General features: G+C 60.5%; 45 protein-coding genes and 1 tRNA gene (2 of these 46 only partly in view). 29 read left to right on the forward strand and 17 right to left on the reverse strand.

The window, feature by feature from the left end; translation table 11 throughout:
- From AO388_RS01085 to AO388_RS01110, 7 genes are all read left to right on the forward strand, one after another.
- Nucleotides 1-295, forward strand: partial view of a hypothetical protein gene (locus tag AO388_RS01085; RefSeq protein ID WP_058415931.1) — the end only. The gene continues 686 nt to the left of window position 1, outside the view; the window shows 295 of its 981 coding nt (coding positions 687-981); its start codon lies off the left edge, out of view; the stop codon is at nt 293-295.
- Between the two features lie 20 nt (nt 296-315).
- On the forward strand, nt 316-597 hold the full coding sequence (locus tag AO388_RS01090; protein ID WP_058415932.1) for a hypothetical protein: 282 nt from the start codon (nt 316-318) through the stop codon (nt 595-597).
- Nucleotides 598-599: 2 nt separating this feature from the next.
- A complete protein-coding gene (locus tag AO388_RS29105; RefSeq protein ID WP_161937147.1) occupies nt 600-761 on the forward strand; it encodes a hypothetical protein in 162 nt (53 codons plus the stop codon).
- Between the two features lies 1 nt (nt 762).
- Nucleotides 763-987 (forward strand): hypothetical protein, encoded by a 225-nt coding sequence (locus AO388_RS01095; RefSeq protein ID WP_058415933.1) that lies wholly within the window; start codon nt 763-765, stop codon nt 985-987.
- Nucleotides 988-1,012: 25 nt separating this feature from the next.
- The gene (locus tag AO388_RS01100) at nt 1,013-1,387 is read left to right on the forward strand and encodes a hypothetical protein (protein WP_153003951.1); all 375 of its coding nucleotides are present in this window, start codon (nt 1,013-1,015) and stop codon (nt 1,385-1,387) included.
- A 215-nt stretch (nt 1,388-1,602) separates the two neighbouring features.
- Complete coding sequence (locus tag AO388_RS26895; protein WP_083515747.1) at nt 1,603-1,842, forward strand: tail protein X; 240 nt, start codon at nt 1,603-1,605, stop codon at nt 1,840-1,842.
- An 18-nt stretch (nt 1,843-1,860) separates the two neighbouring features.
- Complete coding sequence (locus tag AO388_RS01110; protein WP_058415936.1) at nt 1,861-4,356, forward strand: phage tail tape measure protein; 2,496 nt, start codon at nt 1,861-1,863, stop codon at nt 4,354-4,356.
- A 79-nt stretch (nt 4,357-4,435) separates the two neighbouring features.
- On the opposite strand, the gene AO388_RS01115 is transcribed toward AO388_RS01110, so the two are convergent.
- Together AO388_RS01115 and AO388_RS01120 are read right to left on the reverse strand one after the other, a co-directional pair.
- Nucleotides 4,436-4,525, reverse strand: a tRNA-Ser gene (locus tag AO388_RS01115).
- A 178-nt stretch (nt 4,526-4,703) separates the two neighbouring features.
- Nucleotides 4,704-5,453 (reverse strand): 3-oxoacyl-ACP reductase family protein, encoded by a 750-nt coding sequence (locus AO388_RS01120; RefSeq protein ID WP_005744370.1) that lies wholly within the window; start codon nt 5,451-5,453, stop codon nt 4,704-4,706.
- 113 nt (nt 5,454-5,566) lie between these two features.
- On the opposite strand from AO388_RS01120, the gene AO388_RS01125 reads away from it, so the two are divergent.
- Entirely contained in the window at nt 5,567-6,133 is a 567-nt protein-coding gene (locus AO388_RS01125; protein ID WP_058415937.1) for a cysteine hydrolase family protein, read from the forward strand.
- A gap of 13 nt (nt 6,134-6,146) precedes the next feature.
- On the opposite strand, the gene AO388_RS01130 is transcribed toward AO388_RS01125, so the two are convergent.
- The 3 genes from AO388_RS01130 to mfd all read right to left on the reverse strand — a co-directional run bounded on the left by AO388_RS01130 (nt 6,147) and on the right by mfd (nt 12,955).
- A complete protein-coding gene (locus tag AO388_RS01130; protein ID WP_058415938.1) occupies nt 6,147-8,891 on the reverse strand; it encodes a DEAD/DEAH box helicase in 2,745 nt (914 codons plus the stop codon).
- A gap of 75 nt (nt 8,892-8,966) precedes the next feature.
- Nucleotides 8,967-9,491 carry a CsiV family protein gene (locus tag AO388_RS01135; protein ID WP_003436629.1) on the reverse strand — a complete coding sequence of 175 codons (525 nt, stop codon included), beginning with the start codon at nt 9,489-9,491 and terminating at the stop codon, nt 8,967-8,969.
- 11 nt (nt 9,492-9,502) lie between these two features.
- The gene (gene mfd, locus AO388_RS01140; protein WP_003436628.1) at nt 9,503-12,955 is read right to left on the reverse strand and encodes a transcription-repair coupling factor; all 3,453 of its coding nucleotides are present in this window, start codon (nt 12,953-12,955) and stop codon (nt 9,503-9,505) included.
- A 190-nt stretch (nt 12,956-13,145) separates the two neighbouring features.
- On the opposite strand from mfd, the gene AO388_RS01145 reads away from it, so the two are divergent.
- On the forward strand, nt 13,146-14,609 hold the full coding sequence (locus tag AO388_RS01145) for a glyceraldehyde-3-phosphate dehydrogenase (RefSeq protein WP_003371610.1): 1,464 nt from the start codon (nt 13,146-13,148) through the stop codon (nt 14,607-14,609).
- A gap of 146 nt (nt 14,610-14,755) precedes the next feature.
- The gene (locus tag AO388_RS01150) at nt 14,756-16,018 is read left to right on the forward strand and encodes an MFS transporter (protein ID WP_058415939.1); all 1,263 of its coding nucleotides are present in this window, start codon (nt 14,756-14,758) and stop codon (nt 16,016-16,018) included.
- 62 nt (nt 16,019-16,080) lie between these two features.
- On the opposite strand, the gene AO388_RS01155 is transcribed toward AO388_RS01150, so the two are convergent.
- A complete protein-coding gene (locus tag AO388_RS01155; RefSeq protein ID WP_058415940.1) occupies nt 16,081-17,373 on the reverse strand; it encodes an MFS transporter in 1,293 nt (430 codons plus the stop codon).
- 382 nt (nt 17,374-17,755) lie between these two features.
- On the opposite strand from AO388_RS01155, the gene AO388_RS01160 reads away from it, so the two are divergent.
- Nucleotides 17,756-18,778 carry an FAD:protein FMN transferase gene (locus AO388_RS01160; protein WP_161937148.1) on the forward strand — a complete coding sequence of 341 codons (1,023 nt, stop codon included), beginning with the start codon at nt 17,756-17,758 and terminating at the stop codon, nt 18,776-18,778.
- A gap of 165 nt (nt 18,779-18,943) precedes the next feature.
- Nucleotides 18,944-20,338: a Si-specific NAD(P)(+) transhydrogenase gene (gene sthA, locus AO388_RS01165; RefSeq protein WP_003436620.1), complete on the forward strand. Its 1,395-nt coding sequence runs from the start codon at nt 18,944-18,946 to the stop codon at nt 20,336-20,338.
- Nucleotides 20,339-20,380: 42 nt separating this feature from the next.
- Here the strand turns inward: sthA and AO388_RS01170 are convergent, their stop codons facing one another.
- Nucleotides 20,381-21,103 carry a glycerophosphodiester phosphodiesterase gene (locus AO388_RS01170; RefSeq protein ID WP_058415942.1) on the reverse strand — a complete coding sequence of 241 codons (723 nt, stop codon included), beginning with the start codon at nt 21,101-21,103 and terminating at the stop codon, nt 20,381-20,383.
- A 44-nt stretch (nt 21,104-21,147) separates the two neighbouring features.
- Nucleotides 21,148-21,735, reverse strand: a complete 588-nt coding sequence (locus AO388_RS01175) for a PilZ domain-containing protein (RefSeq protein WP_003371621.1) — start codon at nt 21,733-21,735, stop codon at nt 21,148-21,150.
- A 102-nt stretch (nt 21,736-21,837) separates the two neighbouring features.
- Between AO388_RS01175 and AO388_RS01180 the strand changes: the two genes are divergently transcribed.
- From AO388_RS01180 to queF, 4 genes are all read left to right on the forward strand, one after another.
- Nucleotides 21,838-23,088 carry a lipoprotein-releasing ABC transporter permease subunit gene (locus AO388_RS01180; RefSeq protein WP_003315078.1) on the forward strand — a complete coding sequence of 417 codons (1,251 nt, stop codon included), beginning with the start codon at nt 21,838-21,840 and terminating at the stop codon, nt 23,086-23,088.
- 7 nt (nt 23,089-23,095) lie between these two features.
- A complete protein-coding gene (gene lolD / locus AO388_RS01185) occupies nt 23,096-23,779 on the forward strand; it encodes a lipoprotein-releasing ABC transporter ATP-binding protein LolD (RefSeq protein ID WP_016567727.1) in 684 nt (227 codons plus the stop codon).
- Between the two features lie 74 nt (nt 23,780-23,853).
- Nucleotides 23,854-25,098 carry a lipoprotein-releasing ABC transporter permease subunit gene (locus AO388_RS01190; RefSeq protein ID WP_058415943.1) on the forward strand — a complete coding sequence of 415 codons (1,245 nt, stop codon included), beginning with the start codon at nt 23,854-23,856 and terminating at the stop codon, nt 25,096-25,098.
- Between the two features lie 130 nt (nt 25,099-25,228).
- Nucleotides 25,229-26,059, forward strand: coding sequence for an NADPH-dependent 7-cyano-7-deazaguanine reductase QueF (gene queF, locus AO388_RS01195; RefSeq protein WP_058415944.1), 831 nt, complete (start codon nt 25,229-25,231; stop codon nt 26,057-26,059).
- A 172-nt stretch (nt 26,060-26,231) separates the two neighbouring features.
- Here queF and AO388_RS01200 read toward each other — a convergent pair whose 3' ends face one another.
- Together AO388_RS01200 and AO388_RS01205 are read right to left on the reverse strand one after the other, a co-directional pair.
- A complete protein-coding gene (locus AO388_RS01200; protein WP_003315072.1) occupies nt 26,232-26,501 on the reverse strand; it encodes a DUF4404 family protein in 270 nt (89 codons plus the stop codon).
- Nucleotides 26,502-26,604: 103 nt separating this feature from the next.
- Nucleotides 26,605-27,213, reverse strand: coding sequence for a hypothetical protein (locus AO388_RS01205; protein ID WP_003436603.1), 609 nt, complete (start codon nt 27,211-27,213; stop codon nt 26,605-26,607).
- Nucleotides 27,214-27,411: 198 nt separating this feature from the next.
- On the opposite strand from AO388_RS01205, the gene AO388_RS01210 reads away from it, so the two are divergent.
- The gene (locus tag AO388_RS01210; protein WP_058415945.1) at nt 27,412-28,113 is read left to right on the forward strand and encodes an MlaA family lipoprotein; all 702 of its coding nucleotides are present in this window, start codon (nt 27,412-27,414) and stop codon (nt 28,111-28,113) included.
- An 88-nt stretch (nt 28,114-28,201) separates the two neighbouring features.
- Here AO388_RS01210 and AO388_RS01215 read toward each other — a convergent pair whose 3' ends face one another.
- Nucleotides 28,202-28,501 (reverse strand): PilZ domain-containing protein, encoded by a 300-nt coding sequence (locus AO388_RS01215; protein WP_003371638.1) that lies wholly within the window; start codon nt 28,499-28,501, stop codon nt 28,202-28,204.
- 267 nt (nt 28,502-28,768) lie between these two features.
- Here AO388_RS01215 and rssB point away from each other — a divergent pair, with 267 nt between their 5' ends.
- Nucleotides 28,769-29,953 (forward strand): two-component system response regulator RssB, encoded by a 1,185-nt coding sequence (gene rssB / locus AO388_RS01220; protein ID WP_003315068.1) that lies wholly within the window; start codon nt 28,769-28,771, stop codon nt 29,951-29,953.
- Nucleotides 29,950-30,435 carry an anti-sigma factor antagonist RssC gene (gene rssC, locus AO388_RS01225; protein WP_003315067.1) on the forward strand — a complete coding sequence of 162 codons (486 nt, stop codon included), beginning with the start codon at nt 29,950-29,952 and terminating at the stop codon, nt 30,433-30,435. The genes rssB and rssC overlap by 4 nt, the downstream gene beginning before the upstream one ends.
- A 53-nt stretch (nt 30,436-30,488) precedes the next feature.
- Here rssC and tal read toward each other — a convergent pair whose 3' ends face one another.
- Complete coding sequence (gene tal, locus AO388_RS01230; RefSeq protein WP_003371640.1) at nt 30,489-31,421, reverse strand: transaldolase; 933 nt, start codon at nt 31,419-31,421, stop codon at nt 30,489-30,491.
- Nucleotides 31,422-31,775: 354 nt separating this feature from the next.
- Between tal and AO388_RS01235 the strand changes: the two genes are divergently transcribed.
- From AO388_RS01235 to AO388_RS01260, 6 genes are all read left to right on the forward strand, one after another.
- Entirely contained in the window at nt 31,776-33,038 is a 1,263-nt protein-coding gene (locus AO388_RS01235) for a M20/M25/M40 family metallo-hydrolase (protein WP_054081123.1), read from the forward strand.
- 137 nt (nt 33,039-33,175) lie between these two features.
- Nucleotides 33,176-33,619, forward strand: coding sequence for a LexA family protein (locus AO388_RS01240; protein WP_003371644.1), 444 nt, complete (start codon nt 33,176-33,178; stop codon nt 33,617-33,619).
- A gap of 78 nt (nt 33,620-33,697) precedes the next feature.
- A complete protein-coding gene (locus AO388_RS01245; RefSeq protein ID WP_058415946.1) occupies nt 33,698-33,937 on the forward strand; it encodes a hypothetical protein in 240 nt (79 codons plus the stop codon).
- Between the two features lie 133 nt (nt 33,938-34,070).
- A complete protein-coding gene (locus tag AO388_RS01250; protein WP_058415947.1) occupies nt 34,071-35,198 on the forward strand; it encodes a sensor histidine kinase in 1,128 nt (375 codons plus the stop codon).
- Between the two features lie 263 nt (nt 35,199-35,461).
- Nucleotides 35,462-36,460, forward strand: coding sequence for a tRNA dihydrouridine(20/20a) synthase DusA (dusA, locus tag AO388_RS01255; protein ID WP_058415948.1), 999 nt, complete (start codon nt 35,462-35,464; stop codon nt 36,458-36,460).
- Between the two features lie 116 nt (nt 36,461-36,576).
- Entirely contained in the window at nt 36,577-37,008 is a 432-nt protein-coding gene (locus AO388_RS01260; protein WP_003371651.1) for a universal stress protein, read from the forward strand.
- On the opposite strand, the gene AO388_RS01265 is transcribed toward AO388_RS01260, so the two are convergent.
- The 4 genes from AO388_RS01265 to AO388_RS01280 are packed head-to-tail and all read right to left on the reverse strand — an operon-like array spanning nt 37,009 to nt 41,655.
- Complete coding sequence (locus AO388_RS01265; protein ID WP_003406975.1) at nt 37,009-37,473, reverse strand: response regulator; 465 nt, start codon at nt 37,471-37,473, stop codon at nt 37,009-37,011.
- Nucleotides 37,470-39,809: an ATP-binding protein gene (locus tag AO388_RS01270; protein ID WP_058396577.1), complete on the reverse strand. Its 2,340-nt coding sequence runs from the start codon at nt 39,807-39,809 to the stop codon at nt 37,470-37,472. Before AO388_RS01270 ends, AO388_RS01265 begins: the two co-directional genes overlap by 4 nt.
- A complete protein-coding gene (locus AO388_RS01275) occupies nt 39,806-40,474 on the reverse strand; it encodes a response regulator (protein WP_003371654.1) in 669 nt (222 codons plus the stop codon). The genes AO388_RS01270 and AO388_RS01275 overlap by 4 nt, the downstream gene beginning before the upstream one ends.
- The gene (locus AO388_RS01280) at nt 40,471-41,655 is read right to left on the reverse strand and encodes a sensor histidine kinase (RefSeq protein WP_058415949.1); all 1,185 of its coding nucleotides are present in this window, start codon (nt 41,653-41,655) and stop codon (nt 40,471-40,473) included. Before AO388_RS01280 ends, AO388_RS01275 begins: the two co-directional genes overlap by 4 nt.
- A 192-nt stretch (nt 41,656-41,847) precedes the next feature.
- On the opposite strand from AO388_RS01280, the gene AO388_RS01285 reads away from it, so the two are divergent.
- Nucleotides 41,848-42,372, forward strand: coding sequence for an SgcJ/EcaC family oxidoreductase (locus tag AO388_RS01285; protein ID WP_003371658.1), 525 nt, complete (start codon nt 41,848-41,850; stop codon nt 42,370-42,372).
- Nucleotides 42,373-42,450: 78 nt separating this feature from the next.
- Here the strand turns inward: AO388_RS01285 and AO388_RS01290 are convergent, their stop codons facing one another.
- Nucleotides 42,451-42,987, reverse strand: coding sequence for an RNA polymerase factor sigma-70 (locus AO388_RS01290; RefSeq protein WP_003319375.1), 537 nt, complete (start codon nt 42,985-42,987; stop codon nt 42,451-42,453).
- A 315-nt stretch (nt 42,988-43,302) separates the two neighbouring features.
- Here AO388_RS01290 and AO388_RS01295 point away from each other — a divergent pair, with 315 nt between their 5' ends.
- From AO388_RS01295 to AO388_RS01305, 3 genes are all read left to right on the forward strand, one after another.
- On the forward strand, nt 43,303-44,061 hold the full coding sequence (locus tag AO388_RS01295; protein ID WP_058415950.1) for a thioesterase II family protein: 759 nt from the start codon (nt 43,303-43,305) through the stop codon (nt 44,059-44,061).
- A 93-nt stretch (nt 44,062-44,154) separates the two neighbouring features.
- Nucleotides 44,155-57,165 carry a non-ribosomal peptide synthetase gene (locus AO388_RS01300; RefSeq protein WP_058415951.1) on the forward strand — a complete coding sequence of 4,337 codons (13,011 nt, stop codon included), beginning with the start codon at nt 44,155-44,157 and terminating at the stop codon, nt 57,163-57,165.
- Nucleotides 57,166-57,329: 164 nt separating this feature from the next.
- Nucleotides 57,330-57,671: the start of an aspartate aminotransferase family protein gene (locus AO388_RS01305; RefSeq protein ID WP_058415952.1), read on the forward strand. 1,071 nt of this gene lie beyond the right edge of the window; the window shows 342 of its 1,413 coding nt (coding positions 1-342); it begins with the start codon at nt 57,330-57,332; its stop codon lies beyond the right edge, outside the window.

Raw genomic sequence — 57,671 nt, forward strand, 5'->3', positions numbered from 1 at the left:
CGGTGTCGCCAGTTCCGGCCTGCGCTTCGACGAGCTGCGCGCCATCGCAGGCACTAGCGCAACCGGCGCCGTTGTTGGTACTGACGGCATCCTGCGCGTTGACGGTGTGAGGGCCGAGCTGACCAGCCAGGCCACTGGCACAGTGCTTGGCGCCTTCAGCCGCGCCGCCATCGCTATCGGTGACGACCTGCGATTGACCGCCTTGCGCACCCTGAATGGCGGCTGTCAGATTACCTGCTTCGTCAACATGGAAGCCCTGGTGCCTGATCTGTCTGCGTTCTGGAAGGCAGCCTAATTGTGCACCTGAAGTCCCGAATGGAGGCCGCCGAGGAATCGGCGGTACTTCCGACCAGCGTGGTGTCGATCCTAGTCAACGCAACCATCCACATTCGCCACGGCGAGCAGCGGGCCATCGTCCAGATGGAAGGTTTGACCGGTTTTATCGGCAGTCCTGAATCAACGTCCGCCGCTGTGAAGAAACTGTGGCCCTCGCTGACCGTAGACCAAGTAGATATCGCGACACGCTTCCTGATATCGAATGTAAAAAAACACTTTCGGCAAGCATCGCGCCGTACCAGTTGGGTTAGTAGGTGGTAAATATGAAGCAGACAACAAAACCAGTAACTTTATTAGTCACGCCTGAGCAGTACGAGGTTTTTAAGAAAGAGCAAGCTCGTTTAAACGTTGATACAGGTATTGCTGTAAGTATGAGTCAAACTGTTATCCGCGCAGCAATGTGCGAAATCAAGAGAGCTAAATAAAATGGCGTTGATGAAAAGTAGTGCGGTGGAAGTGCTGACTGAGCTTGAAGCTGCAGGCGTAGATATCAAAAACATCTGCCAACAGTTGCTGGCTCATATCGCATTAACCAGCACCGCTGAGCCTCGCAAGTTGAAGAAGATCGGGCGCCCGATGTCTCCTGGTGCTCGCTTTCGTCGTGAATTAAAGCGGCGAGGGCTGAGAGTAGTCCCGTTCGACGCTCGCTAATACAAACCAATAGGTATTTCCAAATATGCAAACCATTAGCAAATCAATTGCAGTAATGCCGGTCAAGGTAGTGGCCCTTAAACCCATCATGGTTGCCGCCAAGATGGTTGCCGCTGGAACTGAATTCACCATTTTGCTTGAAGATTACAACCTGTCAGCCGGTGAAAACCTGGAATTGGCACCAGGCGAGGAACAACGGATTAATCTCGCGATCCTGGCAACTCATACTAAGCCACGTACTCGCGCAGAGCGCCTGGCCGATGAGGCTGCCCAGCTGATCGAGAACCGCACCGCATTGCGTGACATCGTGGCAGCTTCAGCCGCTCGCGATGCCAATGCCGTCAAGCGCCGCAATGCCCTGGAGCGCTTGCTCCAAGGCGCAATGGCTGAGGGCCAATAACCCATGCCGCGCAAGGCTCGCAATTCGATGGCTGACGACGTGGCCTGCTGGAATGATTGCGTCCAGCTCCTGCTTGGCCCGCCCTCGCTTCAGTTCAATGACGCCGACAAGCGCCGTCGTCAGTCGCTGCACCTGGCGGCTGCCTCTCTGCGTGCAGCTTGCGAACCTCAAATGGCTGCGGCTGTACAGGCTGAGATTGACCGGATGACTTCTGTATGACCGATGCAATACGGTACGAAACGCAAGTAATAGAAGGCTATGTAACCAATCAAGGCGACACGATTGATTACATAGCCTGGAAGATATACGGAACAGACCAAAACAGAACCGTGGAACGTCTACTTGCAGCGAATCCAAATCTTGCTGACCAGGGGGTTATTTTTCCTGCTGGAATTAAAATTGAAACTCCTAAGTTTGAAACGATTTCATCAAAAGGGATTTCCCTATGGACATGATCATCGAGGTATTCGCTAATGGCGAGTAAAAAATTAAACGCGGTAATAACCATTGGTGGCTCAATTGCCAGCAGCCTTGGCTCTGCGTTCAACAATGTTAAGGGCAAGGTCGGCGAAGTCGGCAGCGCCCTTAAGCGCCTTGAGGCTGAACAGCGGACGGTGACCAACGCCATCCAGACGTTCGGCAAGATGGGTAAGAACGTGGATGGGCTTCGCGCTCGCTATGTCGGCCTGACCAGCCAGGTTGACCGCCTGCGGACAGCCCACGAAAACCTGAACGCCATCCAGAACGCTCAGACCGCGAACAGCGCTGAACGCGCTGAAATCATGGGCAAGATATTCGAGACTGCCGCAGTCGGCGCTATCACTATCACGCCAATCGTCCAGGCCGCTCAGTTCGAGACGGCAATGCTTGGCGTTGCAAAGCAGGTCGAAGGCGCTCGCGACTCTAGCGGCAAGCTGACTAAAACCTATTACGAAATGGGCGCGGCTATCCAGCAGCTGGGTAGCGAAATACCTATTGCTACCAACGAGATTGCCGAAATGGTGGCCGCTGGCGCTCGCATGGGCATCGCTAGAAAGGAACTGCTGGGCTTTACACGCAACGCCGCCATGATGTCTTCAGCGTTCGAGCTCCCCGCAGGCCAGCTTGCCGAAGACATGGGCAAAATCGCCGGGCTCTACAAAATCCCGATCAGCAACATCAACGGCTTGGCCGACTCGATCAACTACCTGGACGACAACGCGCAGTCCAAGGGTGGTGACATTATCAACTTCCTGACCCGCGTAGGTGGGTCTGCGTCGTCGGTGAAGATCACCGGCAACTCTATGGCAGCGCTCGGGTCAACGTTGCTGACGCTGGGCGAAACGACCGAGACGGCTGGCACCGCAGTGAACGCTATGTTTGCCAAGTTCGCGGCAGCCGACAAGGGCACCAAAAAGTTCAAAGCTGCCATGGCTGAAATCGACCTGAGCACTGCTGCCGTCCAAGCCGGTATGGCGAAAAACGCCGAAGGCACGCTGCTGAAGATCATCGATCAGGTCGCCAAGCTGCCAGAGCAGAAGAGGGCCGGTGTGCTGGTCGAGCTGGTCGGGCTCGAGCACCAGGATACACTGGCCAAGCTGGTCGGCAACGTCGCTGAGTACCGCAAACAGATTGGTCTGGCCCTCGATCCGAAGGCTATCGGCAGCATGTCGCGTGAATTCCAAGCGACAATGGACACCACGACGGCGCAGTTTAAAACGCTGACCAACTCCGTCACGAAAGTGTCGGTCAACATCGGCTCTACGCTGCTGCCGACCGTCAACCTACTGATGGGCGCCTTTGCCAAGGGCTCGGAAAGCGTAGCGGACTTTTCGCGAGAGCATCCTACCCTGACGCGGGTCATCATCGGAACGACGCTTGCCGTCACAGGTCTGCGCCTGGCCACGCTGGGTGGCGCCTTGGCCTTCACCTACATGAAGGGTGCGGCTCTGTCAGTTGCGGGCGCTCTGGCTGGCGTACAGGGCAGGCTTGCGCTTACCGCAGCTTCCACCAGGTTGCTGGGCGCTGCCACGCTGGTGGCCAATGGCGGTCTAGTGGGCATGGCCACGCGGGCGCTGCCGATGGTGGCGGCTGGCATCCGCATGGTTGGCGTAGCGTTCGTGTCCACCGGCATTGGCGCCATCATCACGGCAATCGCGGTCGGTGGCTTGATGGTCTATCGCAATTGGGACCTGGTGAAATCATTTTTCGACGGCTTCGGCACTGGCGTTGTCCAGGGCATGGCGCCGGTAATCAATGCGGTCACCAATCTTTACAATGGTTTGGGCGTGCTAAAGCCGGTGTTCGATGCTGTTGGAACTGCTGTTAGCGAGGTGTGGCAGTATTTCACCAAGCTCCTTGAGCCGGTGAAATACTCGAGTGAAGCGCTTGCCAAGTCCACTGACAGCGGCCTGACCTTCGGCAGACTGGTAGGCGGTGCCATCAACCTGGCGCTTACCCCACTTCAATTGCTGATCAAAGGCATCACATGGGTTGGCGAGAATGCTGGCGCAATCATGGAGAAGGTCGGCGGCGCGATAGATAAGGTTGCTGCTGGCTGGGAGAAAGCAAAAAGTGCTATCGGGCTAGGTGAAGACGGCAAGGACGGCGAGGCTGGTAAGCCAGGCCGTACCGTGGAAACTGTTGGCGCAGCCATTGGTAAGGCTGGTGTCGTTGCGGCTGCCGCGAATGACAATCAGGCCGCTAGTCCGCCTGTCGTCAATGTGGGTGCCACATTCGCAAACGCAGGGGTTAAGGCGCCAGCCGCTAACGATAACGCACTAATCCCCCTGACCATTCTGCCAAGCATGCCGCCTATGGCCACAAGCCGGGGCAGTAGCCAGACTATCACCAACAACTGGAACCCGACCATCACGGTGCAGGGCGCGCCAGGCATGAATGAACGCCAGCTGGCTGACCTAGTGATTGAGCGGATGAAACAGAAACAGGCTGTAGCCGGTCGAGGCGCGATGCACGACGGCGCGCAGTAATGCGGGTGGTGGGTAGAGTGGTGGGTTAAAACTTACAGAAACAAAAAGGCCCCGTATTACGGGGCCTTCAGCTTGAATATGGCGGTGAAGGAGGGATTCGAACCCTCGATACAATTTCTTGTATACACACTTTCCAGGCGTGCTCCTTAAGCCACTCGGACACCTCACCGTATCTCGACGACAACGTTGTGTCTGTCGAGGCGCGCTAATGTAGTCGAAACCTTTTCCTAACGCAAAACTTTTTTTCAGATTTTTCATGCGCTTAAGCAAATAAACGACGATTCGCCAGTAAAAAGCCTTTGTAGCGGATGCGGCCCTTGGGCAAAGGGCCGCATGTGGTGGAGGCTTCAGGCGCTAAAGCCGCCATCGATGGTCAGGCTGGCACCGGTTATGTAGCCGGCTTCCGGGCCTGCCAGGTAGGCAACGAAGCTGGCGATTTCTTCGCTTGTGCCGTAGCGGGGCAGGGCCATCAGTGCTTTCAGGGTTTCGGCGAATTCGCCCTGCGCCGGGTTCATGTCGGTGTCCACCGGGCCGGGCTGGACGTTGTTGACGGTGATACCCTGCGGGCCGAGGTCGCGGGCCATGCCTTTGGTCAGGCCGATCAGCGCCGACTTGCTCATGGCGTACGTGGCACCGCCCGCAAAGGGCATGCGATCGGCGTTGGTGCTGCCGATGTTGATGATGCGGCCGCCTTCTTCCATGTGCCGAGCGGCTTCCTGGCTGGCGATGAACACGCTGCGCACGTTGATGGCCAGAGTTTTGTCGAAGTCCTGCATGCTGAATTCATTGAGCGGCGCAATGGCCAGAATGCCGGCGTTGTTGACCAGAATATCCAGCCTGCCAAGGGTCTCGGCAGTGGTCTGTACGGCCTGGCGGATGGCTTTTTCGTCGGCGCTGTCGGCGCGAATGGCCAGGGCCCGGCCGCCGTTGGCGACGATGCTGTCCTGAATCTCCAGAGCGTTGACCTCGGAGCTGACGTAGGTAAACGCCACGGCGGCGCCTTCTTTGGCCAGGCGCTGGACGATGGCCGCGCCGATACCGCGTGAGCCGCCCTGCACGAGCGCTACTTTGCCGGCGAGTTTAAGGTGTTCGATCATGATGTTCTCCTTGGGGGCAGGTCTCGGACAGGCCGGAGCCTATCGACGATTGCGACCAGAATAGACCTTGATTGCGATAGTCTTGCTGAACCAAAAGTTCGGACTGATTCATCATGGGTATCCAAGACAACAGCGCGCTGATCCTGATCGACATGCAGCAGGGCATCAATCACCCCAAGCTGGGGCGGCGTAACAATCCGCAGGCCGAGGCGAATATCGGCGCGCTGCTGGGTGCCTGGCGACAATCCGGGCGTCCGGTGATCCACGTCCGGCATTTCTCGACGTCGCCGCAATCAGTGTTCTGGCCGGAGCAGTCGGGGGTCGAGTACCAGCCAGCGTTCTTGCCGCACGCCGATGAGCGGGAATTGAGTAAGCAGGTGCCTGATGCGTTTTGCGGATCGTTTCTGGAGATGTGGTTACGTTCGGACGGGATTGGGCAGGTGGTGATTGTCGGCGTGATCACCAACAATTCGGTCGAGTCCACCGCGCGCAGTGGCGGCAATCTGGGGTTTGATGTGCTGGTCGCGCACGATGCCTGCTTTACCTTCGATCAACAGGACTTCTTCGGCACGCCGCGCAGTGCCGAGGACGTGCATGCAATGTCGCTGGCCAACCTGCACGGTGAATACGCCACGGTCCTGTCCACGGCGCAAATTCTCCAGCAGGTTGCTGTCGAATAAGCGCCGGACGGGTTTACTTGCGGGTTTTCTTCGGGGCTGCGGGAAGCGGGGCGAACAGTGCCTGCAAATCTTCGTCGCGCAATTTCCAGTCGCCGCTGGTGCGACCGTCAAGCACACCCGAGGCCAGCGCTGATTTTTCCCGTTGCAGGCGCTGGATTTTCTCTTCCACGGTGCCGCGCGCGATCATCTTGTAGACGAACACCGGCTTGTCCTGGCCGATACGGTACGCGCGGTCGGTCGCCTGATTTTCCGCTGCCGGGTTCCACCACGGGTCGTAGTGGATCACCGTATCGGCGGCGGTCAGGTTGAGGCCGGTGCCGCCTGCTTTGAGGCTGATCAGGAAGATCGGCAGCTTGCCACTCTGGAAATCATGGATCGGTGTGCGGCGATCGCGAGTCGACCCGGTCAGCAGGGCGTAGGCGATACCGCGTTGCTTGAGCTCTTCCTCGATCAGGCTGAGCATCGAAGTGAACTGCGAGAACAACAGAATCTTGCGACCTTCGGCCAGCAGTTCTTCGAACATCTCCATCAGGCTGTTGAGCTTGCCTGAGGTGCCCTGTTTGCTGTTGACCGGCATGTCCTGATTGACCAGACGCAGGTCGCAGCACACCTGACGCAGCTTGAGCAGCGCTTCGAGAATGATGATCTGGCTGCGTGCCACGCCTTTGCGGGTGATTTCGTCCCTGACCTTTTTATCCATCGCCAGGCGCACGGTTTCGTACACATCGCGCTGCGCGTCGTTGAGGTCTACCCAGTGGATGATCTCGGTCTTGGGTGGCAGTTCGGTCGCGACCTGTTCCTTGGTGCGACGCAGCAGGAACGGCTTGATGCGCGCATTGAGGTGATGCAAGCGGTCCTGGTTGCCGTGCTTTTCGATCGCCGTGCGGTAATTGCTGTTGAATTCCTTGCTGTTGCCCAGCCAACCGGGCATCAGGAAGTGAAACAGCGACCACAGCTCGCCCAGGTGGTTTTCCAATGGCGTGCCGCTCAGGCACAGACGCTGGCGGGCGTTGAGGTTGCGTGCGGCCTGGGCGGCCTTGCTGTTGGGGTTCTTGATGTACTGCGCTTCATCGAGAATCAGCACGTGGAAGGGCTGTTTTTCGAGCAGTTCCAGGTCCCGTGGCAACAGCGCGTAGGTGGTCAGGATCAGGTCGTAATCCTGAAGATTGCCGGCGTCCTGGTGGCGACTGGCGCCGTACAGAGCCAGCACTTTCAAATCCGGGGTGAAGTGCTCGGACTCGTCCAGCCAGTTGGGTATCAGGCTGGTCGGCATGACCGCCAGCGCCGGGCGGTCGAGGCGTCCGGCCTGTTTTTCCATCAGCAGATGAGCGAGGGTCTGCAGGGTCTTGCCCAGGCCCATGTCGTCGGCCAGCACACCGCCGACTTCCAGCTCGCGCAGCGACTGCATCCAGCTCAGGCCTTCCAGCTGATACGGGCGCAGCGTGGCGTTCAGGCCATCGGGCAGGCTGACCGGCGCGTCCTTGATGTTGATCAGGCGTTCGGCAAAGTGACGCAGGCGGTCGCCGCCCTGCCAGGTCAGCGGCAGGTCTTCGAGCTGGGTAAGGCGCGCCGCATCGGCTTTACTCATGCGCAGCGCGTTGTTGCCCTCCTGACGCCAGTAGAAGTCCCCCAGCGTCGCCAGTACCGGCTTGAGTCGGCCATAGGGCAGGGCGATCTGTACCGGGCTGCCGCCGCTTTGCGTGAAGTGGTTGAGCTGCACCAACAATTGTTCTTCGTCCCCGCGCTTGGCCACGGCCGACGGGCTCATCAGTTCGGGATGGCTGCGGATCAGGTTGATCAGAATCGGCAGCAGGCTCAGGCGCTCGCCGTTGACGATGATGCCCAGTTCCAGGTCGAACCAGTCGCGTTCGTTCTCTTCGTCGATGACCGCGTACCAGTCTTCCACCGGCGTGACGTCGAAACCGAACTCGTCCTGAATGTCGATTTCCCAGCCTTGCTCGCGCAGTCGCGGCAGGTCATCAAGGACAAAGTGCAGCCAGGCCTTGTCGTTGGGCAGTTCGTACATGTCGCCGGCGCTGTCGGGCAACGCCTTGCTTTGCCGGGTGGCGACCTTGAAGCCCAGGTCGGCCAGTTCCTGACGCAACTGCCGCTCCCGTTCGCCCTGACGACGGATGCGCAGGGTTTCGGTGTCGGTGTGTTCGATGATGTCGCTTTTCTGATTCACCAGATCGCTGCCCAGCGAACTGACCAGAATGCTGACGTTGGTGGTGCCGACCGCGTAATGCTTGCCGTAGGCAAAGGCCAGCGCGGCACGGTGCTGAATGTGCCGCTGCATGCGCCCGTTGCGCGGTTCGTAGGCACTGAACTCGATGCTGGCCAGAATCAGCCTGGGCCGTGGCTGCAGGTCATCGATCAGGCGCTCCGGCAGCCTGGGTTTTTGCTCGACGGGCTTTTCCGGCTCTTGCTGGTGCGAGGCCAGTGCGGCCTGCAGCAACGGACGGTTTTGCGGGTCCTGCAGAAACAGCAGGGCAGCCACGCAATGTTTGCAATCGTTGCGAACCGGGCAGGTGCATTTGCAGGTCAGGTAATTCTTGTAGCGATCGGGGTCCTTGAACAGCAGTGTCTGGGTATAGATTTCCAGGCCCGAGCCCCGACAGGCGGTGCGGATGATCTGCGGGCTGGAGTCTTCCAGCACGATGCGTTTTTGCCGGGCGTAGTCGCGCCCTCGCTCAAGCGTTCGCTCGTGGAATAGGTCTGTCCAGGCCGCAGCCAGGACTTTTTCGAGAATGGACGACAAGTTTTAAAAAGCCCTACGCCGCAGCGATGCTCAAAAAGAAAGGGGACGCCCGGGCGTCCCTTGCGTACGTAAAGATCAAAGAGGAGAAACCTTGATCAGCAACGCGAGGTTGCCGTTGTCCAGATAGGTCAGCTCACCGTTCTTTACCCTGGCAGTCTGCTTCAATCGTTCACTGCTGATGACCACGCCATGCGGGTCCAGCTGGTTGACCCAGAATTGTGCACCAATATCGGTGAAGCGTGCCATCGCCAGACTCACTGTACCTTCGATCGGGAAATGCCCAAGCCGCTCTTCACCATTGGTGATGGCGACTTTGCCCGGTTCGCTGCCGATGCTCTGCTGCCAGGCGCGCTGCATCAGCACTTCATAGTTGCCACTGCCTTGCAGTTTGCTCGCCAGATCATTGAGGGCGGGGCTTCGTTCATCGTTCGCGTCGATCTTCTGTGCGCCCTTGTCCCAGTTTTCCGGTACAAGCTGGCGGGTCGAGGCCGGCTCGCCGTTCTGGCGAAACAGCAGAATCTCGACCTGATACAGGCCGTCGGCGAACGCGGTCGGCGCGATCAGCGTCAGCAGCAGGATCAATGAACGAAACAGACGCATGCGTGAATCCTTCAAGCAGTTTTCGGGGTCAGGCGCTCAAGCAGCGCTTCGATCGTGTTGAAGCGCTCTTCCGGGCGCTCCATGGGAACCATGAATTTGAACAGCGTGGCACCTTCGAACTTATAGCGGTTGGGCTGGCTCTGGATCAGCTTGATCAGGGTCAGTGGGTCAACCGGCGTCTCGGCCGCGAACTCGATACGGCCACCTTGCGGGCCACCGTCGATTTTCCGGATGCCCAGCTGTTCGGCGTGCAGTTTGAGCAGCGTGATACGCACCAGATTCTTGGTCGGCTCCGGAAGCAGGCCGAAGCGGTCGATCATTTCGACCTGCAGGTCCTTGAGGGCCTCTTCGTCGGCGGCGTTGGCAATGCGCTTGTAGAGAATCAGGCGCGTATGCACATCCGGCAGGTAGGCTTCGGGGATCAGTGCCGGCACGCGCAGGTTGATTTCCGGTCCGCCGCCCAGCGGCTGGTCGAGATTGGGCTGCTCGCCCTTGCGAATCGACTTCACCGCGCGCTCGAGCATTTCCATGTACAGGGTGAAGCCCACCGCCTGGATCTGGCCGCTCTGGCCGTCACCGAGCAGTTCGCCTGCGCCACGGATCTCCAGGTCGTTGGTGGCGAGCACGAAGCCCGCGCCCAGGTCCTGGGTGTTGGCAATCGCTTCCAGACGCTTTTCGGCATCCGGGGTGATCTGTTTGCGTGGCGGGGTCAGCAGGTAGGCATAGGCCTGGTGGTGACTGCGCCCGACGCGACCGCGCAACTGGTGCAACTGGGCCAAACCGAACTTGTCGGCGCGCTCGATGATGATGGTGTTGGCGCTCGGTACGTCGATGCCGGTCTCGATGATGGTCGAGGCGATCAGTACATTGAAGCGCTTGTGGTAGAAGTCGCTCATCACCTGTTCGAGTTCGCGCTCGCGCATCTGCCCGTGGCCGATGCCGATACGCGCCTCCGGCACCAGTTCGGCCAGATCGGCGGCGCATTTCTCGATGGTCTTGACGTCGTTGTGCAGGTAATAGACCTGGCCGCCGCGCAACAGCTCGCGCAGCAGGGCTTCCTTGATGGTCGGCTTGTTCTGCTCCATCACGAAAGTGCGTACCGACAGCCTGCGCGCCGGTGGCGTGGCGATGATCGACAGGTCACGCATGCCCGACACGGCCATGTTCAGGGTGCGCGGGATCGGCGTTGCAGTCAGGGTCAGAATATCGACCTCGCTGCGCAGCGCCTTGAGCTGTTCCTTCTGGCGCACGCCAAACCGGTGTTCTTCGTCGATGATCACCAGACCGAGGTTCTTGATCTTGACGTCATCCTGCAACAGCTTGTGCGTCCCGATAACGATGTCGATCTTGCCCTCGGCCAGATCGGCAACCGCGGCGCTGACTTCCTTGGCTGACTTGAAGCGGCTCATCACCTCGACGGTCACCGGCCAGTCGGCGAAACGGTCGCGGAAACTGTTGTAGTGCTGCTGGGCGAGCAGGGTGGTCGGCACCAGAATGGCCACCTGACGCCCGCCATGCACGGCGATGAAGGCGGCACGCATGGCCACTTCGGTCTTGCCGAAACCCACGTCGCCACAGACCAGACGATCCATCGGCTTGGGCGCCAGCATGTCGGCGCGCACGGCATCGATAGTGGTTTGCTGATCCGGTGTCTCTTCGAACGGGAAGCCTGCGCTGAAGGTCGCGTAATCGGCTTTCGGGTCGGCAAACGCATAACCTTCGCGGGCTGCGCGACGCGCGTAGATATCCAGCAGCTCGGCCGCCACGTCACGCACCTGCTCGGCAGCCTTGCGCTTGGCCTTCTGCCAGGTTTCCGAGCCCAGGCGGTGCAGCGGCGCGGTTTCGTCGTCGCTGCCGGTGTAGCGGGCAATCAGGTGCAGGTTGGCGACCGGGACGTACAGCTTGGCGTCTTCGGCGTAGGCCAGCATCAGGAATTCGGCGACCTGGTTTTCGACTTCCAGGGTCGCGAGCCCGAGATAACGGCCCACGCCATGATCGATGTGCACCACCGGCGCGCCTTCGCGCAGCTCGGTGAGGTTCTTGATGACTGCATCGTTATTGCCGCCGTCGGTGCGCTTTTCGCGGCGACGGCGTTGCATGACGCGCTGGCCGAACAGCGGGCTTTCTGCGATCAGCGCCAGGGCTGGTTGTTCCAGCAGCAGGCCTTCGTCAAGCGGCGCGATAGTGATTGCCAGCCGGTCCTTGCCGTCGACGAAATCCAGCCAGCTGTCGACGGTCTTGGGTCGCAGCTTGAGGCGTTCGAGCAGTTCCAGCAGCACTTCCCGGCGCCCGGCGGACTCCGCGGTGAACAGCACGCGACCGGGGAAGTCATCCAGAAAATTCGACAGGGCCGCCAGTGGTTGAGTGGCCTTGGCTTCGATGGACAGGTCCGGCAGGGACTGCGCCGGGAAGCGCTCGCGTCCGGCACCGGCGTCGACATCCTGCTGGCTGGCGACCACGCGCGGCCAGTTTTTCAGGCGCGCGAAGCAGTCTTCTACCGGGAGAAACAACTCGGCTGGCGGCAGCAGCGGCCGGGCCGGGTCGACGCGGCGTTCTTCATAGCGGTTGCGCACGTCGTTCCAGAAGTTCTCGGCAGCCTGTTCGATGCCCGGCAGGGAGAACACCTGGGTGTCCTGCGGCAGATAATCGAACAGCGTCGAGGTTTCCTCGAAGAACAACGGGATGTAGTACTCGATGCCGGCAGGCGTGATGCCGCTGCTCAAGTCCTGGAAAATCGGGCTGCGCCGGAAGTCCACGTCGAAGCGTTCGCGAAAGCGCGCCTTGAAGCGTGTGACTTCCTCTTTCTGCAGCGGGAATTCACGGGCGGGCAACAGGCGTACCGACTCGACCTTGTCGATGGAGCGCTGGGTGTCCGGGTCGAAGGTACGCAGCGTTTCGATCTCATCGTCGAACAGGTCGATACGAAACGGCAGCTTGCTGCCCATCGGGAACAGATCGATCAGCGCCCCGCGCACGGTGAACTCGCCGTGTTCGTAGACCGTGTCCACATACCGGTAGCCGCTGGCCTCCAGGCGCGTACGCATGGCTTCCACGTCGAGCTTCTGGCCGACATCCAGTACCAGGCTGCTGCCGAGCAGGAATTTGGTCGGCGCCAGTCTGTGTAGGGCGGTGGTGATGGGAACTACCAAAACGCCATGCTCCAGTTCCGGCAGGCGATAAAGGCTGGCAATGCGCTGGGAAATGATGTCCTGGTGCGGCGAAAACAGGTCGTAGGGCAGGGTTTCCCAGTCCGGGAAGTGCAGAACCGGCAGCGTAGGCGCAAAAAACTTCAGCTCTTGCTCGAGCCGCTCGGCGCTTTGGCTGTCGGCGGTCAGGAGCAGGGTGAAGCGCTTCGCCGCGCTGGCGGCTTCGGCAATGGCCAGGCTCAGTGTGGCACCGGGAAGATTGCCCCAGTGTTGTTTGCCTGCAGCGGCAGAAAGATGCGGTAGACGCAGAACTGGCACGGGAAGGTCGGGCTCCAGGCGTTGCAACAGGGGCGGCGATTGTAACGGGGGAAGGTGGTGGCTGTCAGTTTTCCGGAGTATTACCGAGTGTTTACGGGCGAAAATTATGTAGTGCGCGTCGATATGACAGCCGTGCATTGCTCATAAACAAAGGCGCGGTCATAATGTAGCCCCTTTTTTCAGCCCCTACATGTGGAAGGTTCCCGTGACTCAGAAGCCCGACCAGTGTCTTGGTGAATGGATTGATCGTGAAGCTCTCGCCGAAGCGATGATCCCGCTCATCGGTCAGCTCTACCGCAATAATAATGTGGTGAGCTCGATCTATGGCCGTAGCCTGATCAACCGTTCAGTCATCGCGATTCTCAAAGCTCACCGCTTTGCGCGTCATCGTCAGTCCGATGCGGTTGAGTTGTCCGTACACGAGACGTTCCCGCTGATCAAGGCGATGAGCGAGCTCAAGCTGGGTGCCGCTTCGGTGGACCTGGGCAAACTGGCCGTGAAGTTCAAGACCGAAGGCAATGGCCGCACGCCAGAGCAGTTTGTTCGCGAAGAACTGGCCAGTGTAGTGGGTCAGCAGGGCACCAGCCCACGCAAGGGCACCGATGTCGTGCTGTATGGTTTCGGTCGTATCGGCCGCCTGCTGGCGCGGATCCTGATCGAGAAGACCGGTGGTGGCGACGGCCTGCGTCTGCGCGCCATCGTGGTCCGCAAGGGCGCGGAAAACGATCTGGTCAAGCGCGCCAGCCTGCTGCGCCGTGACTCGGTTCACGGTCCGTTCGATGGCACCATCACCATCGACGAAGCCAACAGCACGCTCACCGCCAACGGCAACCTGATTCAGGTGATCTACGCCAAGAACCCGTCCGAGGTGGATTACACCCAGTACGGTATCAAGGACGCTCTGCTGGTGGACAACACCGGTGTATGGCGTGATGCCGACGGTCTGGGTCAGCATCTGGCCTGCCCGGGCATCGACCGCGTGGTCCTGACCGCGCCGGGCAAGGGCAAGCTGAAGAACATCGTGCACGGTATCAACCACGGTGAAATCACTGCGGACGACAAAATCGTCTCGGCGGCATCCTGCACCACCAACGCCATCGTGCCGGTGCTCAAGGCGGTCAACGACAAGTTCGGCATCACCAACGGTCACGTCGAAACGGTTCACTCGTACACCAACGACCAGAACCTGATCGACAACTTCCACAAGGGCGACCGTCGTGGCCGTAGCGCTGCATTGAACATGGTCATCACCGAAACCGGTGCCGCTACTGCTGCTGCCAAGGCATTGCCTGAGCTGGCCGGCAAGCTGACCGGCAACGCTATTCGCGTTCCGACGCCGAACGTGTCCATGGCCATTCTCAACCTCAACCTCGAGAAGCAGACCACTCGCGAAGAAATGAACGAGTACCTGCGCTACATGGCGCTGCACTCGGACCTGCACAAGCAGATCGACTTCGTGAACTCGCAGGAAGTGGTCTCCACTGACTTCGTCGGCTCGCGTCACGCCGGTGTGGTGGACGCCGAAGCGACCATCGTCAATGACAACCGCGTTGTGCTGTACGTCTGGTACGACAACGAATTCGGTTACAGCCATCAGGTAGTTCGCGTGATGGAAGACATGGCAGACGTCAATCCGCCAGCATTCCCGCAGTAAACGTTGAACGCTTGAGCTGCCCGGTCTGACCGGGGCAGCAGATAAACGGGCCGATCCCTGCGCAAGCAGGCTTCGGCCCGTTTTGTTTTGTGGCTGGCCATGAGAATCTGTCACGCGCAGATTTTCTGGACGATGGAGTATCAAGGATGAGCAGTTCGGCCCTGGACGGTTCGCAACACCCCCTCAAAAGCAGCTTCTTCCTGCTGTTTCTGACGATCTTCATCCCCTTCGGGCTGGGGCATTTCGTTTCCTACCTGTTTCGTACCGTCAATGCGGTGATCTACGTCGATCTGCAAACTGACCTGAGCTTGCCCGCCAGCAGTCTGGGTTTGCTGACCGGCGTGTACTTTCTGACCTTCGCCGCCGCGCAGATTCCGCTCGGCGTCATGCTGGACCGCTATGGGCCACGCAGCGTTCAGGCGCCGATGCTGTTGTTCGCGGTTGCCGGTTCGGTCATCTTCAGTATTTCCAGCACCGAAACCGGGTTGTTGATCGGGCGTGGTCTGATCGGCCTGGGGGTGGCGGGTTCGCTGATGAGCGCCATCAAGGCGTGTGCCATCTGGTTGCCGGTCGAGCGTTTGCCACTGAGTACCGCCTGTCTGCTGTCGATTGGCGGGCTGGGCGCGATGGCGTCGACTACGCCTTTGCATGCGCTGCTGGGCTGGTTGACTTGGCGAGAGGCGTTTCTTGTTCTGGCGCTGCTGACCTTTTGTGTGGCGGTGGTCATACACCTCAGCGTCCCCAAAGCCTACGAAAGCAAAAACACGCGATACAGCGATATGTTTGCCGCGGTCGGCAAACTGTACTCGTCGTGGACGTTCTGGCGTCTGGCGCTGTACTCGGTGTTCGCGCACGCCATCTACATGTCGGTCCTGTCTCTTTGGATGGGGCCGTGGTTACGTGATATGGCGGGCTTGAGCGATTCCGGGATGGCCAATGTGCTGTTGTTCGGAGCTATCGCGATGGTGGCGGGGTCTCTGACGTTCGGCGCGATCACCGATTATCTGCGCAGGTTCGGTGTGCAGCCGATCATGATCTGTGGCACCGGTATGGTGATCTTTATCGGTTTTCAGGTGCTGATGGCCAGCGGCTTGCCGGTATCGCCTTACCTGATTGCCATGGGCTTCAGCTTCTTCGGCACCTCGACGACCATGAACTACGCCATTGTGGCGCAATCGGTATCACCGGAACTGGCGGGCAGGGTGAGTTCTTCATTCAATCTGGTGGTATTCGTGCTGGCGTTTTTCCTCCAGTGGCTGATGGGCGCTGTCCTTAATCTGTGGCCAGCATCTCAGGGCGCCGGTCACTCGTTCGAGGCTTACCAGTGGTCGTTGGGCCTCATGATTGCCCTGCAATTGCCTGGCGTGCTGCTCTGGCTCAGCTTCCGTCCCTGGAAACGCAGGGCCTGAAACGCAAAACCCCGGCCGAGAGTCTCTCGAGCCGGGGTTTTCTTTTGCGATGCAGCGATCGATCAGCTGGCGGAAGCCGGCACAGGCGCTTCAAGCTTTTGCCCGCCCTTGCGGAACAGCACCAGCGTGGCCACCAGGCCCAGCACTGCTGCGCCGGTCAGCCAGATGCCTGGCGCTGCCTTGTTGCCCAATTCGTGAATCAGGTAAGTACAGGCCGCCGGGGTGAAGCCGCCGAAGGTCGCGGTCGCGAGGCTGTAGGCCAGCGAGAAACCCGTGGTGCGGACTTCGACCGGCATGATCTCGGTCAGCGCCACGACCATCGCGCCGTTGTAGGAGCCGTACAGGAACGAGAACCACAACTCGACCATCAGCAGGTTGCCGAAGCTCGGGTGTGCGACCAGCCACGACAGGGCAGGGTAAGCAGTGGCGATGGCCAGCACGGTCGCGGCAATCAGCAGCGGCTTGCGGCCGATGCGATCGGAGAAAGAACCCATGATCGGCAGCCAGATGAAGTTGGACACACCCACGCAGACCGTCACCAGCAGGCTTTCCAGGTCGGTCAGGTTCAGTTCGTTCTTGCCGAAGGTCGGAGTGTAGGCGGTGATCAGGTAGAACGACACGGTGGTCATCACCACCAATGCCATGCCGCCCAGCACCAGGCCAAAGTTCTGGCTGATGGAGCGCACCACTTCACGCAGCGTTGGGCGATGGGTACGGGCTTCGAACTCCGGGGACTCTTCCAGCGAGCGACGGATGATGAAGATCGCCGGCACGATCAGGCAGCCGATCAGGAACGGCACGCGCCAGCCCCATTCGCCCATCTGCTCAGGGCTCAGCCAGTGGTTCAGACCCACGCCCAGCAAGCCGGCGAAGACCACGGCGGCCTGTTGGCTGGCGGACTGCCAGCTGACGAAGAAGCCTTTGCGGCCCGGTGTCGAGATTTCAGCCAGATACACCGAAACGCCACCCAGTTCCACACCCGCCGAGAAACCTTGCAGCAAACGACCGAGTAGCACCAGCAAGGGTGCGATGACACCCAGTGTGGCGTAGCCCGGCACGCAGGCAATCAACAGAGTGCCCATTGCCATCATCGCGAGGGTGATAATCAGCCCTTTGCGACGCCCGTGACGGTCGATGTAAGCACCGAGAAAAATCGCGCCCAGAGGACGCATGAGGAAGCCTGCGCCGAAGGTCGCCAGCGACAGCATCAACGAAGCGAAAGCGCTGTCGGAAGGGAAGAAGGTTTTTGCGATGGCCGTGGCGTAGAAGCCATAGACCATGAAATCGAACATCTCGAGGAAGTTACCGCTGACAACGCGAAAGATCGCTTTGCCCTTACTTGTTGTGGAGGCCATTTAGTTACTCGCTCAGGCTCGTCGGCTTGGAGTCCGTTGTCGTTTTTATCCCGTTCGCATCGTCACTTCGTGTGTGCAACTGGCGATGCGCACTTGTAACAGTATGTGTAACAGGGCTCAAAGACAACCGTTTCGGCGATTTGCTATCGGTTAACTGACGCTTGACAGGTCAAGACAATTGAGATCTTGCGGCGTGTCATTTTGATGAAACCTGATGAACAGGCATGTCACGCAGGGATCATAAGTCGCCTTCGACCACTCAATATGCCGGTTGGCCTTGTATTGGGGTTGTTCACGGGGTGTCAGGGCGGGTTTATGGACGCTTTTCTGTCTTGTTCGCCGATGGCGGCAAGTCACTTTGAAGGTTTTTATAGTGCGGGGCATGGGTTTGCGTAGGTTTGGCAAGGTTGCAGGGTGCCTCGTGTTGCTGGTGTGCGGTGGTTGTGGCCAGGAACGCAAGCTGGAAAGCTTTGGCGGGCCGACCATGGGCAGCCATTATTCCGTGATGTATGCGCGCGCTTCCGGGCAGCCAGAGCCTGCGGCTGTGCGTCCCGAGGTTGAAGCGATTCTGGACGAGGTCGATCAGCAGATGTCGCTCTGGCGCACTGATTCTGATATCGAACGCTTTAATGCATTGCCTGCCAATAGCTGCCAGGCGATGCCGGAACCGGTCTTGAAGATGATCGGTGTGGGCGAACAGCTATCGCAGGAGAGCGACGGTGCCTTCGATCTGACGATCAAGCCGCTGATGGACCTGTGGGGATTGGGGCCTCATATGCTGTTCGAGCAGATGCCGCTGGTGCGGCAACTGGCCCGGACTCAGGCGCTGGTCGGCTATCGCAACCTGCGCATCGTCGGCGACCGGTTGTGCAAGAGTGCTGCCGTGCAAGTGGACCTCAACAGCATCGCCGCCGGCTATGCGGTAGATCGCATCAGCGAGCGGATGGACGCGCTCGGCTTGCACGATTATCTGGTGCAGGCTACGGGTGAACTGAAAGTCAGCGGGCTCAAGCCTGACGGCTCGCCCTGGCGAGTGACGCTCGATGCGCCGCTCGATGATGGCAATGTCACGCAAAAGGTATTTCCGCTGAAGGGCTACGCCGTATCTACGTCGGGCGATTATCGTCGTTACATCGACCATGACGGGTGGCGCATTTCCGATACGCTCGATGCCTTGACCGGTAAGCCGACCAGCCACGGCCTGGCGTCGGTGACCGTCATTCATCCCTCGGCGCTGATGGCCGACGGTCTGTCCTCCCTGCTGTTGATTCTCGGCCCGCAACAGGGCTGGAATTATGCGCAAGAACATAAAATCCCTGCTTTTTTTGTGATTCGTGCCGATAAGCGCTTTATCATCCGCAGCAACGCGTCGTTTGATCGTCTGGTCGTGGAGCAGTTGCGCTAATTCAACATGCCGGATCAGCCGGTCACTGGCGCCTCGTGCAGACAAAAATTGGCCTTCGACGCGACCAAGGGTTAATGTTCGCCGCCTCGGTGTAGCGCTAGACTGCGCCGCGTGATTTAGCCAGAGATGCCAGAGTGGCGCCTCGGTCTGTTTAAAGGAGTACGCATGGCTGTCTACAACTACGACGTAGTGGTACTGGGTTCCGGCCCTGCCGGAGAAGGCGCGGCAATGAACGCCGCCAAGGCGGGGCGCAAGGTCGCCATGGTCGACAGCCGTCGGCAGGTGGGCGGTAACTGCACCCATTTGGGTACCATTCCGTCCAAGGCCCTGCGTCACTCGGTCAAGCAGATCATTCAGTTCAACACCAATCCCATGTTCCGTGCCATCGGCGAGCCGCGCTGGTTTTCGTTTCCGGATGTGTTGAAAAACGCCGAAATGGTCATCTCCAAGCAAGTGGCCTCGCGCACCAGTTACTACGCCCGTAACCGCGTCGACGTGTTCTTCGGCACCGGCAGTTTTGCCGACGAGACCAGCATCAACGTGGTCTGCACCAACGGTGTGGTGGAAAAGCTGGTGGCCAACCAGATCATCATCGCCACCGGTTCGCGCCCTTATCGGCCGGCCGATATCGATTTCAGTCACAAACGCATCTACGACAGCGACACCATCCTCAGCCTGGGCCATACCCCGCGCAAGCTGATCATTTATGGCGCCGGTGTGATCGGCTGTGAATACGCCTCGATCTTCAGTGGCCTTGGCGTGCTGGTCGAGCTGGTCGATAACCGTGACCAGTTGCTGAGCTTCCTGGATTCGGAAATTTCCCAGGCGCTGAGCTATCACTTCAGTAACAACAACGTGATGGTTCGCCACAACGAAGAATACGAGAAGGTCGAAGGTCTGGATAACGGCGTTATCCTGCACCTCAAGTCCGGCAAGAAGATCAAGGCCGATGCCTTGCTGTGGTGCAACGGCCGTACCGGCAACACCGACAAGCTGGGGCTTGAGAACATCGGTCTGAAGGCCAACGGCCGTGGTCAGATCGAAGTGGACGAGACCTACCGCACCAGCGTTTCCAACGTCTACGGCGCCGGCGATGTGATTGGCTGGCCAAGCCTGGCCAGTGCGGCTTACGACCAGGGTCGTTCGGCAGCGGGCAGTATGGTCGACAATGGCAGCTGGCGTTATGTCAACGATGTGCCGACCGGGATCTACACCATTCCCGAGATCAGCTCGATCGGCAAGAACGAACACGAACTGACGCAGGCCAAGGTGCCTTACGAAGTGGGCAAGGCGTTCTTCAAGGGCATGGCGCGTGCGCAGATTTCCGGGGAGCGGGTCGGGATGCTGAAGATCCTGTTCCACCGCGAGACGCTCGAAGTGCTGGGCGTGCATTGCTTCGGTGACCAGGCGTCCGAGATCGTGCACATCGGTCAGGCAATCATGAGCCAGCCGGGTGAAGCGAACACCATGAAGTACTTCGTCAACACCACCTTCAACTACCCGACCATGGCCGAAGCCTATCGGGTAGCTGCATACGACGGCCTTAACCGGCTTTTTTAAGCGACTCCGGCCGGTGGCCTGAGCCGGCCGGGGAGACCGATTTCAGCGATTCCCGAGCGTGGCAGTGGCCAAACCGGGAAAGTCTGTAATCAGGCTGTCGACGCCGAAATCAGCGAGCCTGCGCATCAAGGCAGGCTCGTTGACTGTCCATACCGACACATGCAGGCCCTGACGCTGTGCTTTCTGCAGACGCTCCGGGGTACACAGTGTCCAGTTCAATGCCAGAATTTCACAGCCGTAACTCTGGGCGACCTTCAGCGGGTCAAGCCAGGCGTACTCGGCTACCAGCCCGCGCGAGATGTCCGGCGTCAGGTCCAGCGCGGCGCGCAGTACTTCGCGAGAGCTGGAGGTGATCGTCACCTTGTCCAGCAAGCCATGGCGCTGAGCCATTTCACGAATCGCCAGCACGGTGTTGGCGGCGCGAGTGCGTGAAGCGCTTTTGACCTCCAGCTGCCAGTGCTCGAAATCGCATTGTTCGAAGAGTTCTTCCAGGCGTGGAATCGGGCATGGTGAGACCCAGCCAGGGCCACCCTTGCGTGCGTCATACGTCACCAGATCGGCTGCCAGGTGTTCATTGACCTTGCCGCGCCGGTCGGTGGTGCGCTTGAGGGTAGGGTCGTGAATGACCATCAACTCCCCGTCCTTTGAAAGGTGCAGGTCCAGTTCACAGCGGCGCACGCCGTGCTTGAGGCATTCCTGAAAGCTGGTCAGGGTGTTTTCCGGTGCTTCGCCCTTGGCGCCGCGGTGGCCGTAGATAAGGGTCACGTTTACTCCTGGCTACTGCTGATAGTGAAAAAGGGGCAGGGCGTTCAATTTCCGGAGGGCTGGCCCTGTTCCAGTGCCTGACGTCGCTGCTGAGCCTGACGCTGCAACACATGGCGGGCGAGTAACTGGCGCTGGGCGTCCGGAAGATTGACAAAGTCGGTGCTGACATCGAAGTTGCCGTCTGCCAGCGTGTCGCACTGCGAAACCCTCGCGCGCAGCATCAGACCCGCGGCCTGTGGCATGAGCACCATCTTGATCGACAGCTGTTCGCCGACGGCAAAAGCCTGTTGCGAATTGAACTGGATCCCGCCTTCGGACAGTTTGACCGGCTGGGGAGCGCCCAGTTTGCCCAGTGCGGTGTGGGCAACCACTTCGCCCAGCAGGTCGATGCGCTTGCTCAGCGACTTGAGAAAACTGTTCAGCACCCGGTCGCGCTCGTCGAGCTGGCGCATCAGATGCTGCGACTCGAACTCGCTGACGTGCAGCTCGCTGAGCAGGTCGAACAGCGTCGAGGTGTCCTGCATGGCATCCTGGCTTGCCTGATCGGCGGCAGACAGGGGGTTAATTTCCAGTGCGACGCTGTCGTCGATACGGTAGTATTCGCGGCGTCCTGCTTCATCTAATGTCGACATGGCGAACCCAAGCTAGCGGCGGTGGTCAGAGAGTTTCGAGTGTAAAGCTGCACGTCAAGGCCCGCCACACGGACGTCCTCATTCCTGCGAACAAATTCCTACATGTTCAGACCTCTTTTTGTATTTATCGGCACGCGCTACACCCGTGCGAAGCGACGCAATCATTTTGTTTCCTTCATCTCCCTGACATCCATGATCGGCCTCGCCCTGGGCGTTGTGGTCATGATAGTCGTGTTATCGGTGATGAATGGTTTCGATCACGAAATGCGTACCCGTGTGCTCGGCATGGTGCCGCACGCGACCATCGAATCCGCTGACCCGATCACCGACTGGCGCGGTCTGGCCGCGAAGGTTCAGGAAAACCCGCAGGTACTGGCCGTGGCGCCGTTCACCCAGATGCAGGGTTTGCTGACTCACGACGGCAAGGTCCAGAAAGTGCTGCTCAACGGTATCGACCCGCTTGAAGAGCGCAAGGTCTCGATCATTGACCACTTCATCAAGCAGGGCCAGCTCGACAGTCTTTCGCCCGGCAGCTTCGGCATCATGATCGGCGACAAGGCCGCGGCCAAGCTGGGCGTCGGCATCGGTGACAAACTGACCTTCGTTGCACCTGAAGTAACGGTGACGCCGGCCGGGATGTTCCCGCGCATGAAGCGTTTCGAGGTGACCGGCATCTTTCACGTCGGCGCTGGCGAAATCGACGGTTTCCTCGGGCTGACCAACCTCGATGACCTGGGCCGTCTGCACCGCTGGAAGCCCAATCAGGTGCAGGGCCTGCGTCTCAAGTTCGACGACCTGTTCGCCGCGCCACGTACCTCGTGGGAAATCGCGCAGAAGCTGGGCGAAAACAATTTCTACTCGCGTGACTGGACGCGCACCCACGGCAACCTGTATCAGGCCATCCGCATGGAAAAGGCCATGATCGGTCTGTTGCTGCTGCTGATCGTGGCGGTGGCGGCCTTCAATATCATTTCCACGCTGGTGATGGTGGTCAATGACAAGAAGGGCGACATCGCCATTCTGCGTACCCTGGGCGCTACGCCGCGACAGATCATGGCGATATTCATGGTCCAGGGCACGGTGATCGGCGTGGTCGGTACGCTGATCGGCGCGGCACTGGGTATTCTGGCGGCGCTCAATGTCAGCGCAGCCATTGCTGCACTCGAAGGGCTGATCGGCCACAAGTTTCTCAACGCCGACGTCTACTTCATCGATTACCTGCCTTCGCAACTGATGGCCCAGGACGTGTTCCAGGTCTGCGGTGCAGCGTTGGTCCTGAGTTTCCTCGCCACCCTGTATCCCGCCTGGCGTGCCGCGCGCACCCAGCCGGCGGAGGCGTTACGTTATGAGTGAGTCGGGCATGTCTGATAAAGCAGTATTGAGTTGCCGCAACCTGGGTAAATCCTACGAGGAAGGCCCGGAATCCGTGGTGGTGTTGTCCGGTCTGCAGCTGGAATTGCACCCCGGCGAGCGTGTCGCGATCGTCGGCAGTTCGGGGTCGGGCAAAAGTACCTTGCTCAACCTGCTGGGTGGGCTGGATACGCCGTCCGAAGGCAGTGTGTGGCTCGCGGGCGAAGAGTTGTCGGCGCTGGGCGAAAAGGCCCGAGGCCTGCTGCGTAACCGGGCGCTGGGTTTCGTCTACCAGTTCCACCATCTGCTGCCGGAATTCACTGCGCTTGAAAACGTCTGCATGCCATTGCTGATCGGCCGTACGCCCATCCCTGAAGCCCGCAAGCGTTCCACCGCACTGCTGGAGCGTGTCGGTCTTGGGCATCGTCTGGCGCACAAGCCTTCGGAGCTGTCCGGTGGCGAGCGTCAGCGTGTGGCAATTGCCCGTGCCTTGATCAATCAGCCGGGTCTGGTGATGCTCGACGAGCCTACCGGCAACCTCGATCACCACACGGCGCAGGGCATTCAGGACCTGATGCGTGAATTGAGCACGTCGTCGCGCACGGCGTTTCTGATCGTGACCCATGACATGAACCTGGCCCGGCAAATGGACCGTGTCCTGCGTCTGGAAGACGGCCGCCTCGTCGAGGCCTGATCGACCCGGCCCGGCGCCATTCATCGCGTCGGGTTCCAGTTTTTATACGGTGTATTTTCCACGGTGCTTCGCGAATGTTCAGACCGTTACCCATCTTCATCGGCATGCGCTATACCCGCGCCAAACGCCGCAAAAGCTTCATCTCGTTCATTTCGATGACCTCGATGATCGGTCTGGCACTCGGTGTCCTGGCGATGATCGTGGTGCTGTCGGTCATGAACGGTTTCCAGCGGGAAATGAGCTCGCGGATTCTCGGCATGGTGCCGCACGCGGTCATTGCCGGTACCACGCCGGTCGATGACTGGAAACCCCTGGCAGACGCTGCGCTGAAAAACCCTGAAGTCACTGCTGCCGTGCCGTTCACCGACATGGAAGGCATGTTGTCCTACAAGGGCTCGATGCAGCCGATCCAGATCAGCGGTGTCGACCCGGCGCTGGAACATGAAGTGTCGATCGTCACGCAGCACATCACCCGCGGAAGCCTCGAAGACCTCAAGCCGGGCGAGTTCGGCGTGGTGCTCGGTGATATCACCGCACGCCGCTTTCGTTTGACCATCGGGGACAAGCTGACCCTGATCGTGCCGGAAGTGAGCAGCGCCCCTGGCGGCATCACGCCGCGCCTGCAACGCCTGACCGTCGTGGGTATCTTCAAGGTCGGTGCCGAGCTGGACGGTTCGATGGGCCTGATCAATATCGCCGATGCGGCACAGATGCAGCGCTGGCAGCCCAACCAGGTTCAGGGCGTGCGACTGGCGCTCAAGGATCTGTACAAGGCGCCTCAGGTGTCCACCGCCATTGCCGCCGGCCTCGGTGAGGGCTATCGCGCCGATGACTGGACCCACACTCAGGGCAGCCTGTTCAGCGCCATGAAAATGGAAAAGACCATGATCGGTCTGTTGCTGCTGATGATCGTCGCTGTGGCGGCGTTCAACATCATTGCCACGCTGATCATGGTGGTCAACGACAAGGGCGCAGATATCGCCATCCTGCGCACCATTGGCGCCACGCCGCGGCAGATCATGGCGATTTTCGTGGTCCAGGGCACCGTCATCGGCATCGTCGGTACATTGATCGGCGGCGTCCTGGGGATTATTGCAGCGCTGAACGTCAGCAGCCTGGTGGGCTGGATCGAGCGGGTCAGCGGCCAGCACATCTTCAGTTCCGATGTGTATTTCATCAGCAACCTGCCGTCCGAACTGCAGGCCGGTGACGTGCTGCTGATCTGCAGTGCCGGGTTTATCCTGAGCTTTCTGGCGACCATCTACCCCGCATGGCGCGCCGCGCAGATCCAGCCAGCGCACGCACTGCGTTACGAGTGACAGGGCCTTAGCCACCTTCGTCGAGGCCGCACGGCGGCCTGCGCGGGTGGCGGGGCAAAGCTGATTTTCGCTGAAAGCCCCGCGCAAACGCTATAAACTCGCCGCGTTAATTCATGATCCAGGTATCGCCATGCATCCCGCAGCCGAACACTCGCCGCTGGGCAAGTCCAGTGAGTACATCGCCACCTACACGCCGTCTCTGTTGTTCCCGATTCCTCGTGCCGCAAAATGGGCCGAGCTTGGGCTCACCGCGCAGACGCTGCCTTATCAGGGTGTCGATTTCTGGAACTGCTACGAGCTGTCATGGCTGCTGCCTTCCGGCAAGCCGGTGGTGGCCATTGGCGAATTCAGTATTCCGGCCGAATCGCCGAACATCATCGAATCGAAGTCGTTCAAGCTGTACCTCAATTCGCTGAATCAGACAGCTTTCGCGAGCGTCAAACAGCTGCAGACCACCCTTGAGCAGGATCTGTCGGCCGCGGCGGGCAAGCCGGTCGGGGTGCGTATTCGCAGTCTGGCGGCGATCGAAGAAGAAGGTGTCGCGGCTTTGCCGGGCGTATGTATCGACGACCTGGACATCTCGGTCAGCAGCTATGACCGGCCGCAGCCCGAGTTGCTGCATTGTGATGACTCGCGGGTGGTGGAAGAGAGCGTGCACAGTCACCTGCTCAAGTCCAACTGCCCGGTCACCAGCCAGCCTGACTGGGGCAGCGTAGTCGTCGAATATCGCGGCGCGGCGCTGGATCATGCCAGCCTGCTGGCGTATATCGTCAGCTTCCGCCAGCACTCGGATTTTCATGAGCAGTGTGTGGAAAGAATCTTCCTCGACCTGCAGCGTTTGCTCAAACCGGAAAAACTGACGGTTTACGCACGCTACGTGCGCCGCGGGGGTCTGGATATCAACCCGTACCGCAGCACTGAAACGCTGGACGTGAGCAATCGCAGGCTGGCGCGGCAGTAGTAGCGTCTGCCGCCAAGGGCGTGGACGCAGAGCGTCCGGAACGGCATTCCCACGCGGAGCGTGAGGAACGATAGGTGTGTGGGCATGCATTGGGTGACGCTCTGCGTCACAACTCTGCGTCGCACCGCGCATCAGCGGTCGGACGCAGAGCCATTAGAACGGCATCCCCCAATCAGACCCCGATATTGCCCAGCGTCTGCACGATGTTGCGCAAGGTGCCGGCGATGGTCGGATGCTCCAGCTCGAAACGCTCGACGGCCAGATTCACGCCATCAGCCAGGCTGCTGTCCTGCTCGTGGGTGGCCTGTTCCAGCTGAATTTTAGTTTCAATTTGTTGCATGAGTTCGTGCAGGTTTTCCCGCTCGGACTCTGACATCGGCGGGTTATGCTCCAGTTGCTCGCGCAGGGTATTGAGTTGTTCTTGCAGTTCGCGGGCGGGCATGACGTGCTCCTTAATTGATAAGTCTGTCTCATGGACTTCGCCGGAGCGTTAAAGGTCCATGTTCACTCAAGACTAATCCAGTCAACGCCTTGCTGCATATGTATCAGGGTTTTTCGCCCTTGCTGCGTCGCAGGGCAATGTCGGCCAGGCAGGATTCCAGTTCACCCAGGTGGTCGATCACCGAATGCACGCCCAGCGAATAGAGTTTGAGCGTGGCCTGTGCGCGTCGCTGTTCGCGTTCTGCATCGCCGAGTGCCTGCCATTGTGAAGGCGAGAGCCCGCACAGTGGTCCGCAGGATGCCAGGCCAATGGTCCACAGTCCGGCGTTCAGTCCGGACTGCAACAGGCGCGGGTCGCCGCTGATCAGGACGCAGCCATCCAGGTGGCTGACTTTCAGGGCCATCAATGCCATCCAGCAGGCATCCGGGGCGGGCCAGCCTGCAGTGGGGCGGGGCGCGGGAATCATCCAGTCATTCACCGGCACAGCCAGTGCGCTGCTCACGCTTTCAGGCAGTTCCTCGAGCCAGGCGCAAGGCATGCTCTGCTCGCGCAGGGTCTGCAGAATAGCCTCTGCGCCCGGTGTGAACTGTGTGTGCTCATGGCCGGGTGCGCGCGAGTTCGCGGCCTGCGCACCGAAGTCCACCAGGCAGCCGCTCAGGCCGAACAGCAGGGCAGGGAAGGTTGGCAAAGGCGTGATGACCGGGGCGAGCATGAGGATCTCTCTGAAATATCGAGAAACGCTACCGATCTTTTGTGACACTTCGATGAATGTGCGATGACGGGGTTTATGCGGAACCCTTTGCTGACAGACCTGCCTTATTCTCGACAGAAGGCTTTATACTCCCTGTCCTAGCGTGTGGGGCGTAGCACCCGCGTCATTATTTCGATATCTCGATCAGGAGTGTCAGCTATGCCCGTGACCGGTGCATGCTTTATCAAACGTTTGGTGCAATTGTCCCTGTGTGCAGGCATCGCGCTGGTTCCGGTAGCCGTCCAGGCCGCCGAGGACGATCCCTGGGAAGGTATCAACCGTTCCATTTTCACCTTCAACGATACCCTTGATGCCTACACGCTCAAGCCGCTGGCCAAGGGTTATCAGTACATCGCGCCGCAATTCGTTGAAGACGGTATCCATAACTTCTTCAGCAACATCGGTGATGTCGGCAACCTGGCGAACAACGTGCTGCAGGCCAAGCCTGAGGCGGCGGGCGTCGACACGGCGCGCCTGATCGTCAACACTACTTTCGGTCTGCTGGGCTTCATCGACGTAGGTACCCGCATGGGCCTGCAGCGCAACGATGAAGACTTCGGTCAGACGCTGGGCTACTGGGGCGTGCCGAGCGGCCCGTTCGTGGTCATTCCGTTTCTGGGGCCAAGCACCGTACGTGATGCGTTCGCCAAGTACCCGGACACCTACACCTCGCCTTACCGCTACATCGATCACGTCCCGACCCGTAACACGGCGCTGGGCGTCAACCTGGTCGATACGCGGGCCAGCCTGCTGTCTGCCGAGCGCATGGTCAGTGGCGATCGCTACACCTTCATTCGCAATGCCTATTTGCAGAACCGCGAGTTCAAGGTCAAGGATGGCAAGGTCGAAGACGATTTTTAATCACTGCTTTGCCTCTGCATGAATCAATAAAGGCGACCCTGGGTCGCCTTTATTATTTTGTAAAAATGTGAACCTGTTCCGCCTGTTTTCACTTCATCGAGACGATTGAAAGCCCCAGTTTCTGTACGCCACCTTCTTCATCATTCACCCAGACCACCTCGGTTTCGGCTTCAAGCCCTTTGAGCGCAGGATGGTCAGAGTCAATGCGCACGCTGAGTTTGTCTCCGACCTGGAACAAGCGTGGCGCCTGAACCTGCATGCCGGAGCTTGAAAGATCAATGCATACGGCAGGGATGACCTGGCCGGCGTGGATCAGGTTGACGTCTGCATCGACGCGCATGCGGATGTAATCCCGCTTTTCCTCGTAGTCGCGATCATTTCGACTCATGTACAGTCCTTCGTTTTAGTTGCTGATTTGTGAGTTCTTATAACTCTGGGTGATTTGCGATGTAAAGAGCGCAAAGTGAGGGTAGGAGCATGCTTGAAACACCCGTCGGATGGGAGTACCGTCTGCGCCTTGAAGGGCACCTCTGAAACACGACAGACTTATCAAGTTACTGCGTGTTATTGCGGAGAGGCTAGAAGCGAATCCAGTAAGCGGTTTCCGGTAATCCCGGGCCGCCTACGCCAACCTGATCTGGCGCCGTTTGCCCCCATGCCAAAAACCAGTGCCAAGCTGCTGATTATCGATGACGACGACGTAGTGCGCGCAAGCCTTGCCGCCTACCTTGAAGACAGTGGCTTCAGCGTTCTGCAAGCGAGTAATGGCTTGCAGGGAATTCAGATATTCGAGCAGGAGAACCCCGATCTGGTGGTCTGCGATCTTCGCATGCCACAGATGGGCGGGCTTGAGCTGATCCGTCAGGTCACCGCCATCGCTCCGCAGACGCCTGTCATCGTCGTTTCCGGTGCGGGCGTGATGAGCGATGCAGTCGAGGCCTTGCGCCTTGGCGCTGCCGACTACCTGATCAAGCCTCTCGAAGATCTTGCCGTGCTCGAGCATTCGGTGCGCCGTGCGCTGGATCGGGCGCGCCTGCTCACTGAAAACCAGGTCTACCGCGAAAAGCTGGAAAAGGCCAATCGCGAACTCGAAGCCAGCCTGCACCTGTTGCAGGAAGACCAGGACGCGGGTCGGCAAGTGCAGATGAACATGCTGCCAATCACTCCGTGGTCGATTGACGCATTCAAGTTTGCCCACCAGATCATTCCGTCGTTGTACCTGTCCGGCGATTTTGTCGATTATTTCAGGGTCGACGAGCGGCGTGTCGCTTTTTACCTGGCCGATGTTTCAGGTCATGGGGCGTCATCGGCATTCATTACCGTACTGCTGAAGTTCATGACCACGCGGCTGCTGTTCGAGTCCAAGCGTGGCGGAACGCTTCCGGAGTTCAAGCCATCGGATGTGCTGGGGCATATAAATCGCGGCCTTATCAGTTGCAAGCTGGGCAAGCACGTTACGATGGTCGGCGGTGTCATCGATGAAGAGTCAGGTAAACTGACGTACGCAGTGGGCGGACATCTGCCACTGCCTGTGTTGTATTCCGAAGGGCAGGCGCATTATCTGGAAGGTCGTGGACTGCCGGTCGGGTTGTTCAATGAGGCCACCTATCAGGATCATGAAATCGATCTGCCCGAGTCCTTCAGTCTGACCATGTTGTCTGATGGCATACTGGACTTGTTACCCGGTGATACACTCAAAGAGAAAGAAGCCGTCCTTCCCGAATTGGTCAAGACGGCTGGCGGCAGCCTGGATGGCTTGCAGCGGGTTTTTGAATTGGCAACGCTAGGGGAGATGCCGGATGATATCGCCTTGTTAGTGTTAAGCAGGAATCTTGAATGAGTACCGGTAGAATCCAGTTCGCCGAGCAGGAAGGCACCTTCGTTCTCAAGTTCGTGGGTGAAGTACGGTTGACGCTGTGTTCGGCCCTGGATGCGACTATCGAGCGCATCTTCACTGCGCTGAATTTCTCGGCGGTGGTCATTGACCTGACTGAAACGCGCAGCATTGACAGCACCACGCTTGGCCTGCTGGCCAAACTCTCGATTCTGTCACGCCAGAAGGTGGGCCTGTTACCGACGCTCGTGACCACTCACGAGGACATCACGCGCCTGTTGCAGTCGATGGGCTTTGATCAGGTCTTCAACATCGTTGACCGGCCTCTGCCGCGGCCTGAGTGCCTGACTGATCTGCCTTCACAGGACCAGTGCGAAGAAGTGGTGAAGGCCAAGGTGCTCGAAGCGCACAAGATCCTGATGGGCCTCAACGATTCCAATCGTGAAGCGTTCCATGATCTGGTCAATGCACTGGAAGGTCAGCGCTAGGCCGCTGCGCTGAATCGCAGGCAGCAAAAAGGGCGGCATCCGCGAGGATGCCNTCAGGCTTTCTTGGCAGGAAGCAGCGCTTCCAGTTTTTCCTGATCGCGAGCGAACTGACGAATGCCTTCAGCCAGTTTCTCGGTGGCCATGGCATCTTCGTTGGAATTCCAGCGGAACTGGCTCTCGGTCAGGCTCTGACGTGGCTCGCCTGCATTATTGCCCGGAGCAAGCTTGCGCTCCAGTGTGCCGGTGTCTTCGGCCAATTGTTTGAGCAGCTCGGTGCTGATGGTCAGACGATCACAACCGGCCAACTGTTCGATCTGATTCAAGTTGCGGAAGCTGGCACCCATCACGACAGTCTTGAAGTCGTTGGCCTTGTAATAATTGTAGATGCGCGTTACCGACTGCACGCCCGGGTCTTCTGCACCAGTGTAATCGGTGCCTGTCGACTTCTTGTACCAGTCGTAGATGCGGCCCACGAACGGCGAAATCAGGAAGACGCCAGCCTCGGCGCAAGCGACAGCCTGGGCGAAGGAAAACAGCAACGTCAGGTTGGTCTGGATACCTTTCTTCTCAAGGTATTCGGCGGCGCGGATGCCTTCCCAAGTGGAGGCAAGCTTCACCAGCACGCGATCATTTTCGACACCGGCAGCGTTGTAAAGCCCGATCAGGCGTTCACTGCGTTCGATCAGAGCGTTGGTGTCAAAGGACAGTCGGGCATCCACTTCAGTGGACACGCGGCCGGGTACAACCTTGAGAATCTCCTGACCGATGGCCACTGCGAAATGATCGCAGGCCAGGCCTATGTCGCCCTTGCCAAGGGCGAATGCCTCCTCGAGCATCGCTTTGTTGCTTTCGCTCGAAGCGGCCTTGAGCAGCAAAGAAGGGTTGGTGGTTGCATCTTGAGGCTTGAGGCTCTTGATGGCGCCGAAGTCGCCGGTATCGGCAACAACGGTGGTGAATTTCTTGAGTTGATCCAGCTTGGAAGTCATGAGCGTGCTCTGTCCTGTGCGGTTGGATGACATTACCCGAGCGCTGCCGACCACTCAAGGCCGCAGCGTTTACTGCTGCCGATGATAGGCCCTGAGGGACGGCATTGTCGTGAATACCTTTGTCTAGGATGTTTTTGAGCCTCGCACCGACTGCTTGTTCCCTTGATGTGAATTTAACCTCTTGAAGAGCGGCCTGCACGTTGCGCAATGGGCGCGAACATCAGCTTACCGTGCCTTTGACAGAGGGCCGCTGCGCCGGGGTGAGCCGGGTTCGCAATCAGACCGGGCTGTGGCGTCGAGCGGCGCATTGGGGTAAAGATGCTGTTCAACTCGCGATGATCTGAAGGAACCAGCATGCATTCACGACGCTTCCCCCTCACTGCCGCCATCGGACTTTCCCTGGTTTCCATGGGTCTGTTTTCCATGGCCGCCAATGCCGCCGAGCTGTCACCCGATCAGTTGCTGAAAAAAGCCCAGGCCGAACAACCGGCCTACCTCGACACTGTCCGGCAACTGGTCGATATCGACACAGGCACCGGCCAGGCACCCGGGCTGAAGACCGTCAGCGCGATGCTGGTCGAACGTCTCAAGGCGCTGGGCGCTGAAGTCTCCACCACGCCGGCAGATCCTTCGGCGGGGGACAATATCGTCGGCACGTTCAAAGGCAACGGCACGCGTTCTTTTCTGTTGATGGTCCACTACGACACGGTGTTCGGGCCGGGCACTGCCGCCAAGCGTCCCTTCAGGCTCGACAGCGAGCGGGCCTATGGGCCAGGGGTGGCAGATGCCAAGGGCGGCGTGGCGATGATTCTGCACGCACTGCAGTTGTTGCAGAATGAGCACTTCAAGGCGTTCGGTACGCTCACTGTGCTCTTTAACCCGGACGAGGAGACCGGCTCCAGCGGTTCGAAAAAAGTCATCGCCGAACTCGCTCGCCAGCATGACTACGTGTTTTCGTACGAGCCGCCTGACAAGGATGCCGTCACCGTCGCCACCAACGGCATCAATGGCCTGCTCCTCGATGTCAAAGGCAAATCATCACATGCGGGCTCCGCTCCCGAGGCCGGGCGCAATGCCGCCATCGAGCTGGCGCATCAGTTGCTGCAGCTTAAGGACCTCGGCGACCCAGGCAAAGGCACGACCGTCAACTGGACACTGATCAAGGGTGGGGAGAAGCGCAACATCATTCCATCCAGCGCATCAGCCGAGGCGGACATGCGCTATTCCGACCTCAGCGAGAGCGATCGCGTACTGGCTGATGGCCAAAAAATCGTGAAGAAGACACTGGTCGATGGCACCGAAGTGACCTTGCGAATGGAAAAAGGCCGACCGCCGCTGGCCAGAAACCCTGGCTCCGAACAGCTGGCGAAAACCGCGCAGGCGCTTTACCAGAAAACAGGCCGCACTCTGGAGCCGATTGCCATGCGTTTCGGTACCGACGCGGGCTATGCCTACGTACCGGGGAGTGCAAAACCTGCGGTGCTCGAAACCATGGGCGTGGTCGGCGCCGGTCTGCATGCCGACGATGAATACATTGAGTTGTCGAGCATCGCGCCCAGGCTTTACCTGACCGTGGCGCTGATTACGCAGTTGTCGAAGGGTGATGCTGCGCCCTGACGACTCGTGAGGGGAGCGTTGACAGGCGTGGTCTGCGGGCCACGCCATCTGTCGATGCGTGGGGCATTGCGATTGACCTGATCACCGATAAACGATTAACTGTATATGTATACAGTTAATCAGAAAAGGCTCGCCTCATGAGTGTTACATTCCTTGGCCCGTTGTCGGCAGGTGGCATCAAGCTCCCGTTCATATCGCTGTCGTCCGTTGGCTCCAGATCGCCAGTGGTCGAGAAGCATGTTTCCATCGCCGAGCTTTGCGAGGTCCGTGAGCCGCACGCCTACCTGGCCAGGATCGAAGACCAAGGCATGCAAGGGGGCGGCATGTGCAGCGGGGACATGCTGGTGGTCGACCGCAGCCAGTACGCTGAGCACGGTGACATCGTCGTTGCCTCGCTCAATGCACGGCAGATCTGCCGGCGTCTGCACATGCGCGGCGATGTGGTGATTCTGGAATCGCAAAATCCGGATTACCCACCACTGCGTGTCACCGACAACGATGACCTGATCATTCTGGGCGTGGTCACCTACAGCCTGAAAAACCTGCTGGAGGGCCGCGCTGCATCATCAGCTCATCGATGAACAGACGCATGTCCTTGCATTGCACGCTGCTGCGTGATCTGCTGCCCACTCTATGGCTTTTACCGGAATACCGAGCGCATGCAAGAACGACTTGACCAGCTACGGCTCCCCAAGCCTGTACAGGGAGCAATCAGTGATCTGGTAAGGGCGCTCGACGCAACCAGCACCTGCGCCGACGTGGAAGCCGAAGCCGCGTTGCAGATCGAATACATTCACGATCTTGAGACCAGCAGAAAGTTGCGTCCAGCCGATGCCGAAGCGCTTTACATCATTTTCGACGACGCAGTTCAGGCTCGTTTACAGGCACTTGCCGATTAGATTCGGTAATCCGTTATTCCCCTGCCTGCGTGAACTTCACCTAAGACGCTATCTGTCCGCTGGGCCGGGACGCATGCTTTGGCTCACCCTGCGAATCTGCAGTCCGCGGGCTCTTGTTCAGGTTTGAATGGTTATGCGTTTATCAGGCTTTATCCTCGAGAACATCGAACCTATCGTGCGCGAGTGGACCGATTTCGCACGCACCCTGTCTCCGGCCGGTGAGCCTTTGGATACCACAGAGCTCAGGGACCATGTCGAGCAAATGCTGCGGGCGATCGCCACTGATCTGCAAACGGATCAGTCGTTGCAACAGCAGGTCGACAAATCGCAGGGCCACGGCGTGTCACATGAACAAACCGCAGCCAAAAGCCACGCGATCACTCGACTGATGTCGGGCTTCACCATCGATCAGGTGGTTTCGGAGTTTCGGGCATTACGGGCGAGCGTGATCAAACAGTGGATGTCGCGAGAAGCGCTGGACACTCAACAGCAGATCGAAGACATGATTCGTTTCAACGAGGCGATAGATCAGGCCCTGGCCGAGTCTATCTCCAGCTATACCAGCGCGATTCAGGCATCACGCAATATATTTCTTGGCATCCTCGGGCACGATTTGCGTACCCCGCTAAGCGCCATACTGCTGGGGGCCGACGTATTGCTGCGCACCCATGATCTGGACGCGCGGCCAACCAAGGTTGCATCGAGGATCTACTCCAGCGTGAAGCGGGCCAACCAGATCGTCGGCGATCTGCTCGACTTCACGCGCTCACAGATCGGTCCCGGCATCCCGTTGAAAAAGACCAAAATAGACATGCAACCGATCTGCGTTCGCATCGTTGACGAATCGAGTACCGTCAACCCGGAAGCAGACATTCGCTTGACGTCGGAGGACCCGGTCATCGGCCGCTTCGATGGCGATCGACTGGAGCAGGTCTTCTCGAACCTCATCGGCAACGCCATACAGCACGGCAATAGCTGCGATCCCGTCGAAGTGACGCTGGCCGTTTCGGAGGGCGAGCTGCGCTTTATCGTCCACAACACCGGCAGCCCGATTCCCGCAGATGTGCTGCCGTTCATCTTCAACCCGATGGACCGCTACTCACCCGAAAAGATGACCGACAACGGACCTTATTCAAGCCTGGGACTGGGTCTGTTCATCGTCGACAGGATTGTCGACGCGCACGGCGGGCGTATCGAGGTGACGTCGAAAGCGGATCATGGGACTACGTTTGCGGTGTTCATTCCGTTGAGTGCGGGGTGAGGTGGGGGCGGTTGTCAGTCAGAGGTGTATATCCGACACCGACACACATAGTGTCCCGGTCTTGCTCCTGAGGTGAGGACCTGCTTTCAAGCATCTTGCGGGCGACAGAGATGCCCGCTTGATCAATTCCGAAAGACCTCAAACTTATCCATCAAAACCTTCCCAATTTACAGCCATCCAGCGGCATCAATTGGCTAACGTGGCTGCACAACGACGCCCGATGATAGAATGCCTCCATACTTCTCTCCGAGCTACCGACGCTAATGTCATCCGCAAGCCCCGATAAAAGGCGCTCGTTCACGCGCCGCTTCTCCGTCGCTCCGATGATGGACTGGACCGACCACCACTGCCGCTACTTCATGCGCAAGCTCTCAAAGCATGCCTTGCTCTACACCGAGATGGTCACCACCGGCGCCTTGCTGCATGGCGACCGCGAGCGGTTCCTACGGCATGATGAAACCGAGCATCCGTTGGCGTTGCAGTTGGGTGGCAGTACGGCGGCGGATCTGGCTGCGTGTTCGCGTCTGGCGGAAGAGGCAGGGTATGACGAGGTCAATCTGAACGTCGGTTGCCCGAGTGACCGGGTGCAGAACAACATGATCGGTGCGTGCCTGATGGCGCATCCTGCGCTGGTGGCGGATTGCGTCAAGGCGATGCGCGATGCGGTTGGTATTCCGGTTACGGTCAAGCACCGGATCGGTATCAATGGCCGTGACAGCTACGCCGAGTTGTGTGATTTCGTCGGCAAGGTTCAGGAGGCGGGTTGCCAGAGTTTCACGGTTCACGCGCGTATCGCGATTCTCGAAGGGCTTTCTCCCAAGGAAAACCGCGATATTCCGCCACTGCGTTATGACGTAGTGGCGCAGTTGAAGTCTGACTTTCCTGACCTGGAGATTGTGCTCAACGGCGGCATCAAGACGCTGGAGCAGTGCAGTGAGCATTTGCAGTCGTTCGATGGCGTCATGCTGGGGCGTGAGGCTTACCACAACCCGTATCTGTTGGCGCATGTCGATCAGCAGTTGTTCGGCAGCACGGCGCCGGTCTTCAGTCGTTACGACGCGTTGGAGTCGATGCGGCCGTACATTGCGGAGCACATTGCCAGCGGCGGCAATATGCACCACGTCACCCGGCATATGCTCGGTCTGGGCCTGGGTTTCCCTGGTGCGCGACGCTTCCGGCAGTTGCTGTCGGTTGACATACACAAGGCCGAAAACCCGATGCTGTTGCTGGATCAGGCCGCGGCGTTTCTGCAGGGGCATTGATCGCATGTGCCGTGAATTGATCTGAGTTGAGCCGAATCAAAGGAAACGCTTATTCCAGTAGCGGCGTTATCGGGCTGCGGTTATGTTGAGCGCATAACCCAACAAGGAAAACGCCCATGCACAAAGTTCTGGTTCCTTTCGACGGCTCCGAGCACGCCATGCGTGCCTTGGGCTATGTCATCGAGTTGTCTGGTGAACTCACCAAGTCGCTCGAGGTACATATCCTGAATGTGCAGGCCAGCCCCATCGATTACAGCCTTTATCTGGCTCCCGACATGATTGATGGCGTCAAAGCCGGCTTGACCAATGAAGGCAAGCGGGTGCTGGCTGATGCGGTTGCATTGTTGACTGCTGCTGGTGTGCCGTTTCAGGCCCACGTCGATCTGGGCAACGTGGCAGAACAGGTCGAGGCTGAGGTTCAGCGGCTCGGCTGCGACGCCGTGGTCATGGGCACCCGCGGGCTCGGTAACTTTGGCGGCCTGCTGCTGGGCTCCGTGGCCACGCGGGTGATCCACGAAGCATCGGTGCCGGTGACGCTGATCAAATAATCACTGCTGCGCCAGCGTTCGCGGCTGGCGCAGCAGCTCGATATTTTCCGCAGGCACCAGCTCGCGCAGCGATTTATACAGTGCGCGGGTTTCCAGCAGGTTCCAGATGCGCAGCATGGTTTCCAGGGCATCCAGCGGCTTGCTGATGAAGTCCCGCGCGCCCAGCGCCAGTGCGCGCAGGCGGGTATCGCGTGTCGCGTCGGCGGTCAGCACCATGATCGGCAGGTAGTCATTGGCCGGTATGCGCCGGTTGAGCTGCTCCAGCACCGCAAAGCCATCGAATTCGGGCATGTGCAGATCGAGCACAACCAAGTCGGGCTCGAAGCTGTTGAACAGATCCAGCGTGCGCAACGGCTCGGTGCTGCTCAGGACGTTGGTCAGCCCCTCGCGGGCAAGCAGTTGCTCCATCAGATCGAGGTTGGGCCGTTGGTCATCAATGATCAGAATGCGAAAGTCGCCGGTCATGTGGGCTCCGGTAAATACTGGTCCAGGAGGGCAAGAAACACCGGCACCTGGATGGGTTTGATCACAATGGCCGTGGCTCCGGCCTGTTTCAGTTCGCGATGGGCTTTATCACTGGTGTCGGCAGTGATCATCAGCACCGGTGTGTGAGCAGTAGCCGGCAGGCGTCGCAGACGTTGCAGCACCTCAAGCCCCTTGATGTCCGGCAGGCTGAGGTCGAGAAGAATCAGCTGTGGCGCATGCTGGCGCGCCAGATCAAGCCCCAGCTGGCCCTGCATGCTCGACAGCAACTGGATACCCGGTCTGCGTTGCAGCAGCGTTTCAATCAAGGCCATGCTCGACAGATTGTCTTCGATGCACAGCAGCTTGCCATGATAGGCCGGGCGGGCAGGCGAGCGGACATCCGGCGTTATCTCGAGAGCAGTGTCAGCTTGACGCGGCGGTTTGGCGGCGGGCGGCTGCACCCGCACAAGCGGCAGCGCGAGTATGAACCGGCAGCCCTCGTCCGGTGTGTTCTGTACGGACAGCGTGCCGTGCATCATCTCCAGCATGCTTTTGCTCAGCGCCAGTCCCAGCCCGGTGCCTTCGACGCTCGGGTTGGCGTCCAGCCGCTCGAACGGCTTGAACAGCTGTCCGATACGCTCCGGCGCAATCCCGTAGCCGGTGTCCACTACGCTGACCGTCACCTGCTCGGTAGTCTGCTCGATTTCAATCCGCACCTGGCCAGCGGGCCGATTGTATTTGATCGCGTTGGACAGCAGGTTCAACAACACCTGAATCAAGCGCTGGCGATCAGCGACCACGCCGATCTCGTCAGGCAGATTCGGCAAGGGCTTCAACTCGATATTGGCGTCGGCAGCCATCGGCGAGACCAGCACCAGGGCTTCTTCAAGCACGCTCGACAGAGATACGGGCTCGAGGACCAGGGAAACATGCCCGGCTTCGATTCTGGCGATATCGAGTACTTCATTGATCAGCTTCAGCAAATGCTGGCCCGCTCGCAGAATATGACCGATTTGCGGGCGCTGGCTGGCGGGCGAGTCCATGTCCAGCAACTGGGCAAAGCCCAGAATCGAGTTCAGCGGTGTGCGCAGTTCATGACTCATGCGCGACAGGAATTCACTTTTGGCCCGGCTGGCGCGTTCGGCTTCCTCACGCGCAGTACCCAGAGCAATTTCGGCAACGCGACGATCACTGATGTCACGGGTGATCTTGGAAAAACCGCGCAGCTCGTCATTGCTGTCGTATTGCGCGGTGATCACCACACTGGCCCAGAAACGGCTGCCGTCCTTGCGTTGGCGCCAGCCTTCCTCGGTATACCGGCCGTTGACGGTGGCCTCATGCAATGCCATGTCGGGGTGTTGCGGACATTCCTGCTGCAGATAGAACACAGAAAAGTGCTGGCCGATGATCTCTTGTTCCGTGTAGCCCTTGATACGCTCGGCTCCTGCGTTCCAAGTGGTGATGTAGCCATTGCGGTCCAGCGCGAAGATGCCGTAGTCCTTGACCCCTTCGATGATCAGCCGCAAACGCTCCTCGTTGTCGCGCAGTGCGCGTTCACGTTCGGCCAGCAGCTGGCCGGCCTCGACCAGACGAGTGCCGAGCTGGCCGATCTCGTCCTTTTCAGGCGGTTGGGGCAGCAGCGGATGCCCGAGCGCCAGACGCTGGGCGTTGCGCTGCACCTGATGCACCCTGGCGACGATGCCTTTGGACAGCATCAACACGGCAAGAATGGCACCGAAGATGCCGCAGGCTGCGGCCAGCAGAGTCGATAGCAGCAGGCGCTCGCGAGTGGCTGCCGCAGCCTCGGTACGTTCGGCGAGCAGCGCGTCTTCACGCTCGCGCATGATGCCGATGCGTTCGCGCAACTGGTCAAGCACGTACTTGTTTTCGATCAGGATGCGGGCGACGGTTTCTTGATCTTGCCTATCCATCGAGCGCAGTTTTTCCAGGCCTTCGACCTTGGTGTTGATCAGCGGCTCGATGGCTTTCAGGTGTTCGCGCATCTGCTCGTCACGCACATTGGTGTTGAGCCGGGTCAGCGCCGCCTCGATCAGCGGTTGCGCGTTGAGGTAGCCGGGCAGGAAGTCTTCCCGGTGAGTCAGCAGGTAGCCACGTACGCTGGCCGCACCTTCTGCGATCTGCGTATGAAGGGTCTGAATGTCGCCTTGCACAAGCAGCACGCGCCTTACGTCCTCCTCTGCCTGAGCGGTCTGGCGCTCGGCGATATAGATCAGCACCAGCGAGAACATGAGAATCGCCAGTGGCAGCGAAATGGCCACCAGCGCCTTGCCGCGTAGCGGAAGGTCTTCCCAGCGACTGCTGGCGTTTGCGGTCATTGCCAGTCGCTCGTTGATTGGCTCACCAGCCCCAGCGCCACACCGCGTACCGCCGCCTGAGTGCGGTCCGAGGCGCCGAGTTTGCCGATGACCTTTTCCACGTGGGCCTTGGCCGTCCCGGTGGTGATGCCAAGTTTTTCGCCGATTTCCCGATTGCTGAAGCCGCCCGCCACCAGCCCGAGCACCTGGCGTTCACGCGGGGTGAGGGTTTCCGGCAGGGCTGCGCCACTGGTATTGCGTTCGGTCATGCGCCGCAGCAGGCGCGCGCTGACGGCGCTGTTCAGTGCTTCTTCACCACGCGCCACGCGTTGCAGGCCGTCGATCACTTCGTCGCGGCTGGCATCCTTGAGCAGATAGCCCACCGCGCCCGCGCTGATGGCGGCTTCCAGGTGATCGGTGCTGTCGTCCATGGTGAAAATCACCACTTTCAGATCCGGCATGCGCTGCTGGAGAATCCGCGCAGCGCCCAGCCCGTTAAGCACCGGCATACGGATGTCGAGGATGGCGATGTCCGGTTGCAGCTCCTGGCACAGATCGATGGCTTGCTGGCCGTCGGCCGCCTGACCGACCACTTCGAACTCCGGATGCCCCGCCAGCAGTGAGACGAACCCGGTACGCGTCACTTCATGATCGTCCGCCAAAACCAGTCGTACAGTGTCAGTCATGTCATTGCCTTGTCTGCGGTAAAAGGAACGATGGCGCGCAGTCGGGTGCCGTGCCCGGGCCGACTGACGCAGGTCAGACGGCCGCCGAGCAGGCTGGCGCGCTCTTGCATGGCCACCAGGCCCAGTTTCTGCACGCCTTTGTCATTGAACGGTTTTTGGGTGACGAAACCACTGCCGTTGTCTTCGAGCAGCAGTGAAATGTGCTCTTCACTCAGTTCCAGAGCCAATTCTACGTTGCTCGCAGCGGCGTGTTTGAGCACATTGTTGATGCCTTCCTGGGCAATACGGAACAGGGCGATTTCCAGGTGGCTGGGCAGGCGGGTCAGGGAGCGCGACTGCCAGTGCACTGCGATTCCGGCTTCGCGCAACCGGTCAGCTTCCTTGTCGACCGCCTGCAGCAGGCCGAAATCGTCCAGCACGCTTGGCCGCAAGCCACTGATCAGTTGGCGACCTTCGCCCACGCAGTGCTGCGCCAGCTTGAGAATGGCCTGCAGATCGGCGTCCAGCGGTTCAGGCAGATCAGGACAGCGACCGGCAAAACCCTGCAGCCGCTGGTGCAGCCCGGCCAGGGTCTGGGCCAGCCCATCATGCAGGTCGTAGGCCACGCGTTTGCGTTCGTCTTCCTGAGCGGTGAACAACTGGCGGACCAGCTCGGACATGGTCTGTTCTCTGACCACCAGCGCATCAAGCAGCCGATTGTTCTCCAGGTGTGCCGCCAGCAACGTCGCCAGCAATTGCAGCGACTCGATGTCCTCATTGTCCGGCGTATTGATGCCCACGCTGTTGGCCAGCAGCAGGGTGCCAAAAGAGCCTTCGTCGGCGCCGCGCAACGGTAACCGCAGCATGCACGGCAGGTCGGCATCGGGCCGCTCCAGCCACTGCGGGCCGATGGCCAGCGGGTCGGCAGCGGTCTCAAGTGTCGCCAGGCGTTCTGCACTGCCATGACGGGCGGTGGTCTGCACACCGGTGTCGGCGCTCCATTCCAGCAGCAGGCCATGGTCCATCGCCACGAATGCGCACGCGCGTTGCAGCACGCGCTGGCGCATGGCCTGGGGTGGCAGATGGGTCAGCTCCTGGCCGGTATCCACCAACAGGCGAAGCCGCGCGGCACGGCTTTGCGACTGGCGATATTGGTTACGAATGGCCAGTGCGCTTGCCGGATCATGGGGGGGACTTTGCATGGGATGCTCCAGCGAGGGTTGATGCCCGCGCGGGCATAACAGAAGTAAGGCTATTAGAACTGTATCAGGAGGTGAAGCCTATCTGCCGATCGGCATACACAGTTAACCCCGGTTGGCCGATGGCGAGCCGTGGCGGGGAGGGCAAAGTGGCACTCACTGAATCCCTGAACAGATCCCCGTAGGAGAGTAGCGATGAAAATGAAATTGACCGCCCTGGCCCTGTTGCTGGCTGTGAGTGCGCCGATGGTCCACGCCGCCGCCGAGCCTTCCGGCTACACCTATCGCATGGTGGCCGAGACCCCAAGCAACGTGAACGACAAGGAGATCGCCAGTCTGTTCGACCGCTGGAACAAGGCCCTGAAGACCGGCAGCTCGCAGACTGTGGTGTCGCTCTATGCACCGGACGCAGTTCTGCAGCCGACCGTTTCGAACAAGGTCCGGGCAACGCCTGCGGAGATCAAGGACTACTTCGATCACTTCCTGGCGCTCAAGCCGGCCGGTGAGATCAACTACCGGGAAATCCGCCGCCTGGGTCCGGATGCAGCGGTGGACAGTGGTGTCTACACGTTCACCCTGACCGCCGCTGACGGCAAGAAGAGCACAGTCCAGGCGCGCTATACCTTTCTGTACCACCGCGTCGGCAACGAGTGGAAGATTCTCAACCACCATTCCTCGGCGATGCCGGAAGTACAGCCCGAGTATCAGGTCAGCCGCTGATCTGTTATCCGCCAGGCGGAAAACAAAAAATCCGGAGCCAGTGCTCCGGATTTTTTTGCCTGTCTGAACCGCTCGCTCTCAGGCTTCGGCCTGTGCGCCATTGACCTTGCGGCAATGAATCAGCGCATCGCGAATCATGAAGTTGACCAGCGTCGGCGACACACCCAGTTCCTTGGCAATGTCCTTTTGCGGCACGCCGTGCAGGCGGTACATCTCGAATGCATAGCGAGTGCGGGGCGGCAGCTCGGTCAGGGCATCGGCAATTTTCTCCAGGCTGGAGAAGTTGATGTGCGAGATTTCCGGCGAGGCACCTTGAATCACCACGTTCAGCCCCTCGGCCTCCGGGCCGGTGTATTTCTGTTCGAGCGCCTGTTTGCGGTAATGATCGATGGCCAGGTTGCGCACGATCTGAAACAGGTAACTGAGCTGGGCCTTGAAGGTCAGCGTGGCCTGAGGTGCCGAGCGCAGTCTGAAAAAGGCATCCTGCACGACGTCTTCGGCGCGCGAGCGACAACCCACGATGCGGGCCGCAATCTTGACCAGCAGCAAGTAGTTATCGACGAAGGCCTGGAGTAAGGGTGAGTCGCACTTACTTGTGATTACGTGTTCCGTCATGGAATTCACCTTGCTGCTTCAACAATGGAGGGGAGGGCCGCATGGAGGGGCAGCACCGTCACATGGGGCGACAAATTAGCCTTAATGATAATTATTGTCAAATGCGAAATCCAATCAGTGCACTTTAAAAGGGCGCTTTCATCGTGCCTGTTCTCGCTGCGTGCATCCGCCTAATTATTTGCAGACGCCATCCGTTCTCATTGGTGACAGGCCCGACCACGGTTGCGGCCAGGGAATACCTCAGGAGAACCCCATGCGTTCCGATCACGCGCATCGCCGCCTTTACATCCGCGCCCACAGACAGGCGGTTTCGATATGAGCACGCCGGTGAGCCTGACGCTGTTCTGTCTGCCTTATTCCGGGGCCAGCGCGATGTTCTACAGCCCTTGGCGGCGCAAATTGCCGGAGTGGCTGAACGTGCGCCCGCTGGAGCTTCCCGGTCGTGGCATGCGCATGGACGAGCCCTTGCAGATCGACATCGTGCAACTGGCCAATCATCTGGCCGACGAAATCAGCGCCGAGCTGGACAAGCCCTATGCGTTGTTTGGCCACAGTCTGGGCGGGCTGCTGGCCTTTGAGCTGGCGCACGCCTTGCGCGAGCGCGGTCTGCCCGCACCGCTGGCGCTGTTCGCATCAGCGACTGCCGGTCCGGTGCGCCGCGATGTCAGCGAATACGTCGCCGCCAAGACCGATGCGCAACTGATCGACCGGCTGCGCACGCTCAAGGGCACCAGCGAAAACGTCATCGCCAATCAGGAACTCATGCAGTTGATGCTGCCGATCCTGCGCGCCGATTTTCTGCTCTGCGGCAGCTTTGTGTACGGCAGGCGCGAGCCGCTCAGCGTGCCGATCCATGTATTTGGCGGCAAACAGGACAACATCAGCGTCGAGGAACTGCTCGACTGGCAGGAAGAGACCCGCACCGGATTCTCTCTGGACATGTTCGAGGGCCATCACTTTTATCTGGTCGACGAGCAAGCACAGCTGCTCCGTCTGCTGCGGCGCTATTGCGAACAGCACCTGGCCCGCTGGCGCAACAGCACCTCACGGCAAATGAACCGGGCCGCCGGTTGACCCTGTTTGCCTCGCGCGCGGCCTTTGCAGGGCGCGCGTCTTTTTTGAAATTCAGATTTTATCTGGCACGCCGAATCTAGCAGGAACCCCATCATGGATGCGTTTGAACTCCCCGACACTCTGGCTCAGGCTCTTCAGCGTCGCGCCTTGCACAGGCCGGATCGGCTGGCGCTGCGTTTTCTCACCGATGAGAAAGACCAGGGCCTGGTGTTGACCTACCGTGATCTGGACCTGCGCGCGCGGACCATCGCTGCTGCGTTGCAACGTCAGGCCGTGCCGGGGGATCGGGCGATTCTGCTGTTCCATAGCGGGCCGGACTATGTCGCGGCGTTCTTCGGCTGCCTGTATGCCGGGGTCATTGCCGTGCCGGCTTATCCGCCGGAATCCAACCGTCGCCATCACCAGGAGCGCCTGCTGTCGATCATCGCCGATGCCGAGCCGCGTCTGCTGCTGACCGGTTCCGATTTGCAGCCGGCCTTGCTGCAGATGGACGAGTTGACCGCCGCCGATGCGCCGCCACTGCTCTGTGTCGACACGTTGCCTGCTGCCCCGGCACGAGACTGGCAGGGCCCGCAGTTGCAGGCCGACGACATCGCATTCCTGCAATACACCTCGGGCTCGACTGCGCTGCCCAAGGGCGTGCAGGTCACGCATGGCAATCTGGTCGCCAACGAGTTACTGATCCGCCACGGCTTCGGCATCGACCTCAACCCGGACGACGTGATTGTCAGCTGGCTGCCGCTGTACCACGACATGGGCCTGATCGGCGGCTTGTTGCAACCGATTTTCAGCGGTGTCCCGTGCATCCTGATGGCCCCCGCGTACTTCCTTGCCCGGCCATTGCGCTGGCTGGAAGCCATCAGTGAATACGGCGGCACCATCAGCGGTGGGCCTGACTTTGCCTACCAGCTGTGCAGCGCACGGGTCAGCGAGTCAGCGCTGGAGCGTCTGGACCTGAGTCGCTGGCGCGTGGCGTATTCGGGCTCCGAGCCGATTCGCGAAGACAGCTTGAGGGCATTTGCCGAGAAATTCGCCAGTTGCGGCTTCACGCCTGACAGCTTCATGGCGTCCTACGGCCTGGCCGAAGCGACGCTGTACGTGGCCGGTGGCAAGCGCGGCAAGGGTATTCCATCGTTGCGCCTGAATGCGCAGGCGCTGGCGCGCAACGTCGTAGAACCGGGCGACGGTCAGCCGGTCATGAGCTGCGGCACAGGCCAGCCAGGGCATGGCGTACTGATTGCCGACCCGGCCAGCCTGCAGGTGCTCGACGAAAATCAGGTTGGCGAAGTCTGGGCCAGCGGGCCGAGCATCGCCCACGGCTATTGGCGCAACCCTGAGGCCACCGCCAAGGCATTCGTGCAGCATGCCGGGCAGACCTGGCTGCGCACCGGCGACCTGGGTTTTCAGCGTCACGGCGAGCTGTACATCACCGGTCGCTTGAAGGACATGCTGATTGTTCGTGGCCATAACCTATACCCGCAGGATATCGAAAAGCTCATCGAGAGTGAGGTGGATGTCGTGCGCAAAGGCCGTGTGGCGGCGTTTGCCGTCACTCAGGACGGTAACGAAGGCATCGGCATTGCTGCTGAAATCAGTCGCAGCGTGCAGAAAACCCTCACGCCCGAAGCGTTGATTAAAATCATCCGGCAGACCGTGGCCGAGGCGTTTCAGGAAGCGCCGAGTGTCGTGGTGCTGCTCAATCCGGGCGCGCTGCCCAAGACCTCCAGCGGCAAATTGCAACGCTCGGCCTGCCGCACGCGTCTGGCCGACGGCAGCCTGGACAGCTACGCGGTGTTCCCCGCGAGCGATACCACTCTTTCAGGCTGTGCCCCAAGCCGCGGCTCGGACCTGCAAGCGCAGATTGCCACAGTCTGGTGCGAGCAGTTGCAGTGTGAGCAGGTCAGTGCCGACGACCATTTCTTCCTGCTGGGCGGCAACTCGATTATCGCGACTCAGGTGGTGGCCCGCCTGCGCGAAACGCTGGGGATCGACCTGAACCTGCGACTGCTCTTTGAAGCGCCGACGCTGGCGGCCTTCGCGGCGCAGGTCGAAGCGCTGCAGGTCGCCGCCTTGCAAGGCGACAGCCAGACGCAGAGCGCCATCGCCCGATTGCCCGGCAACGAGCATATTCCACAGTCCATGGCCCAGAACCGCCTGTGGTTCCTCTGGCAGCTCGATCCGCACAGCAGCGCCTACAACATTCCCGGTGGGCTTCACTTGCGCGGTGAACTCGACAGCACTGCATTGCGCACCAGCTTCCAACGCCTGATCGAGCGTCATGAATCGCTGCGTACGCGCTTCTACGAACAGGGCGGTGTGGCCCTGCAACGTATCGACGCGCCCAGTGAATTCCACCTCGACACCCTCGATATCAGCGATCTGCCCAGCACCGAGCGTCAGGCACGGGCCGTGGAAATTCGCGAACAGCAGGCGCGTCTGCCGTTTGATCTGCAACATGGTCCATTGCTGCGCGTCACGTTGTTGCAACTGGACGAAGAAGAGCATCAATTGCTGGTCACGCTGCACCACATCATTGCCGATGGCTGGTCGCTGAATGTGCTGATCGACGAGTTCTCGCGCCTTTATGCCTCGGCCGTTCAGGGCCAGACCCTGGAGCTGACACCGTTACCGCTACGTTATGCCGATTACGGCCAATGGCAGCGCGAATGGCTGGCGAACGGCGAGGCCGAGCGTCAGTTGGCTTACTGGCAGCAGCAACTGGGTGATGAACAACCGGTCCTGACGCTGAACACCGACCATCCGCGTTCGGCCCGTCAGCAGCACAGCGCTTCGCGCTACAGCCTGCGCTTGACTGCCGAACTGAGCACCGCCGTGCGCAACACCGCGCAAGCCTGGCAGTCGACGTCGTTCATGTTCCTGCTGGCAGGGTTCCAGACCCTGTTGCATCGTTACAGCGGGCAAGCCGACATTCGTATCGGTGTGCCCGGCGCCAATCGGCCACGCCATGAAACCCAGGGCCTGATCGGCTTCTTCATCAACACCCTGGTGCTGCGCGCAGAGCTGGACCCGCGTCTGCCATTCTCGACCCTGCTGGCTCAGACCCGGCAGGCGGCGCTTGAAGCCCAGGCCCATCAGGACGTGCCGTTCGAGCAACTGGTCGAAGCGTTTCCGCAGGCGCGCGAGCACGGTCTGTTTCAAGTCATGTTCAACCATCAGCAACGCGACCTCGGCGCACTGCGTCGTTTGCCGGGGCTGCTGGCCGAAGAGCTGCCGTGGCACAGCCGCGAGGCCAAGTTCGATCTGCAACTGCACAGCGAGGAGGACCGCAATGGTCGCCTGACGCTGTCTTTCGATTACGCTGACGAACTGTTCGAGCACGACACCATCGTCGCCATGGCTCGGCACTATGTACGGCTGCTGGCGCAGGTCAGCCAGCAGGCACAGCTCGCGCTGGGTGATGTGCAACTGCTCAGCGCCGAGGAGCAGGAGCAACAGGCGCAATGGAGCGCCGCGCCTTGCGCAGCGGCCACGTTGTGGTTGCCTGATCTGCTGGACCGCCAGGCGCGGCAGACCCCGGAACGTATTGCGCTGGTGTGGGAGGGTGGCAGCCTCGACTTCACCGGCCTGCACACGCAGGCCAACCGCCTGGCGCATTACCTGCGCGACAAGGGCGTTGGTCCGGACATCAAGGTGGCGATCGCCGCCGAGCGTTCGCCGCAGCTGTTGATCGGGCTGCTGGCGATCCTCAAGGCGGGCGGGGCGTACGTGCCGCTGGACCCGGACTATCCGATGGATCGACTCGCCTACATGCTCCAGGACAGCGGGGTCGAACTGCTGTTGACCCAGAGCCATCTGCTGGGCGACCTGCCGAGCGCCGAAGGCGTGTGCACGGTCGCGATGGATAGGCTGCACCTGGACAATTGGCCGGTCAGCGCGCCGCGTCTGAACCTGCACGGCGACAACCTGGCGTACGTGATTTATACCTCCGGCTCGACCGGTCAGCCCAAAGGCGTCGGCAACACCCATGCGGCACTGGCCGAACGCCTGCAATGGATGCAGGACACCTACGCGCTGGATGAAAGCGACGTGCTGATGCAGAAGGCACCGATCAGCTTCGACGTCTCGGTGTGGGAGTGCTTCTGGCCACTGATCACCGGCTGCCGTCTGCTGCTGGCAGGCCCTGGTGAACACCGCGACCCGCAGCGCATCGCGCAGCTGATCAACGCGTATTCGGTCACCACGCTGCACTTCGTGCCGCCGCTGCTGCAACTGTTCATCGATGAGCCGCTGGCGCAACAGTGCAGCAGCCTGCGTCGGCTGTTCTCTGGCGGCGAAGCATTGCCCGGCGAGCTGCGCAACCGGGTGCTGGAGCAACTGCCCGGCGTACAGTTGCACAACCGCTATGGCCCGACTGAAACCGCGATCAACGTCACCCACTGGCAGTGCCGGATCAGCGACGGCCTGCGTTCGCCGATCGGCCGTCCGCTGGGCAATGTGCTGTGCCGGGTGCTGGACAGCGAACTGAATCCGCTGCCACGCGGGGTGGCCGGTGAGTTGTGCATCGGCGGCATCGGTCTGGCGCGCGGTTATCTGAAGCGTCCCGGGCTGACCGCCGAGCGCTTTGTCGCCGATCCGCTGGGGCAAGTGGGTGAGCGCCTGTACCGCACAGGGGACCTGGTACGCTGGGGCACTGATGGCGCGCTGGAATACCTTGGCCGTCTGGATCAGCAGGTCAAACTGCGCGGTTTTCGCGTCGAACCACAAGAGATCGAAGCCCGCCTGCTGGCCCAGCCAGGCGTAGGCCAGGCAGCCGTGCTGCTGCGCGAAACCGTTGCCGGGCCGCAACTGATCGGTTACTACACCGCCGAAGCAGGGCAGAGCGTCGAGGCCGAGCGGATCAAGTCGGCGCTGGCCCTGGAACTGCCGGATTACATGGTCCCGGCGCAGCTGGTGCGTCTCGACAGCATGCCCCTGAGCCCGAGCGGCAAGCTGGATCGCCGCGCCTTGCCCGAGCCGCAATGGCAGACCCGCGAGCACGTAGAGCCGCAGACCGATCTGCAAAAACAGATCGCCGCTGTCTGGCGACAGGTGCTGGGTGTGCCGCGTGTCGGCCTGCGCGATGATTTCTTCGAACTGGGCGGGCACTCGTTATTGGCCACGCAGATCATTTCCCGCGTGCGGCAGGCGTGCGACATCGACCTGCCGTTGCGGGCGCTGTTCGAAGCCAGCGAGCTGGGCGCGTTTGCCGAACAGGTTGAGTGCATTCAGCAGTCAGGCGCACGCAGCAGCCTGCAGCCGATTGCCCGTGTCGACCGCAGCCAGCCGGTGCCGCTGTCCTATTCCCAGCAGCGCATGTGGTTCCTCTGGCAAATGGAGCCGGACAGCCCGGCCTACAACGTCGGCGGCATGGCGCGCCTGAAAGGCGTGCTGAACATCGAGTGTTTCGAGGCAGCGCTGCAAGCCTTGATTCTGCGCCACGAAACCCTGCGCACCACGTTCCCGAGCGTCAACGGCGTAGCGTGCCAGAAGGTCAGCGAGCAGTCCGGCCTGTGCGTGCAATGGCAGGACTACTCGGCATTGCCCGCCGAGCTTCGTCAGCAGCGCATTCAGGCGCTGGCCGACAGTGAGGCGCACCAGCCCTTCGATCTGGAAACCGGACCGTTGCTGCGCGCGTGTCTGGTCAAGTCGAGCGACCTTGAGCATTACTTCGTCCTGACCCTGCACCACATCGTCACCGAAGGCTGGGCGATGGACATTTTCGCCCGCGAACTGGGACAGCTTTACGAGGCCTTCCTCGAAGGACGACCTTCGCCGCTGGAACCGCTGGCAGTGCACTACCTGGATTACAGCGTCTGGCAACGGCAGTGGATGGAAGCCGGTGAACGCCAGCGCCAGCTCGATTACTGGACCGCACAGCTGGGCAACGAGCACCCATTACTGGAGCTGCCTGCGGACCGGCCGCGTCCGCCGGTGCAAAGCCATCAGGGCGAACTGTATCGCTTCGACCTGAACGCCGACCTGGCCGCAAAAGTTCGTGCATTCAATGCCCGCAATGGCCTGACCCTGTTCATGACCATGACCGCCACCCTGGCGGTATTGCTCTACCGCTACAGCGGCCAGAACGACCTGCGCATCGGCGCACCGGTGGCCAACCGCATCCGTCCGGAAAGCGAAGGGCTGATCGGCGCGTTCCTCAATACCCAGGTGCTGCGCGTGCAGCTTGACGGGCAGATGAGCGTCGCCCAGTTGTTCGAACAGGTTCGCCACACGGTGATCGAAGGCCAGTCACATCAGGACCTGCCGTTCGATCATCTGGTCGAAGCCCTGCAACCGCCACGCAGCGCCGCCTACAACCCGCTGTTTCAGGTGATGTGCAACGTGCAGCGCTGGGAATTCCAGCAGAGTCGCGAACTGGCGGGCATGACCGTCGAGTACCTGGTCAACGATGCGCGGGCCACCAAGTTCGACCTCAATCTGGAAGTCACCGAGCTGGATCACCGACTGGGTTGCTGCCTGACCTACAGCACCGATCTGTTCGACGAACCGCGCATCGCGCAGATGGCCGAGCACTGGCTGAACCTGCTGCAGGCGCTGCTCGCTGATCCACAACAACGCCTGAGTGAATTGCCGCTGCTGCAGGACACAGAGCGTCAGCAACTGCTCGACAGCCTCGGCGTCGAAGCGGGTGAGCAGCGGCTCGACCAGTGCATTCATAGCCTGTTCGCCGAACAGGCACAACGGCGTGCAGACGCGCCGGCGCTGACCTTCGCCGGGCAAACCCTCAGTTACGCCGAGCTGGACGCCAAGGCCAACCAATTGGCCTGGATGCTCCGCGAGCGCGGCGTCGGCCCGCAGGTTCGCGTCGGTCTGGCGCTGCCTCGCTCGCTGGACATGGTCGTCGGCCTGCTGGCGATCATCAAGGCTGGCGGTGCCTACGTGCCGCTCGACCCGGAATACCCGCTGGAACGCCTGCACTACATGATCGAAGACAGCGGAGTCGGGCTGCTGCTGAGCGATCGTGCCCTGTTTGCCGCATTGGGTGAGTTGCCTGAGGGTGTTGCCCGCTGGTGCCTGGAAGATGATCAGCCATTGCTGGCGTCCTGCCCAACCTGTGAGCTGCCGTTCATCAACCTGCCGCAGCACCAGGCGTACCTGATCTACACCTCCGGATCGACCGGCAAACCCAAAGGCGTGGTGGTGTCCCACGGTGAAATCGCCATGCATTGCCAGGCGGTGATCCGGCGCTTCGACATGCGCCCTGACGACTGCGAGCTGCATTTCTACTCGATTAATTTCGATGCTGCCACCGAGCGCCTGCTGGTGCCCTTGCTCTGCGGCGCGCGCGTGGTGCTGCGTGCTCAGGGGCAGTGGGACGCCGAAGAAATCTGCACGCTGATTCGCCAGCAGCAGGTCAATATTCTCGGCTTCACGCCCAGCTATGGCAGCCAGTTGGCGCAGTGGCTGGCAACCCAGGGCCAGACCCTGCCGGTGCGCATGTGCATTACCGGCGGCGAAGCGCTGACCGGCGAACACCTGCAACGTATCCGTGCAGTGTTCCAGCCCGAGCTGTTGTTCAATGCTTATGGCCCGACCGAAACCGTGGTCATGCCGTTGGCCAGCCTGGCCCCGCAGCAACTGGAGGAGGGCGAGGCCAGCGTGCCGATCGGTCGCGTGGTCGGCGCAAGGGTGGCGTACATTCTCGACGCCGATCTGGCGCTGGTGCCCCAGGGCGCGAGCGGTGAGCTGTACATCGGCGGAGCGGGCCTGGCGCAGGGCTATCACCAGCGCCCCGGCATGACTGCCGAACGCTTCGTGGCCGATCCATTCGCCAGCAACGGCGGGCGTCTGTACCGAACCGGCGATCTGGTGCGCCAGCGCGCCGACGGTTTGGTGGAATACCTGGGGCGTATCGACCATCAGGTGAAGATTCGCGGCTTCCGCATCGAGCTGGGTGAAATCGAGACCCGTCTGCTGGAGCATGCAGCGATCCGCGAAGCCATCGTGCTGGCGCTGGACACACCGTCGGGCAAGCAGCTGGCGGGCTATCTGGTCAGCGACTTGGCCTGGCAGGGCGACGAGCAGCAGACGCAATTGCGTGAAGCGCTCAAATCGCACCTCAAGGCGCAACTGCCGGACTATATGGTGCCGACCCACCTGATCCTGCTCGACAGCATGCCGCTGACCGCCAACGGCAAACTCGACCGCCGTGCCTTGCCTGCACCAGACCCGGAACTCAATCGTCAACACTACGTAGCGCCCGCCAGTGAGCTGGAACAGCAGTTGGCGGCAATCTGGTGTGCGGTGCTGAACGTGGAAAAAGTCGGCCTCAACGACAACTTCTTTGAACTGGGCGGCGATTCGATCCTGTCGATTCAGGTGGTCAGCCGGGCGCGTCAGTCGGGCATTCATTTCAGCCCGCGTGATCTGTTCCAGCACCAGACCGTGCAGACCCTGGCTGCCGTGGCGACCACCCGCGAATTGATTCAGGCCGAGCAGGGCCAGCTTGACGGTGCTTGCGGCCTGACGCCGATTCAGCACTGGTTTTTCGACACGCCTATCCCCGAGCGTCAGCACTGGAACCAGTCGCTGCTGCTGGAGCCGCTCAGCGCCCTGGACCCGAACCTGCTGGAGCAGGCGTTGCGTGCGCTACTCGAACAACACGATGCCCTGCGCCTGAGTTTCACCGAGCACGAGGGTACGTGGCAGGCAGAACACCGCGCAGTGACCGCCGACACCCTGTTGATTCGGGCGCGGGTCACCGACATGGCCGAATGCGCAGCTCTGTACGCCGACACCCAGCGCAGTCTCGATCTGCAAGACGGTCCGCTGCTGCGCGCCTTGCTGGTCGATGGGCCGCAGGGCCGGCAACGGTTACTGATGGTCATTCATCACCTGGTGGTCGATGGCGTGTCGTGGCGTGTGCTGCTCGACGATCTGCAAAACGCTTATCGTCAACTGCGCGACGCGGCGTCTGTGCGCTTTACGGCGAAGACCAGCGCCTTCCGCGACTGGGCCGCGCGTCTGCAGGCCTATGCAGGCAATGAATCGTTACGTGAAGAACTGCAGCTGTGGCAGCGCCAGCTGGGCGGTCCTGCGACGACTCTGCCGTGCCATAACGCGCAGGGCGGTCAGCAGAATCTGCATGCGCAGACGGTCAGCGTGCGACTGGATGCCGAACGTACCCGGCAATTGCTGCAACAGGCGCCGAGTGCCTACCGAACCCAGGTCAACGACCTGCTGCTGACCGCGCTGGCCCAGGTGGTCTGCCGTTGGAGCGGGCAGCCGTCGACGCTGATCCAGCTTGAAGGTCACGGCCGTGAAAACCTGTTCGATGACATCGACCTGACCCGCACGGTGGGCTGGTTCACCAGCGCCTATCCGCTGCGCCTGACGCCAGCGCCGGCTGCCGATTCAGCACCGGGCGACTCGATCAAGGCGATCAAGGAGCAACTGCGTCAGGTGCCGCACAAGGGGCTGGGCTATGGCGTGCTGCGCTACCTGGCCGACAGTGCCAGCAAGGCTGCCATGCAGGCGCTGCCGGTGGCGCCGATCACCTTCAACTACCTCGGCCAGTTCGATCAGAGCTTCGCTGACGACGCGCTGTTCCGTCCGCTGGAAGAGTCGCCAGGCGCGGCCCACGACCCGCAGGCGCCGCTGCCCAACGAACTGAGCATCGACAGTCAGGTGTATGGCGGCGAGTTGTTGCTGCGCTGGACCTTCAGTGCCGAGCGCTATGAACCGGCTGCCATCGAAGCGCTGGCACAGGATTACCTGGCCTGCCTGCAGGCGCTGATTGCCAATTGCCTGGCCGATGGCAGCGGCGGCCTGACGCCGTCGGACTTCCCGCTGGCTGCTCTGGATCAGGCGCAGCTCGACGCGCTGCCGGTTCCGCCAAGCCACATCGAAGACGTCTACCCACTGACCCCGATGCAAGAGGGCATGCTGCTGCACACCCTGCTGGAACCGGGCACCGGCCTGTATTACATGCAGGACCGCTACCGCATCAACAGCGCGCTCGACCCAGAGCGTTTTGCCCAGGCCTGGCAGGCGGTGATCGCCCGTCATGAAGCGCTGCGCGCCTCGTTCTGCTGGGATATCGGCGAAGCCATGCTGCAGGTCATCCACAAGCCGGGCAGCACGCCAATCGATTATCTGGACTGGCGTGACGTGCCGGAGGACCAGCAGGAGCCGCGTCTGCAGGCCTTGCTCAAGTCCGAGCGCGAGGCCGGTTTCAATCTGCTTGATCAGCCGCCGTTCCACCTGCGCCTGATCCGCATCGATGAAGCGCGCTACTGGTTCATGATGAGTAACCACCACATCCTGATCGATGCCTGGTGCCGCTCGCTGCTGATGAACGATTTCTTCGACATCTACACTGCGCTGGGCGAAGGCCGCGATGCGCGACTGGCCCCCGCACCGCGCTATCGCGACTACATCGGCTGGTTGCAACGCCGAGGACTGACGCAGGCGCGTGACTGGTGGCGAGATAACCTGCGCGGCTTCGAGCAGCCTACGCCGATCCCCAGCGACCGGCCGTTCCTGCGTGAACATGCCGGCGACAGCGGTGGCATGGTGGTGGGCGACTGCTACACCCGTCTCGATGAACGCGACGGTGCACAGCTGCGCGAACTGGCGCAGCAGCATCAACTGACCGTCAACACCTTCGCCCAGGCGGCGTGGGCGCTGACCCTGCGGCGCATGAGCGGTGAGCGCGACGTGGTGTTCGGCGTTACCGTGGCCGGGCGGCCGGTGGAACTGCCGCAGATGCAGCGCACGGTCGGCTTGTTCATCAATACCGTCGCCCTGCGTGTCGGCATGCCGGCTGACGACCAGCGTTGCAGCGTTCGCCAGTGGCTCGGCCAGTTGCTGGACAGCAACATGCAACTGCGCGAGTACGAATACCTGCCGCTGGTGACCATTCAGGAAAACAGCGAGCTGCCCAAGGGCCAGCCACTGTTCGACAGCCTGTTCGTGTTCGAGAACGCGCCGGTCGAGGTCTCGGTGCTGGACCGTGCGCAAAGCCTGAATGCCACCTCGGATTCCGGTCGTACCCACACCAACTACCCGCTGACCGCAGTCTGCTATCCGGGCGATGACTTGGGTCTGCACCTGTCCTACGACCAGCGCTATTTCGACGAATCCACCGTGCAGAGGATTCTTGGTGAGTTCAAGCGCCTGCTGCTGGCGCTGGTCGAAGGCTTTCATGGCGACATGGCCGAACTGACGCTGGTCAGTGAGCAGGAACGCGCTTTCCTGATCGACGGTTGCAACCAGAGTGACCATGCTTACCCGCTGGATAAAAGCTATGTCGAGCTGTTCGAAGCGCAGGTCGCGGCGCATCCGGAGCGCATTGCGGTCAGTTGCCTAGAGCGCCAGCTCAGCTATGCCGAGCTGAATATCGCCAGCAACCGTCTGGGCCATGCCCTGATCGAGGCCGGTGTCGGGTTCGATCAGCCAGTTGCCTTGCTGGCCGAGCGCGGTGTTGAATTGCTCGGCATGATCATCGGCAGCTTCAAGGCCGGTGCCGGTTACCTGCCGCTGGACCCGGCACTGCCGAACTCGCGTCTGAGCGGCATCATCGGCCAGAGCGCCACACCGCTGCTGGTGTGCAGCGCTGAGTGCCTGGAACAGGGCAGGGCGCTGCTCGAAGCACTGCCTGAAGGGCGCCGACCGCAGTTGCGGGTCTGGGAAGACGTGCAGCAGAGCGATTCCGCGCAGCACGATCCTGGTCGCTACAGCGCGCCGGACAACCTCGCTTATGTAATCTTTACCTCAGGCTCCACCGGGCTGCCGAAGGGCGTGATGGTCGAGCAGCGCGGCATGCTCAATAACCAGTTGAGCAAGGTGCCTTACCTGAGCCTGAGCGACCGCGATGTGATCGCCCAGACCGCCTCGCAGAGTTTCGACATTTCGGTCTGGCAGTTCCTCGCCGCGCCGCTGTTCGGTGCTCGGGTGGACATCGTGCCGAACGACATCGCCCGCGATCCGCAGGCGCTGTTGGCGCATGTTCAGGCACAGCGCATCAGCGTGCTGGAAAGCGTGCCGTCGCTGATCAACGGCCTGCTCGCCGAACCGCAGGCAGCGCTCGACGGCCTGCGCTGGATGCTGCCGACCGGTGAAGCGATGCCGCCGGAACTGGCCAGCCAGTGGCTGCAACGTTACCCGCAGATCGGCCTGGTGAATGCCTATGGTCCGGCTGAATGCTCTGATGACGTGGCGTTCTTCCGGGTCGATGCGCAGTCCACTCGCAGCGCTTATCTGCCGATCGGTTCGCCGACCGACAATAATCGTCTGTACCTGCTCGATGATGCGCTGGACCTCGTGCCGCTGGGTGCGGTTGGTGAGCTATGTGTGGCCGGGGCCGGTGTCGGTCGTGGTTATGTCGCTGACCCTTCGCGCAGCGTACCGGTATTCGTACCGCATCCGTTCGGTGCGCCGGGCGAACGTCTGTACCGCACCGGTGACCTGGCGCGGCGCCGCAAGGACGGCGTGCTGGAGTACGTCGGCCGGGTTGATCATCAGGTGAAGATTCGTGGTTATCGCATCGAGCTGGGCGAAATCGAAACCCGTCTGCTGGAGCATCCCGCTATCCGTGAGTCAGTGGTGCTGGACGTCGACGGCCCATTGGGCAAGGTGCTGGCGGCCTACCTGGTGCCGCGCTCCGCGACGCAGGATCATGAGGCCCTGCGTGACGAGGTGAAAGGCCACCTCAAGGCCAGCCTGCCGGACTACATGGTGCCGACGCATCTGGTGCTACTGGAGGCCATGCCGCTGACCCCGAACGGCAAGCTGGACCGCAAGGCCCTGCCGGCGCCGGACGTCAGCCTGGCGCAGCAGGATTACCTGGCACCACAGACGGAAATGGAGCAGCAGCTGGCAACGATCTGGGCTGATGTGCTCAAGGTCGAGCGCGTGGGCATTACCGACAATTTCTTCGAGTTGGGCGGGCACTCGCTGCTCGCGACCCAGGTGGTGACCCGTGCGCAGAAGCGCTTGCAGCGTAACGTGCCGTTGCGGGCAATGTTCGAATTCAACACCGTTCAGGCGTTGGCGCAGCATCTGGAAAGCGTTGGAGGAGCACAGGTCGACGAGCAGAAATTCGACCGTCTGGCGGACTTGATGGCGGAACTGGAAGGGCTCTGATCAGCCTCTCGTCGGAGCGGCGGGGCTGCGGATAAAAAACTCGTTACCGGGTGTAAATCCGCAGCTCGCTGGCGCGTTTTCAAAGGACCGAACACACACCTGAGGCGGCATGCGCCGACGCCCATGCTTCAGGTTATTCAAGACTCGAATTGAGGGTTGCACAGATGTCAGTCGCTACCAGGTTTATCGATGATCAGCCGACACGGGTTGCCCCGGCTGCGGCTGAGATGCTCTACCAGTTCGACGAGTCGCCACTGCTGGCCCGGCAGAGTCGCCAGGAGTCCAACGCACGCAGCTACCCGCGGCGCATACCGCTGGCGCTCAAACGCGCCAAAGGTATTCACGTCGAGGACGTTGAAGGGCGGCGCTTCATCGATTGCCTGGCAGGCGCGGGCACCTTGGCGCTCGGGCATAACCATGCGGTGATTATCGAAGCGATCCAGCAAGTGATCACCGACGAGTTGCCGCTGCACACCCTGGACCTCACCACGCCGGTCAAGGACCAG

This window comes from Pseudomonas sp. ICMP 10191 (assembly GCF_001467335.1).
In the GTDB taxonomy this organism is placed as follows: Bacteria; Pseudomonadota; Gammaproteobacteria; order Pseudomonadales; family Pseudomonadaceae; genus Aquipseudomonas; species Aquipseudomonas cerasi.

Excerpts from the sequence above, each read along its gene's own strand:
- AO388_RS01090 (WP_058415932.1), top strand. The coding sequence starts at position 316 with ATGGAGGCCGCCGAGGAATCGGCGGTACTTCCGACCAGCGTGGTGTCG.
- AO388_RS29105 (WP_161937147.1), top strand. The coding sequence starts at position 600 with ATGAAGCAGACAACAAAACCAGTAACTTTATTAGTCACGCCTGAGCAG.
- AO388_RS01095 (WP_058415933.1), top strand. The coding sequence starts at position 763 with ATGGCGTTGATGAAAAGTAGTGCGGTGGAAGTGCTGACTGAGCTTGAA.
- AO388_RS01100 (WP_153003951.1), top strand. The coding sequence starts at position 1,013 with ATGCAAACCATTAGCAAATCAATTGCAGTAATGCCGGTCAAGGTAGTG.
- AO388_RS26895 (WP_083515747.1), top strand. The coding sequence starts at position 1,603 with ATGACCGATGCAATACGGTACGAAACGCAAGTAATAGAAGGCTATGTA.
- AO388_RS01110 (WP_058415936.1), top strand. The coding sequence starts at position 1,861 with ATGGCGAGTAAAAAATTAAACGCGGTAATAACCATTGGTGGCTCAATT.
- AO388_RS01120 (WP_005744370.1), bottom strand. The coding sequence starts at position 5,453 with ATGATCGAACACCTTAAACTCGCCGGCAAAGTAGCGCTCGTGCAGGGC.
- AO388_RS01125 (WP_058415937.1), top strand. The coding sequence starts at position 5,567 with ATGGGTATCCAAGACAACAGCGCGCTGATCCTGATCGACATGCAGCAG.
- AO388_RS01135 (WP_003436629.1), bottom strand. The coding sequence starts at position 9,491 with ATGCGTCTGTTTCGTTCATTGATCCTGCTGCTGACGCTGATCGCGCCG.
- AO388_RS01145 (WP_003371610.1), top strand. The coding sequence starts at position 13,146 with ATGTGGAAGGTTCCCGTGACTCAGAAGCCCGACCAGTGTCTTGGTGAA.
- AO388_RS01150 (WP_058415939.1), top strand. The coding sequence starts at position 14,756 with ATGAGCAGTTCGGCCCTGGACGGTTCGCAACACCCCCTCAAAAGCAGC.
- AO388_RS01155 (WP_058415940.1), bottom strand. The coding sequence starts at position 17,373 with ATGGCCTCCACAACAAGTAAGGGCAAAGCGATCTTTCGCGTTGTCAGC.
- AO388_RS01160 (WP_161937148.1), top strand. The coding sequence starts at position 17,756 with ATGGGTTTGCGTAGGTTTGGCAAGGTTGCAGGGTGCCTCGTGTTGCTG.
- sthA (WP_003436620.1), top strand. The coding sequence starts at position 18,944 with ATGGCTGTCTACAACTACGACGTAGTGGTACTGGGTTCCGGCCCTGCC.
- AO388_RS01175 (WP_003371621.1), bottom strand. The coding sequence starts at position 21,735 with ATGTCGACATTAGATGAAGCAGGACGCCGCGAATACTACCGTATCGAC.
- AO388_RS01180 (WP_003315078.1), top strand. The coding sequence starts at position 21,838 with ATGTTCAGACCTCTTTTTGTATTTATCGGCACGCGCTACACCCGTGCG.
- lolD (WP_016567727.1), top strand. The coding sequence starts at position 23,096 with ATGTCTGATAAAGCAGTATTGAGTTGCCGCAACCTGGGTAAATCCTAC.
- AO388_RS01190 (WP_058415943.1), top strand. The coding sequence starts at position 23,854 with ATGTTCAGACCGTTACCCATCTTCATCGGCATGCGCTATACCCGCGCC.
- queF (WP_058415944.1), top strand. The coding sequence starts at position 25,229 with ATGCATCCCGCAGCCGAACACTCGCCGCTGGGCAAGTCCAGTGAGTAC.
- AO388_RS01200 (WP_003315072.1), bottom strand. The coding sequence starts at position 26,501 with ATGCCCGCCCGCGAACTGCAAGAACAACTCAATACCCTGCGCGAGCAA.
- AO388_RS01205 (WP_003436603.1), bottom strand. The coding sequence starts at position 27,213 with ATGCTCGCCCCGGTCATCACGCCTTTGCCAACCTTCCCTGCCCTGCTG.
- AO388_RS01210 (WP_058415945.1), top strand. The coding sequence starts at position 27,412 with ATGCCCGTGACCGGTGCATGCTTTATCAAACGTTTGGTGCAATTGTCC.
- AO388_RS01215 (WP_003371638.1), bottom strand. The coding sequence starts at position 28,501 with ATGAGTCGAAATGATCGCGACTACGAGGAAAAGCGGGATTACATCCGC.
- rssB (WP_003315068.1), top strand. The coding sequence starts at position 28,769 with ATGCCAAAAACCAGTGCCAAGCTGCTGATTATCGATGACGACGACGTA.
- rssC (WP_003315067.1), top strand. The coding sequence starts at position 29,950 with ATGAGTACCGGTAGAATCCAGTTCGCCGAGCAGGAAGGCACCTTCGTT.
- tal (WP_003371640.1), bottom strand. The coding sequence starts at position 31,421 with ATGACTTCCAAGCTGGATCAACTCAAGAAATTCACCACCGTTGTTGCC.
- AO388_RS01235 (WP_054081123.1), top strand. The coding sequence starts at position 31,776 with ATGCATTCACGACGCTTCCCCCTCACTGCCGCCATCGGACTTTCCCTG.
- AO388_RS01240 (WP_003371644.1), top strand. The coding sequence starts at position 33,176 with ATGAGTGTTACATTCCTTGGCCCGTTGTCGGCAGGTGGCATCAAGCTC.
- AO388_RS01245 (WP_058415946.1), top strand. The coding sequence starts at position 33,698 with ATGCAAGAACGACTTGACCAGCTACGGCTCCCCAAGCCTGTACAGGGA.
- AO388_RS01250 (WP_058415947.1), top strand. The coding sequence starts at position 34,071 with ATGCGTTTATCAGGCTTTATCCTCGAGAACATCGAACCTATCGTGCGC.
- dusA (WP_058415948.1), top strand. The coding sequence starts at position 35,462 with ATGTCATCCGCAAGCCCCGATAAAAGGCGCTCGTTCACGCGCCGCTTC.
- AO388_RS01260 (WP_003371651.1), top strand. The coding sequence starts at position 36,577 with ATGCACAAAGTTCTGGTTCCTTTCGACGGCTCCGAGCACGCCATGCGT.
- AO388_RS01265 (WP_003406975.1), bottom strand. The coding sequence starts at position 37,473 with ATGACCGGCGACTTTCGCATTCTGATCATTGATGACCAACGGCCCAAC.
- AO388_RS01270 (WP_058396577.1), bottom strand. The coding sequence starts at position 39,809 with ATGACCGCAAACGCCAGCAGTCGCTGGGAAGACCTTCCGCTACGCGGC.
- AO388_RS01275 (WP_003371654.1), bottom strand. The coding sequence starts at position 40,474 with ATGACTGACACTGTACGACTGGTTTTGGCGGACGATCATGAAGTGACG.
- AO388_RS01280 (WP_058415949.1), bottom strand. The coding sequence starts at position 41,655 with ATGCAAAGTCCCCCCCATGATCCGGCAAGCGCACTGGCCATTCGTAAC.
- AO388_RS01285 (WP_003371658.1), top strand. The coding sequence starts at position 41,848 with ATGAAAATGAAATTGACCGCCCTGGCCCTGTTGCTGGCTGTGAGTGCG.
- AO388_RS01290 (WP_003319375.1), bottom strand. The coding sequence starts at position 42,987 with ATGACGGAACACGTAATCACAAGTAAGTGCGACTCACCCTTACTCCAG.
- AO388_RS01295 (WP_058415950.1), top strand. The coding sequence starts at position 43,303 with ATGAGCACGCCGGTGAGCCTGACGCTGTTCTGTCTGCCTTATTCCGGG.
- AO388_RS01300 (WP_058415951.1), top strand. The coding sequence starts at position 44,155 with ATGGATGCGTTTGAACTCCCCGACACTCTGGCTCAGGCTCTTCAGCGT.